The organism is Prauserella endophytica, from assembly GCF_005146945.1.
Classification (GTDB): domain Bacteria; phylum Actinomycetota; class Actinomycetes; order Mycobacteriales; family Pseudonocardiaceae; genus Prauserella_A; species Prauserella_A endophytica.
This window is the reverse complement of record NZ_SWMS01000009.1, coordinates 112,349-168,696: the sequence shown is the minus strand read 5'-3', so window position 1 is coordinate 168,696 and position 56,348 is coordinate 112,349. Positions and strand designations below refer to the sequence as shown.

Annotated in this window: 57 protein-coding genes (2 of these 57 running past the window's edge); 22 read left to right on the top strand and 35 right to left on the bottom strand. The window is 70.8% G+C overall.

All coding sequences use genetic code 11. The features are described from left to right. The 4 genes from FCN18_RS18175 to topA all read right to left on the bottom strand — a co-directional run. Window positions 1-344 carry the 5' portion of a DNA polymerase III subunit delta' gene (locus FCN18_RS18175; protein WP_112264918.1) on the bottom strand. 850 nt of this gene lie to the left of the window's left edge, so only the first 344 of its 1,194 coding nucleotides appear in the window; it begins with the start codon at window positions 342-344; the stop codon falls past the left edge of the window. Continuing rightward, a complete protein-coding gene (locus FCN18_RS18170) occupies window positions 341-2,461 on the bottom strand; it encodes a dTMP kinase (RefSeq protein WP_113641249.1) in 2,121 nt (706 codons plus the stop codon). The genes FCN18_RS18175 and FCN18_RS18170 overlap by 4 nt, the downstream gene beginning before the upstream one ends. 125 nt (window positions 2,462-2,586) lie before the next feature. Beyond that, window positions 2,587-3,147 (bottom strand): hypothetical protein, encoded by a 561-nt coding sequence (locus FCN18_RS18165; protein WP_112264922.1) that lies wholly within the window; start codon window positions 3,145-3,147, stop codon window positions 2,587-2,589. 95 nt (window positions 3,148-3,242) lie between these two features. Next, entirely contained in the window at window positions 3,243-6,023 is a 2,781-nt protein-coding gene (gene topA, locus FCN18_RS18160) for a type I DNA topoisomerase (protein WP_112264924.1), read from the bottom strand. 286 nt (window positions 6,024-6,309) lie between these two features. On the opposite strand from topA, the gene FCN18_RS18155 reads away from it, so the two are divergent. After that, on the top strand, window positions 6,310-7,125 hold the full coding sequence (locus FCN18_RS18155) for a S1 family peptidase (protein WP_137095675.1): 816 nt from the start codon (window positions 6,310-6,312) through the stop codon (window positions 7,123-7,125). Between the two features lie 56 nt (window positions 7,126-7,181). Further along, window positions 7,182-7,934 (top strand): MerR family transcriptional regulator, encoded by a 753-nt coding sequence (locus FCN18_RS18150; RefSeq protein ID WP_112264928.1) that lies wholly within the window; start codon window positions 7,182-7,184, stop codon window positions 7,932-7,934. Window positions 7,935-7,970: 36 nt separating this feature from the next. On the opposite strand, the gene FCN18_RS18145 is transcribed toward FCN18_RS18150, so the two are convergent. Beyond that, window positions 7,971-8,600: a hypothetical protein gene (locus FCN18_RS18145; protein WP_137095674.1), complete on the bottom strand. Its 630-nt coding sequence runs from the start codon at window positions 8,598-8,600 to the stop codon at window positions 7,971-7,973. A 144-nt stretch (window positions 8,601-8,744) separates the two neighbouring features. Then, window positions 8,745-11,027, bottom strand: a complete 2,283-nt coding sequence (locus FCN18_RS18140) for a sodium-translocating pyrophosphatase (RefSeq protein ID WP_112264932.1) — start codon at window positions 11,025-11,027, stop codon at window positions 8,745-8,747. A 227-nt stretch (window positions 11,028-11,254) separates the two neighbouring features. On the opposite strand from FCN18_RS18140, the gene FCN18_RS18135 reads away from it, so the two are divergent. Continuing rightward, window positions 11,255-13,663, top strand: a complete 2,409-nt coding sequence (locus FCN18_RS18135; protein WP_137095673.1) for a DEAD/DEAH box helicase — start codon at window positions 11,255-11,257, stop codon at window positions 13,661-13,663. Here FCN18_RS18135 and FCN18_RS18130 read toward each other — a convergent pair. From FCN18_RS18130 to FCN18_RS18100, 7 genes are all read right to left on the bottom strand, one after another. Further along, window positions 13,627-14,268: a bifunctional DNA primase/polymerase gene (locus FCN18_RS18130; RefSeq protein WP_137095672.1), complete on the bottom strand. Its 642-nt coding sequence runs from the start codon at window positions 14,266-14,268 to the stop codon at window positions 13,627-13,629. The two genes, FCN18_RS18135 and FCN18_RS18130, sit on opposite strands and share 37 nt — an antisense overlap. 333 nt (window positions 14,269-14,601) lie before the next feature. Beyond that, entirely contained in the window at window positions 14,602-14,994 is a 393-nt protein-coding gene (locus FCN18_RS18125) for an Rv3654c family TadE-like protein (RefSeq protein ID WP_228714029.1), read from the bottom strand. Continuing rightward, window positions 14,975-15,355 (bottom strand): TadE family type IV pilus minor pilin, encoded by a 381-nt coding sequence (locus FCN18_RS18120; protein WP_137095671.1) that lies wholly within the window; start codon window positions 15,353-15,355, stop codon window positions 14,975-14,977. Before FCN18_RS18120 ends, FCN18_RS18125 begins: the two co-directional genes overlap by 20 nt. Beyond that, the gene (locus FCN18_RS18115) at window positions 15,355-15,555 is read right to left on the bottom strand and encodes a DUF4244 domain-containing protein (RefSeq protein ID WP_112264940.1); all 201 of its coding nucleotides are present in this window, start codon (window positions 15,553-15,555) and stop codon (window positions 15,355-15,357) included. Before FCN18_RS18115 ends, FCN18_RS18120 begins: the two co-directional genes overlap by 1 nt. Window positions 15,556-15,583: 28 nt before the next feature. Further along, on the bottom strand, window positions 15,584-16,309 hold the full coding sequence (locus FCN18_RS18110) for a type II secretion system F family protein (protein ID WP_228714028.1): 726 nt from the start codon (window positions 16,307-16,309) through the stop codon (window positions 15,584-15,586). 292 nt (window positions 16,310-16,601) lie between these two features. Then, window positions 16,602-17,414: a type II secretion system F family protein gene (locus FCN18_RS18105; RefSeq protein WP_137095670.1), complete on the bottom strand. Its 813-nt coding sequence runs from the start codon at window positions 17,412-17,414 to the stop codon at window positions 16,602-16,604. Then, entirely contained in the window at window positions 17,408-18,616 is a 1,209-nt protein-coding gene (locus tag FCN18_RS18100) for a TadA family conjugal transfer-associated ATPase (protein WP_137095669.1), read from the bottom strand. The genes FCN18_RS18105 and FCN18_RS18100 overlap by 7 nt, the downstream gene beginning before the upstream one ends. Window positions 18,617-18,782: 166 nt before the next feature. Here FCN18_RS18100 and FCN18_RS18095 point away from each other — a divergent pair, with 166 nt between their 5' ends. Continuing rightward, window positions 18,783-19,526, top strand: a complete 744-nt coding sequence (locus FCN18_RS18095; protein ID WP_112264948.1) for a glucose 1-dehydrogenase — start codon at window positions 18,783-18,785, stop codon at window positions 19,524-19,526. Here the strand turns inward: FCN18_RS18095 and ssd are convergent. After that, window positions 19,516-20,583, bottom strand: a complete 1,068-nt coding sequence (gene ssd / locus FCN18_RS18090; protein WP_137095668.1) for a septum site-determining protein Ssd — start codon at window positions 20,581-20,583, stop codon at window positions 19,516-19,518. The two genes, FCN18_RS18095 and ssd, sit on opposite strands and share 11 nt — an antisense overlap. A 394-nt stretch (window positions 20,584-20,977) precedes the next feature. On the opposite strand from ssd, the gene FCN18_RS18085 reads away from it, so the two are divergent. The 6 genes from FCN18_RS18085 to murQ all read left to right on the top strand — a co-directional run bounded on the left by FCN18_RS18085 (window position 20,978) and on the right by murQ (window position 29,319). Continuing rightward, window positions 20,978-21,814, top strand: a complete 837-nt coding sequence (locus FCN18_RS18085) for an HAD-IB family hydrolase (RefSeq protein WP_112264952.1) — start codon at window positions 20,978-20,980, stop codon at window positions 21,812-21,814. Between the two features lie 520 nt (window positions 21,815-22,334). Continuing rightward, the gene (locus FCN18_RS18080) at window positions 22,335-24,152 is read left to right on the top strand and encodes a glycoside hydrolase family 3 protein (RefSeq protein ID WP_137095667.1); all 1,818 of its coding nucleotides are present in this window, start codon (window positions 22,335-22,337) and stop codon (window positions 24,150-24,152) included. Next, window positions 24,149-25,408: an exo-beta-N-acetylmuramidase NamZ family protein gene (locus tag FCN18_RS18075; protein ID WP_113641320.1), complete on the top strand. Its 1,260-nt coding sequence runs from the start codon at window positions 24,149-24,151 to the stop codon at window positions 25,406-25,408. The genes FCN18_RS18080 and FCN18_RS18075 overlap by 4 nt, the downstream gene beginning before the upstream one ends. A 69-nt stretch (window positions 25,409-25,477) precedes the next feature. Continuing rightward, on the top strand, window positions 25,478-27,154 hold the full coding sequence (locus FCN18_RS18070; RefSeq protein ID WP_228714027.1) for a serine hydrolase domain-containing protein: 1,677 nt from the start codon (window positions 25,478-25,480) through the stop codon (window positions 27,152-27,154). A 144-nt stretch (window positions 27,155-27,298) separates the two neighbouring features. Next, a complete protein-coding gene (locus FCN18_RS18065; protein ID WP_407675781.1) occupies window positions 27,299-28,309 on the top strand; it encodes a MurR/RpiR family transcriptional regulator in 1,011 nt (336 codons plus the stop codon). 59 nt (window positions 28,310-28,368) lie between these two features. Beyond that, window positions 28,369-29,319, top strand: a complete 951-nt coding sequence (murQ, locus tag FCN18_RS18060) for an N-acetylmuramic acid 6-phosphate etherase (protein WP_228714025.1) — start codon at window positions 28,369-28,371, stop codon at window positions 29,317-29,319. Between the two features lie 5 nt (window positions 29,320-29,324). Here murQ and FCN18_RS18055 read toward each other — a convergent pair whose 3' ends face one another. Both FCN18_RS18055 and FCN18_RS18050 read right to left on the bottom strand, forming a co-directional pair. Continuing rightward, window positions 29,325-30,059, bottom strand: a complete 735-nt coding sequence (locus tag FCN18_RS18055; protein WP_137095666.1) for a Fic family protein — start codon at window positions 30,057-30,059, stop codon at window positions 29,325-29,327. Continuing rightward, entirely contained in the window at window positions 30,056-30,550 is a 495-nt protein-coding gene (locus tag FCN18_RS18050) for a phosphoribosyltransferase (RefSeq protein WP_113641258.1), read from the bottom strand. Before FCN18_RS18050 ends, FCN18_RS18055 begins: the two co-directional genes overlap by 4 nt. A gap of 180 nt (window positions 30,551-30,730) precedes the next feature. Between FCN18_RS18050 and acs the strand changes: the two genes are divergently transcribed. Further along, window positions 30,731-32,719, top strand: coding sequence for an acetate--CoA ligase (acs, locus tag FCN18_RS18045; RefSeq protein ID WP_112264962.1), 1,989 nt, complete (start codon window positions 30,731-30,733; stop codon window positions 32,717-32,719). An 80-nt stretch (window positions 32,720-32,799) separates the two neighbouring features. Here the strand turns inward: acs and FCN18_RS39120 are convergent, their stop codons facing one another. Further along, the gene (locus FCN18_RS39120) at window positions 32,800-33,570 is read right to left on the bottom strand and encodes a choice-of-anchor P family protein (protein WP_158303137.1); all 771 of its coding nucleotides are present in this window, start codon (window positions 33,568-33,570) and stop codon (window positions 32,800-32,802) included. A gap of 80 nt (window positions 33,571-33,650) precedes the next feature. Then, window positions 33,651-34,460: a L,D-transpeptidase gene (locus FCN18_RS18035; protein ID WP_199542480.1), complete on the bottom strand. Its 810-nt coding sequence runs from the start codon at window positions 34,458-34,460 to the stop codon at window positions 33,651-33,653. A gap of 473 nt (window positions 34,461-34,933) precedes the next feature. On the opposite strand from FCN18_RS18035, the gene FCN18_RS18030 reads away from it, so the two are divergent. Continuing rightward, entirely contained in the window at window positions 34,934-35,419 is a 486-nt protein-coding gene (locus FCN18_RS18030) for a DUF6319 family protein (RefSeq protein ID WP_137095665.1), read from the top strand. 65 nt (window positions 35,420-35,484) lie between these two features. On the opposite strand, the gene FCN18_RS18025 is transcribed toward FCN18_RS18030, so the two are convergent. Further along, window positions 35,485-35,967: an OsmC family protein gene (locus FCN18_RS18025; RefSeq protein WP_137095664.1), complete on the bottom strand. Its 483-nt coding sequence runs from the start codon at window positions 35,965-35,967 to the stop codon at window positions 35,485-35,487. Window positions 35,968-36,050: 83 nt separating this feature from the next. Between FCN18_RS18025 and FCN18_RS18020 the strand changes: the two genes are divergently transcribed. Then, window positions 36,051-36,776, top strand: a complete 726-nt coding sequence (locus FCN18_RS18020) for a VIT1/CCC1 transporter family protein (RefSeq protein WP_113641260.1) — start codon at window positions 36,051-36,053, stop codon at window positions 36,774-36,776. A gap of 24 nt (window positions 36,777-36,800) precedes the next feature. Here the strand turns inward: FCN18_RS18020 and FCN18_RS18015 are convergent, their stop codons facing one another. Next, window positions 36,801-38,261: a peptide MFS transporter gene (locus FCN18_RS18015; protein ID WP_137095716.1), complete on the bottom strand. Its 1,461-nt coding sequence runs from the start codon at window positions 38,259-38,261 to the stop codon at window positions 36,801-36,803. Window positions 38,262-38,442: 181 nt separating this feature from the next. On the opposite strand from FCN18_RS18015, the gene nhaA reads away from it, so the two are divergent. From nhaA to FCN18_RS18000, 3 genes are read left to right on the top strand one after another with little or no spacing between them, the layout of a single operon-like run. After that, window positions 38,443-39,657 (top strand): Na+/H+ antiporter NhaA, encoded by a 1,215-nt coding sequence (gene nhaA / locus FCN18_RS18010; protein ID WP_112264970.1) that lies wholly within the window; start codon window positions 38,443-38,445, stop codon window positions 39,655-39,657. A 12-nt stretch (window positions 39,658-39,669) separates the two neighbouring features. Then, complete coding sequence (locus tag FCN18_RS18005; protein ID WP_199542483.1) at window positions 39,670-40,185, top strand: phage holin family protein; 516 nt, start codon at window positions 39,670-39,672, stop codon at window positions 40,183-40,185. A 20-nt stretch (window positions 40,186-40,205) separates the two neighbouring features. Then, window positions 40,206-41,153: an alpha/beta fold hydrolase gene (locus FCN18_RS18000; RefSeq protein ID WP_137095715.1), complete on the top strand. Its 948-nt coding sequence runs from the start codon at window positions 40,206-40,208 to the stop codon at window positions 41,151-41,153. A 61-nt stretch (window positions 41,154-41,214) separates the two neighbouring features. Here FCN18_RS18000 and FCN18_RS17995 read toward each other — a convergent pair whose 3' ends face one another. From FCN18_RS17995 to nth, 4 genes are read right to left on the bottom strand one after another with little or no spacing between them, the layout of a single operon-like run. Next, a complete protein-coding gene (locus tag FCN18_RS17995; RefSeq protein ID WP_112264973.1) occupies window positions 41,215-42,399 on the bottom strand; it encodes a MarP family serine protease in 1,185 nt (394 codons plus the stop codon). Window positions 42,400-42,408: 9 nt separating this feature from the next. Next, window positions 42,409-43,119, bottom strand: a complete 711-nt coding sequence (locus tag FCN18_RS17990; protein ID WP_112264975.1) for an NUDIX hydrolase — start codon at window positions 43,117-43,119, stop codon at window positions 42,409-42,411. After that, window positions 43,116-43,712 carry a TlpA family protein disulfide reductase gene (locus FCN18_RS17985; protein WP_137095663.1) on the bottom strand — a complete coding sequence of 199 codons (597 nt, stop codon included), beginning with the start codon at window positions 43,710-43,712 and terminating at the stop codon, window positions 43,116-43,118. Before FCN18_RS17985 ends, FCN18_RS17990 begins: the two co-directional genes overlap by 4 nt. After that, window positions 43,709-44,479: an endonuclease III gene (gene nth, locus FCN18_RS17980; RefSeq protein ID WP_206077934.1), complete on the bottom strand. Its 771-nt coding sequence runs from the start codon at window positions 44,477-44,479 to the stop codon at window positions 43,709-43,711. Before nth ends, FCN18_RS17985 begins: the two co-directional genes overlap by 4 nt. Before the next feature lie 92 nt (window positions 44,480-44,571). Between nth and FCN18_RS17975 the strand changes: the two genes are divergently transcribed. The 3 genes from FCN18_RS17975 to FCN18_RS17965 all read left to right on the top strand — a co-directional run bounded on the left by FCN18_RS17975 (window position 44,572) and on the right by FCN18_RS17965 (window position 47,401). Then, window positions 44,572-44,823, top strand: a complete 252-nt coding sequence (locus FCN18_RS17975) for a hypothetical protein (protein WP_110340936.1) — start codon at window positions 44,572-44,574, stop codon at window positions 44,821-44,823. 273 nt (window positions 44,824-45,096) lie between these two features. Continuing rightward, window positions 45,097-45,771: a Crp/Fnr family transcriptional regulator gene (locus tag FCN18_RS17970; RefSeq protein ID WP_005441764.1), complete on the top strand. Its 675-nt coding sequence runs from the start codon at window positions 45,097-45,099 to the stop codon at window positions 45,769-45,771. Between the two features lie 373 nt (window positions 45,772-46,144). Then, window positions 46,145-47,401 carry an MFS transporter gene (locus FCN18_RS17965; protein ID WP_206077933.1) on the top strand — a complete coding sequence of 419 codons (1,257 nt, stop codon included), beginning with the start codon at window positions 46,145-46,147 and terminating at the stop codon, window positions 47,399-47,401. 21 nt (window positions 47,402-47,422) lie between these two features. On the opposite strand, the gene pqqB is transcribed toward FCN18_RS17965, so the two are convergent. The 11 genes from pqqB to FCN18_RS17910 all read right to left on the bottom strand — a co-directional run bounded on the left by pqqB (window position 47,423) and on the right by FCN18_RS17910 (window position 54,598). After that, entirely contained in the window at window positions 47,423-48,304 is an 882-nt protein-coding gene (gene pqqB, locus FCN18_RS17960) for a pyrroloquinoline quinone biosynthesis protein PqqB (RefSeq protein ID WP_137095662.1), read from the bottom strand. Beyond that, window positions 48,301-49,395, bottom strand: coding sequence for a pyrroloquinoline quinone biosynthesis protein PqqE (gene pqqE / locus FCN18_RS17955; RefSeq protein ID WP_137095661.1), 1,095 nt, complete (start codon window positions 49,393-49,395; stop codon window positions 48,301-48,303). The genes pqqB and pqqE overlap by 4 nt, the downstream gene beginning before the upstream one ends. After that, window positions 49,386-49,637 carry a pyrroloquinoline quinone biosynthesis peptide chaperone PqqD gene (gene pqqD / locus FCN18_RS17950; protein WP_137095660.1) on the bottom strand — a complete coding sequence of 84 codons (252 nt, stop codon included), beginning with the start codon at window positions 49,635-49,637 and terminating at the stop codon, window positions 49,386-49,388. Before pqqD ends, pqqE begins: the two co-directional genes overlap by 10 nt. After that, the gene (pqqC, locus tag FCN18_RS17945; protein ID WP_170200566.1) at window positions 49,634-50,314 is read right to left on the bottom strand and encodes a pyrroloquinoline-quinone synthase PqqC; all 681 of its coding nucleotides are present in this window, start codon (window positions 50,312-50,314) and stop codon (window positions 49,634-49,636) included. Before pqqC ends, pqqD begins: the two co-directional genes overlap by 4 nt. Before the next feature lie 106 nt (window positions 50,315-50,420). After that, window positions 50,421-50,519: a pyrroloquinoline quinone precursor peptide PqqA gene (pqqA, locus tag FCN18_RS17940; protein WP_110340926.1), complete on the bottom strand. Its 99-nt coding sequence runs from the start codon at window positions 50,517-50,519 to the stop codon at window positions 50,421-50,423. 68 nt (window positions 50,520-50,587) lie between these two features. Next, entirely contained in the window at window positions 50,588-51,364 is a 777-nt protein-coding gene (locus FCN18_RS17935) for an MBL fold metallo-hydrolase (protein WP_137095659.1), read from the bottom strand. Continuing rightward, the gene (locus FCN18_RS17930) at window positions 51,361-52,173 is read right to left on the bottom strand and encodes an NUDIX hydrolase (protein WP_228714024.1); all 813 of its coding nucleotides are present in this window, start codon (window positions 52,171-52,173) and stop codon (window positions 51,361-51,363) included. The genes FCN18_RS17935 and FCN18_RS17930 overlap by 4 nt, the downstream gene beginning before the upstream one ends. A 4-nt stretch (window positions 52,174-52,177) precedes the next feature. Continuing rightward, window positions 52,178-53,311: a hypothetical protein gene (locus FCN18_RS17925; protein WP_112264991.1), complete on the bottom strand. Its 1,134-nt coding sequence runs from the start codon at window positions 53,309-53,311 to the stop codon at window positions 52,178-52,180. 36 nt (window positions 53,312-53,347) lie between these two features. Continuing rightward, entirely contained in the window at window positions 53,348-53,977 is a 630-nt protein-coding gene (locus FCN18_RS17920; RefSeq protein WP_112264993.1) for a hypothetical protein, read from the bottom strand. Further along, window positions 53,977-54,432 (bottom strand): RidA family protein, encoded by a 456-nt coding sequence (locus tag FCN18_RS17915; RefSeq protein WP_113641267.1) that lies wholly within the window; start codon window positions 54,430-54,432, stop codon window positions 53,977-53,979. The genes FCN18_RS17920 and FCN18_RS17915 overlap by 1 nt, the downstream gene beginning before the upstream one ends. Window positions 54,433-54,436: 4 nt before the next feature. Continuing rightward, window positions 54,437-54,598 (bottom strand): DUF4177 domain-containing protein, encoded by a 162-nt coding sequence (locus tag FCN18_RS17910; RefSeq protein WP_003068074.1) that lies wholly within the window; start codon window positions 54,596-54,598, stop codon window positions 54,437-54,439. A gap of 32 nt (window positions 54,599-54,630) precedes the next feature. Between FCN18_RS17910 and FCN18_RS17905 the strand changes: the two genes are divergently transcribed. The 3 genes in view from FCN18_RS17905 to FCN18_RS17895 are tightly spaced (at most 37 nt apart) and all read left to right on the top strand, a layout consistent with a single transcriptional unit that may run on beyond the window. Next, window positions 54,631-54,879, top strand: coding sequence for a hypothetical protein (locus FCN18_RS17905; protein WP_112264996.1), 249 nt, complete (start codon window positions 54,631-54,633; stop codon window positions 54,877-54,879). A gap of 37 nt (window positions 54,880-54,916) precedes the next feature. Then, entirely contained in the window at window positions 54,917-55,918 is a 1,002-nt protein-coding gene (locus tag FCN18_RS17900) for an ArsA-related P-loop ATPase (RefSeq protein ID WP_112264998.1), read from the top strand. Beyond that, window positions 55,915-56,348, top strand: partial view of an ArsA family ATPase gene (locus tag FCN18_RS17895; RefSeq protein ID WP_137095658.1) — the 5' portion only. 703 nt of this gene lie beyond the right edge of the window; the window shows 434 of its 1,137 coding nt (coding positions 1-434); its start codon is at window positions 55,915-55,917; the stop codon falls past the right edge of the window. The genes FCN18_RS17900 and FCN18_RS17895 overlap by 4 nt, the downstream gene beginning before the upstream one ends.

Below are 56,348 nucleotides of genomic sequence, written 5' to 3'. Positions count from 1 at the left end.
CTGCGCGCGGCGGCCTGCACGAGCGCCCGCATCTCGGCTACCGAGATCGACAGCCCCTCCGGAACGACCAGCCGCACGTCGGCGTGGGTGCCTGCCAGCGCCGTCCGGCAGCCCGTGCAGCCGCCGCAGCCGAGCCCGAGGCTGCACTGCAACGCGGCGGCGAACGTGCGCGCGGCAACGGACCGGCCCGAGCCGGGGGGCCCGGTGAACAGCCACGCGTGCGTCATCGCGCCCGCGTCGGCCGTCTCGCCGGCCACGAGCGCCGCGGCCGAGCTCGCGGCGGCGGAAAGCGTCTCGACAGCCGGTTCCTGACCCACCAGCTGCGACCACACCGGCTGCGTCACGACGTCGCCTTCACGGACGTCGCCTGCACGGCGGCGACCGGCGGCGGCGCCAGGCCGGCGACCCTTCCCACGAGCGTGGTCTGCACGGCGATCCGCACGCGGTCGGCGACCTCGTCCTCGGTGCCGTCGGCCTCGACGACGACGTAGCGCTCGGGGTCCGCGGAGGCCATCTCGGTGAGCAGTTGTTGCACGCGCCAATGGTGCTGTGCCGAGTTCGTCGACTCCGCGTCGGCCCCCGGCTCCGCGTCGAGCAGCACCGTGAGGTCGGGCCGCAGCCGTCCGGTGGCCCAGTCGGCGAGGCCCTCCAGCTCCTTGGCGTCCAACCCCGCGACCGCCGACAGGTGGGCGAGGGGCGAGTCCACGAACCGCTCCATCACCACGACCGCGCCCGCGTTCAAGGCGGGCTGCACGTCGCGTTCCACGATGTCGGCCCGCACCGCCGCCGCGGCGAGCGCCTGTGCCCGCGCGCCGGACAGCGACGCCCCGGAGACGAGCGACGCGAGCCGCGAGTCGTCGAGTGCGGGGTCGGCGGCGAGCACGACCCGGCGCGGCCCCTTGCTCAGCCACTCGGCGAGCCGCGCCGCCTGTGCCGCCGTGTCGGTGGCGGTGGTGCCCTCCAGCGCGATCAGCAGGCCGTTGACGCGCCGCGGCCTGCGCCGGATCACGTTGCGCAGGTCGGCCAGGATCGGCTCGGTACGGCGCGAGTCCATCTGCCGGTAGGCGACTATGCCGACCAGCGCGGCCAGGAGTCCTCCGCCGAGCAGCACGGGCCGCGTGCCGTCGATCGTGAGGACGTTGCCCCACACCGTCACCTTGTGCGGACGAACGAGACCGATCAGCAGCGGCACGAGTGCCGTGGAGCCGAAGATGATGATCTTCATCAACGACTGGTAGATCGCGTTGATCCGGCCCCGGATCGAGTCGTCGACCTGCGAGCCGATGATCGTCACGCCGGTGAGGAACGCCGCACCGGCGCACGCGCCGACCACGGCGACGGCCACCAGCGAGACGGCGAGGTGTGGCGAGAGCGCCACGACGATGAGCGCGAGGCCGGCGAGCACGATCCCGATGCCGAACATCCGGTCGTGCGGGAGGCGCTGCGCGAGCTTGGGCACCCCCGCGAGGCCCACCGCCGCGCCGACGAACACGGCAACGAAGAGCAGACCGAACGCGGAGTCACCGCCGCCGAGGCTCGAGGAGTACGGCTTGGCCGCCCCGATCACGGCACCACCCGCGGCGAACGCGCCCATCATGCCGATCAGCAGCCCGCGCACCAGCGGCGTCGTGCGGATGAACCGGAACGCGTCGCGGATCATCCCCAACAGCCCGCCCGACGACTTGTCCTCGTCGGCCTCGGGCTTGGGTTCGGGCACGGCACCGGACGCGGGCACCGGGTGCACGTTGCGCAGCGAAAGCTCGGGGATCCGCGTGGCGACGATCAGGGCGCTCGCCAGGTAGAGGAAGCTGTTGATGATCACGACGGCGTTGGCGATGCCGAACACACCGAACACGTTCGGCGACAGGTTGAACGTCGTCGGGATACCCGTGAGGATCGAGTAGAGGCCGGCGCCGGTGACCACGGCGAGGCCGTAGGTCATCACCATGCCGAGCTGGTTGGCCGTCTCCACCTGGTCGGGCCTGCGCAGCAGGTTCGGCACCGCCGCGTCCTTCGACGGGATCCACATCATGGCCGCGGAACCCACCAGGAAGTTGGCGACGAACAGCCAGATCGGTGAACCGACGATCGCGATCGAGAGCAGCAGGCCGAAGCGCACCAGGTCGGCGACGATCATCACCTTGCGCCGGTCGAAGCGGTCGGCGAGCAGCCCACCGACCGGCGCGAACAGCAGACCCGGCAGCAGGTTGGTCAGCACGACGCCGGCGAACGCGAAGTTCTGCGCCATGTAGTTGTCGGTGAACTTGGTGACCAGACCGGCCAGGGCGAGCAAGGAGAGCCAGTCGGCGACGCTGCACAGATAGGTGACGCCCCACAGCCTCCGGAAGGGCCGGATAGCGAGGACTCGGCGCACGCGGTGGACCGTGGACGCCTCTCCCCGCACCGACTCCTTCGCGTCGGCGTCTGCTTTCCCCTGTGCTGCCTCGCTGATGTGCCCCACCCCAATAGCCACCGGCACGGTTGTGTGGTCAGGGTAGCCCGCAACACGCACCGTGCGCCGGAGTACCGGGTAAAACACCCGCGGTGATCAATTCAGCACCGAGCGCTGACGAACAGCCCGCTCGATCAGTTGAAAAGCCCGGTAATGCTCTCGACCAGACTCGAGATGAACTGAATCGCGACGATCCCGAACACCGTGAGCAATACGAGAGCGACGGCGAGCCCGGCCGAACCGCTCGACGGCCTGCGAATCAGCTGCCGCTCGGACCACGGCCGGCTCTCCCGTACCCGGTTGCGCTGCCGCCTGCGCAGGATCTCGGGCAGCAGCTGGGTACGCGCGGGCCAGCGTGAGCGATCGGGACCGGAGTACACACCGGGAGGGCCGCCCTCGCCCGACAGCGCGGCGCCAGCAGGAGCGCCCGGCGGCGGGGACTCGCCGCCCTCGACGGTCGCCTCCGTCGCCTCGGCCCCCTCCGGCTTCGGGGTCTCGTCACCCAGCGCCGCGTCGACCATCCCCTTGACCATGTCCGGGTCCGGCTCGACCGGCATGGCGAGCGGCATCGCGGTCGGCTGGTCGCGCTGGGTCGTGGCCGTGAAGTCCGGTTTGCCGCTGGTGACCAGGCCCGACAGCGGGTCGCTGAACGACTGCGGAGGCTCGGGCGCCTGAGTACCGTCCCCGTTGGCCACGCGTCCTCCTAGCCGGGTCTTGTCGTGCTCCTCAAGGGTAGCGACCCGGTCACGGCGCGCATCCGCCAACGGGGCGCACTACCGCTCACCCAGCGTCACGACTTGGACTTCGCCGTGGACGCCTTCTTGCGGGTGGTGCTCTTCTTCTTCGGCGCCGGACCCTTCGCCCGCTTCTCGGCCAGCAGCTCGGCAGCCCTTTCCACGGTCAGGTCCTCAACCGTGTCCGACTTCCGCAGTGACGCGTTGTACTCACCGTCGGTGACATACGGGCCGAAGCGGCCGTCCTTGACCACCATCGGCTTGCCGGAGGCCGGGTCCTCGCCGAGCTCCTTCAGCGGCGGCTTCGCGACCGCCTGGCGTCCCCTGCGCTTCGGCTCGGCATAGATCTTGAGCGCCTCCTCGAGCGTGATGTCGAAGATCTGCTCCTCCGTCGAGAGCGAGCGCGAGTCGGTGCCCTTCTTCAGGTACGGCCCGTAGCGCCCGTTCTGCGCGGTGATCTCGTCGCCGCTCTCCGGGTCCTTGCCGACCACCCTTGGCAGCGACAGCAGCTTCAGCGCGTCGTCGAGGGTCATCTCCTCGATCGTCATCGACTTGAACAGCGACGCCGTGCGCGGCTTCGGCTTCTTGGCCTTGCTGGTCTTCTTGCCGGCAGTGCCTCCCTCGGCCTCTTCGGGCTCCGGCAGGATCTCGGTCACGTACGGCCCGAACCGGCCCTCCTTGGCCACGATCTCGTGGCCGCTGACCGGGTCGGTGCCCAGTACGCGACCCTCCTGCGGCGTCGCGAACAGCCGCTCGGCGATCTCCAGGGTCAGCTCGTCCGGCGGCAGGTCCTCCGGCAGGTTCGCGCGCTGCGACTCGCCGTCGACCTCGCGCTCCAGGTAAGGGCCGTAGCGGCCGACCCGCACCACGACCGCGCGCCCCTCGGTGTCGTCGAAGAGCTTGATCGAGTTGATCTCGCGGGCGTCGATGTCCTCGACGCCGGAGCCGACGAGCTTCTTGAGCCCGCCGAGCCGCCCGATCGAGCCGTCGACGCCCATGTCGCCGCCGAAGTAGAACTTCGACAGCCAGCGCGTGCGCTGCTCATCACCTGACGCGATCCGGTCGAGCTCGTCCTCCATGGCGGCGGTGAAGTCGTAGTCGACCAGCCGCTCGAAGTGCTGCTCGAGCAGGCCGACCACCGAGAACGCGATCCACGAGGGCACCAGTGCGGAGCCCTTCTTCCACACGTAGCCGCGGTCCTGGATGGTCTTGATGATCGAGGCGTACGTCGAGGGCCTGCCGATGCCGAGCTCCTCGAGCTTGCTCACCAGCGCGGGCTCGCTGTAGCGCGCGGGCGGCGACGTCGCGTGCCCGTCCGGCGACAGCTCCGTCGCCGTCAGCTCCTGGCCCTCACGCAGCTGCGGGAGCCTGCTCTGCTTGTCGTCGGCCTCGCCGCCCGTCTCGGTGTCCACCGACTCGACGTAGGCCTTGAGGAAGCCCGCGAAGGTGATGGTGCGGCCGGACGCGGAGAACACACACTCCTCTCCGCTGGTGGCCGTGCCGGTGATGCGCACCGACATCGTGGTGCCCTTGGCGTCGGCCATCTGCGAGGCGATGGTGCGCTGCCAGATCAGCTCGTAGAGCCGGAACTCGTCGGTCTCCAGCTCGCCGGCCACCTGGCCCGGCGTGCGGAAAACCTCGCCCGCGGGGCGGATCGCCTCGTGGGCCTCCTGCGCGTTCTTCACCTTGCGCGTGTACTGCCTGGGGCTCGGCGACACGTACTCGGAGCCGTAGAGGTCGGTCGCCTGGTTGCGGGCCGCGGTCAGCGCCGTCTCCGACAGGGTCGTCGAGTCGGTACGCATGTAGGTGATGTAGCCGTTCTCGTAGAGCCGCTGCGCGATGCGCATCGTGCGCTCGGACGAGAAGCGGAGCTTGCGGCCCGCCTCCTGCTGCAGTGTCGAGGTCATGAACGGCGCGTACGGCCGCCGCGTGTACGGCTTCTCCTCGACGCTGGTGACCGCGAAGTCCCGCTGGTGCAGCGCCTGCGCCAGCCGGCCGGCCTCGGCCTCGTCGAGGATGCGGACGTCGCGCGCGGACGCCTTGAGCTGCCCGTCGGGGCCGAAGTCGCGGCCGGTCGCGAGCCGGGAGCCGGCCACGGCGGTGAGCCGGGCCGGGAAGGTACGCGGGCTGGCCTCCGCACCGGCGTCCATCGTCGCCGAGATGTCCCAGTACGACGCCGACGTGAAGCGCATCCGCTCGCGTTCGCGCTCGACGATCACCCGCGTGGCCACCGACTGGACGCGGCCCGCCGAGAGCCTCGGCATGACCTTCTTCCACAGCACCGGTGAGACCTCGTAGCCGTAGAGCCGGTCGAGGATGCGGCGGGTCTCCTGCGCGTCGACCAGGTCGGGGTCGAGCTCACGGGTGTTCTCGGCCGCTGAGCGGATGGCCTGCTCGGTGACCTCGTGGAACACCATCCTGCGGACCGGGATCTTGGGCTTGAGCGCTTCGAGCAGATGCCACGCGATCGCCTCGCCCTCGCGGTCGGGGTCGGTGGCGAGGTAGAGCTCGTCGACGTCCTTGAGCAGGCTCTTCAGCTCGGTGACCGTGGCCTTCTTGTCCGGTGAGACGACGTAGAGGGGCTCGAAGTCGTTGTCGACGTCCACGCCAAGCCTCGCCCACGGCTGGCCCTTGTACTTGGCAGGCACGTCGGCGGCTCCACGCGGCAGGTCGCGGATGTGCCCACGGGACGACTCGACGACGTAGTCACGGCCGAGGTAGGGGGCGATCTTGCGCGCCTTGGTGGGCGACTCGACGATCACCAGCCGTCGACGGCCGCTGCCGTTGGCCGCGGCACTCTTCTTCGGCCTGCCCTTCGCCCGACCACCGCCCCCCACGGTGGCGCCGCGCGCCGCAGTGCTCTCTGTCGATCCAGCCACGCTGTCCGCTCTCCGCTCGGTAACTCACCTGTTCGACCCGCCAGTGTGCACTCTCACGGGCGACGGCGTCTTCTCAGGTGGCTCAACACGCCGTAAAGCGTGTGTCAAGCGCATCGCCGTGTGCAGCCGTGACGTTTCCCTTCCACACCTAGCACGTGACGTGGACCTCACGTCGCCCAGGCTCCCGGGTAGCCGAACCACTACGCTCCGTCCCACGAGCCCGCCGACCGAAAGGACCTCCTCGATGTTCCGCCGCCCGCTCGGCGTCCTGCTGGCCACGATCTTCACGTTCGCACTGGTCACAGCGCCTCCGGCAAGCGCGGAGACCGTCGACCTGACGGGCACGGTCGCCCTGTCGAACTGCTCGGGCTCGGTCGTGCGGCTCGCCGGCGCCCCGGCCACCGCGCCCGCGCTGGTGCTGTCCAACGGGCACTGCCTGGAGGAAGGCTTCCCGCAGCCGGGCGAGGTAATCGTCGACCGGCCGTCCCAGCGGACGTTCACCCTGCTCGCCGGTGACGGACGCGAGGTGACGACCCTGCGGGCGACGAAGCTGCTGTACGCGACGATGACGGGCACCGACGCGTCGGTGTACCAGCTCGGCACCACCTACGCCGACATCCAGCGCGACCACGGCATCGCCCCGCTCGAGCTCTCCGAGGAGCGACCCGGAGCGGGTACGGGCATCACCGTGGCCTCCGGATACTGGAAGAAGACGTACGCGTGCTCCGTCGACGGGTTCGTCCGCGAGCTGCGCGAGGGCGGCTACACCTGGCGCGACTCGATCCGGTACACGCCCGAGTGCCAGACCATCGGCGGCACGTCGGGCTCCCCGATCATCGACACCGCCAGCCGCCAGGTCGTGGGCGTGAACAACACGGCCAACGAGAACGGCGACCGGTGCACGATGAACAACCCGTGCGAGGTCGGCGCGAACGGACAGGTCACGGTGCGGCACGGCGCCAAGTACGGCCAGCAGACGTACCGCCTCTACGGCTGCCTGACGCCGGCGAGCGAGATCGAACTGGAGCGCCCGGCCTGCACACTGCCCAAGCCGGCCTGATCGGCTCGATTTTCGGACTTGAGGTTGACGCGGCGTCAACCTCTACCGTTGTCCGCATGGCCTACTCGATCGTCCAGGTCGCGCGGATCGCGAAAGTGACCTCGCGCACCCTGCGGCACTACGACGAGATCGGCCTGTTGCCGCCCGCCTACGTCGGCGGCAACGGCTACCGCTACTACGAGGAGGACCAACTGCTGCGCCTGCAGCAGATCCTCGTGCTGCGGGAGCTGGGCCTGGGGCTGGACGCGATCGGGGACATCCTCGATCGGCAGACCGACCGGCTCGCCGCACTCAAGGTGCACCACGAGTGGCTGACGGCGGAACGGGACCGGTTCGACCGGCTCGCCAGGACCGTACGGAGAACGATCGAGAAACTGGAGGGAGGGAACACTGTGAACGCCGATGAGCTGTACACCGGCTTCGAGCGGCACTCCGAGCAGGCACAGCGGCTCGCCGAGGAGGCGGAGGAGCGCTGGCCCGGCTCGCTCGCGTCCCACGAGCGCGTGAAGGGCTGGTCGGACGAGAAGTGGCAGGCGGTCCAGCAGGCGGGAGCCGACGCCTCGGCGCGGCTCGCCGAGCTGATGCGCGAGGGCGTCGCGCCGGACGACCCGCGTGCGATCGAGGCGACCGACGCCCACTACCGGTGGCTGTGCCACTTCTGGACTCCGAACCGGGAGTCCTACACGGGCCTCGGCAGGCTCTACGTCGACGACCCGCGGTTCACCGCGAGCATCGACGAGGTCGCGCCGGGCCTTGCGGCCTACCTGCGCGACACCATGGCGGCCTACGCGCAGGCCCGCCTGAGTTAGCACCGGGCCTGGGGAACCGCGGTCCCCAGGCTCGCGCTACGAGGCCCCCGGGTCGAACCTCGCCGTCTCACGGGAGTCGGTGAGCTCCTTGCACTGCGGCGCCCGCAGGCTCGCCTCCTTCAGCTCCGGCACGGCGTCGAAACCGTCCAGCAGGCTGATCCGGCCGATCTCCTCCAGTGGCGCGCGCACCGAGCCGATCGCCGCCCTGCTGGCCTCCTCGGTGGTGGCCGCGTCGAGCTGCTGCTTCGCTCCCACGGCACGGTCCCGGATGCCCACGTACCTGGAGACGGCCTGCGCCTTGATGCGCTCCCCGTCGGACAACGGGGCCCGGCTGAGCCGGTCAAGCCCTTCGATCGTGCGGTCAAGGCCCCCGATCATCACGCCGAGCAGCTCACTCGACGTCCGCGAGGCCTGCTGCGGCGTGGTCGGGTCGATGCTCGGCATCCGCGAGAACGAGCGCACCAGCTCCGACACCGCGGCGCAGTAGCCGCCCGCCCACGCGGTGGTGGCGTCCTCGCGGCGCACCTCCTCGGCCGTCAGGCCGGGGCCCGAGGACTCGGCCGCCTGCTGGGCGCCGGGCTGCGTTCTCGGCTGACCACACCCTGCGAGTCCCAGGCCCCCAAGGGCCAGCATCACAGCGGCGAGAACGGTCATCCGCGGCCGCACGCCCACACCTCCTGACACACGGTGTCCAATCGAGCACGATCCCGTCCGACGGTACCGGTCGTGTCACAGCCCGCAAGCGACCCCGCCGCGGACACAAGCCGGGCCCGGAGCGACGAGCGCTCCGGGCCCGGACAGCGGGTGGCGCTACGCCTTCGTCGCCTGCTGGGGAGCAGGCGTCTCGGCGATGGCCGTACCGCGGCGCTTCGACACCACGATCGCGGCCACGATGATGGCCACGGACACCAGGGCGATGGCGATGCGGACGCCGATCGAGGCGTCCTCCCCGACGGTGAACTGCACGACCGCGGGCGCGATCAGCAGCGACACCAGGTTCATCACCTTGAGCAGCGGGTTGATCGCCGGGCCAGCCGTGTCCTTGAACGGGTCACCGACGGTGTCACCGATGACCGTCGCGGCATGCGCCTCCGAGTTCTTGCCACCGTGGTGGCCGTCCTCGACCAGCTTCTTCGCGTTGTCCCACGCACCACCGGAGTTGGCGAGGAACACCGCCATCAGCGTGCCGGTGGCGATCGCACCGCCCAGGTAACCGGCCAGCGCCCCGGTGCCGAGACCGAAGCCGACCGCGATGGGCGCGAACACCGCGAGCAGACCCGGCGTGGCCAGCTCCCGCAGCGAGTCGCGCGTGACGATGTCCACGACCTTGCCGTACTCGGGCCGCGTCGTGCCCTCCATGATCCCCGGGATGTCGCGGAACTGGCGCCGCACCTCGTAGACCACGGCGCCCGCAGCCCGCGAGACCGCGTTGACGGCGAGACCGGAGAACAGGAACACGACCGCCGCGCCGACGATCACGCCGACCAGCGTGTTCGGCACGATGATGCTGTCGATGAACGATTCCGGGACGTCCGAGAGACCCGTGCCCACGTCGCGTAGCGCGCCGAGGATGGCCTCGGAGTAGGACCCGAACAACGCGGTCGCGGCGAGCACCGCGGTCGAGATCGCGATGCCCTTCGTGATCGCCTTCGTCGTGTTGCCGACCGCGTCGAGCTCGGTGAGGATCTGGACGCCCTCGCCTTCCTCGAGATCGCCCGACATCTCGGCGATGCCCTGTGCGTTGTCCGACACCGGGCCGAACGTGTCCATCGCGACGATGACGCCGACCGTGGTCAGCAGGCCCGTCCCGGCGAGCGCGACGGCGAACAGCGCCACGGCACCACCGAGCAGGTAGGCCCCGTACACCGCGCCTCCGATGACGAGCGCGGTGAACACCGCCGACTCGAAACCGACCGAGATGCCGGAGAGGATCACCGTGGCGGCACCGGTCTCCGACGTCTTGCCGACGTTCTTGACCGGCCCGTGCTCGGTGCCGGTGTAGTAGCCCGTCAGCCACAGGATCACGCCGGCGAGCGCGATACCGATGATCACGGAGACCGTCGCGATGACGGCCGGGTTGCCCTCGGCGCCGTCGAACGAGCTGGGCAGGAACACGAACGCCGCGATGGCGGAGAGCACCGCGGAGATGACTGCCGAGATGTAGAAGGAGCGGTTGATCGTCGTCAGGCCGCTCTCGCCCGCCCTCGCCCGCGTGATGTAGATGCCGATCACGGCCGTGATCACGCCGATCGCCGGGATGATCAGCGGGAACACCAGGCCGTAGCCCGTCGCCCCGAACGCGGCGCTGCCGAGGATGAGCGCGGCGACCAACGTCACCGCGTACGACTCGAACAGGTCCGCCGCCATGCCGGCGCAGTCACCCACGTTGTCGCCCACGTTGTCGGCGATCGTGGCCGCGTTGCGCGGGTCGTCCTCGGGGATGTTCTGCTCGACCTTGCCGACCAGGTCGGCGCCGACGTCGGCGGCCTTGGTGAAGATGCCGCCACCGACACGCATGAACATCGCGATCAGGGCCGCACCGAAGCCGAAGCCCTCAAGGACCTTCGGGGCCTGACCCGCGTACACGAGCACAACGACGGCAGCGCCGAAGAGGCCGAGTCCCACCGTGATCATGCCGACTACGCCACCGGTGCGGAACGCGATCCGCATCGCCTTCTCCCGGCCACCGGACTCGCGTGCCGCTGCCGCGACGCGGACGTTCGCTCTCGTCGACAACCACATGCCCAGGTAGCCGATCGAGAACGAGAACACCGCACCGACCAAGAAGAACAGCGAACGGCCTATCCGCTCGTTCCAGTCCTCCGCGGGGAGTGCGAACAGCAGGAGGAACACGACCACGCCGAAAACGGCGAGGGTGTTCCGCTGCCGGTTGAGGTAGGCAGCCGCGCCTTCCTGCACCGCCTTGGCGATCTCCTGCATCTTCTGGGTGCCCTGACCGGCGGCCAGGACCTCCTTCAACAGCAGATAGCCAATGACGAGCGCAGCAAGGGCGACCACGGCGACCACGGCCACGATGCCGTAGTCACCTCCGGAGAGCTCGGGTGAACCCTCCGCGAGGAAGTGCCGGGACATTCGTCCTCCTGGAAACGTCGCCTGTTGCCAGCGCCGACGAGCGGGCTGACCACTGTGCCGACGCTGACATGGGATCTACACCACTTCTGGTGTGGTTTGGCGGAGTCTATTGGTAGAGACGGACGACCCGGCAGGGCGTCCCATGTCACATACGCTGCGTATTCGTGTGAAACCGCTCACGGCACCGCCGATCGGCGCGCAGTGGCCGGTGTGCGATGCTCGAACACATGAGCGGTCGAGGCGAGTCGCTGCGGGCGCGACGCCTGCTGAGCCGTGCCACCGCGGGCATTCCCGAACGGCGCAACCCCGTCACTCACGTGGCCGACCTCCCGGCCAGGGAGCCGAGCTTCGCGGACTGGCCGGACTGGGCTCCGGCCGCCGTCGTCGGCGCGATCAGGGCCACCGGCGTCGAGCGGCCGTGGACGCACCAGGCGGAGGCCGCGGAGCTGGCGTGGTCGGGCAGCGACGTCGTGGTCGCCACCGGGACCGCGTCGGGCAAGTCGCTCGTCTACCAGCTGCCCGTGCTCTCGAAGCTGCTCGCCGACCCCAAGGCCACGGCTCTCTACCTGGCGCCGACCAAGGCGCTGGGCGCCGACCAGCTGCGTGCGGTGTCCGCGCTGGGCCTCGACGGCGTGCGGCCCGCGTCCTACGACGGCGACACCCCGCTCAACGAGCGCGACTGGGTGCGCGACCACGCGCGCTGGGTCTTCAGCAACCCCGACATGCTTCACCGCGGGGTGCTGTCGGCGCACGCGCGCTGGGCGAAGTTCTTCCGCAAGCTCACCTATGTCGTCGTCGATGAGTGCCACAGCTACCGGGGCGTGTTCGGCTCGCACGTGGCGCTGCTGCTGCGCAGGCTGCGGCGCGTGGCGAGGCACTACGGCGCGGACCCCGTGTTCGTGCTGGCCTCAGCCACCACCGCGGAGCCTGCCGGTTTCGCGTCGCGGCTCACCGGGCGCGAGTGCACGCCCGTCGTGGAGGACGCCTCGCCGAGGGGAGCGCGCACGGTCGCGCTGTGGGAACCGCCGCTGCTGGAGGAGCTGGCCGGGGAGAACGGCGCCCCCGTACGGCGTTCCGCGGGCGCCGAGGCCGCGCGGATCCTGGCGGAGCTGGTGATCGAGGGCGCCCGCAGCCTCGCGTTCGTGCGTTCGCGGCGTGGAGCGGAGCTGACCGCGCTCGGTGCGAAGCGGATCCTGTCCGAGGTGGATCCCGAGCTGGGCGAGGCCGTGGCGGCGTATCGCGCGGGCTTCCTGCCCGAGGAGCGGCGCGCGCTGGAGAAGGCCCTGCTGTCGGGGACCCTGCTGGGGGTCGCCACCACGAACGCGCTGGAGCTGGGCGTCGACATCGCGGGCCTGGACGCCGTGGTGCTCGCGGGTTATCCGGGCACCCTCGCGTCGTTCTGGCAGCAGTCCGGCCGCGCGGGCCGGGCCGGTGACGACGCGCTCGTCGTGTTCGTCGCGAGGGACGACCCGCTCGACACCTATCTGGTGCACCACCCGGGGGCGCTGCTGGACCGTCCCGTGGAGATGGCGGTGCTGGACCCCGCCAACCCGTACGTGCTGGCGCCGCAGCTGGCGTGCGCGGCGGCGGAGCTGCCGCTGACCGCGGAGGAACTGGACGCGTTCGGCGGCGCGGCGGCCCGCGAGGTGCTCGACGAGCTGGTGGCCGACAAGGTGCTGCGGCGACGGCCGAGCGGCTGGTACTGGACGACTAGGGACCGCCCGCAGCATCAGGTGGACATCCGCGGCTCGGGCGGCGACCAGATCGCCGTGGTCGAGGCGGACACGTCGCGGCTGCTGGGCACCGTGGACCCCGGCTCGGCGTGCAGCACGGTGCATCAGGGAGCGGTGTACCTGCACCAGGGTTCGTCGTACGTCGTGGACGATCTCGATCTGGAACAGGGCCTCGCACTCGTGCACGCCGAGGACCCGGAGTGGAACACCTCGGCGAGGGAGATCGTCGACATCGCGGTGCTCGACACGGTGCGCGAGGAGCGGTACGGCGGCGTCACCGTGTGTCTCGGCGAGGTGGCGGTGACCTCGCAGGTGGTGGGCTACCTGCGCCGTCTGCCGTCGGGCGAGGTGCTCGACCACGTCGCGCTGGACCTGCCGGAGCAGGTGCTGCGCACCCGCGCCGTCTGGTACACGATCAGCGACGAGTTGCTTGAGAAGGCCAACGATGGCGACAGGGCGCCGGGGGGCGCCGGTCTCGAACCGGCGCGCATCCCCGGCGCCCTGCATGCCGCCGAGCACGCGGCGATCGGCCTGCTACCGCTGTTCGCTACGTGCGACCGCTGGGACATCGGCGGAGTTTCGACCGCGATGCACTCGGACACCGGGGAGGCGACGGTGTTCGTGCACGATGGTCATCCCGGGGGTGCCGGATTCGCCGACCGCGGCTTCGCCGCGCTCGTCCCTTGGCTGGCCGCTACGCGGGAGGCGATCGTCTCCTGCGAGTGCCCGGCTGGGTGCCCGTCCTGCGTCCAGTCGCCGAAATGCGGGAACGGCAACGATCCGCTGGACAAGGCGGGGGCGGTGACCGTGCTGGACATCGTGCTCGGGGCGGTGAACCACGATGGTCGGCACGGTCACGGGGTGGATCACGCCGCGGAGGATCCCGCGACGAAGACAGGCTGAGCGGTCACGTGGTCGGCGGCCTCGCCGAGCAGCGCACGCACCAGGACCTCGTGCACCGCGCGGGCGGCGGGAAGCCGCCAGCCCCAGATCTCCGGCTTGACCCGCCAGTGCACGACACCGTGCTCGAACGGCGTCGGCGGAAGCGGGACATAGCTGCCCTCGCCGTGCCACCGCACGTTCTCGTTCGTGGCGAGCACCGACGGCACGTGGTCCGTCGACGTGGTGAGGAAGAGCCACCTGCCGTTCGGCATCGCGACGATCGGCGCCGGGTGCCCGGTCGCCCGCAACAGTGTGGCGGCGCGACGGCCGAGTTGGTCGTCCACCTCGATGGCATCGATCATCGTCCCGGTGGCGACGAGCAGGCTGTAGGGCCTGCCGGTCCACCACGCGGCGACCTGCTGCGGGTGGGCACCGATCCGCTGGCGCCAGTCCTCGTGCGCCGGCACCGGCCGCGTCCACGCGGAGCCGGACTCCGTGTCGTCACCGGCGCCGGGGTACGTACCCGGCAGCACCGGCCAGCCTCGCCAGGCCAGGCCGATGGCTTCGGCGCGCAACTCGATGCGGAACGCGCCGCGCCAGCTGTCCGACCACTCCGTGTCCAACATTTCTTTCTCGAGCCTCCTCAGAAACTTCCACCGCCTCGTACGCGGTGTCGCATATCAATAAACGGCAAGTTGCACTTGGCCGGAAGGCCCCCGTCGGCAACCGGTGCTTGACAGACGATGAGTGAGCATTGACACAACGGCTCGGCTGAACCCCGCGTGTCAATCGTCGGCGTCAGGAGCCCTTGAGCTGGCCGTTCGTCGCAGCCGCCGCACCTCACCCACCCGGCAGTGATCAGCTTCGTCCTGCGGTCGTTCGGTCAGTTCGTCCCGGGCGAAGACCGCTCGTCGCACGCCGATGACCGCTGCTCGCCGGTGACCGCTTCGCGCGGCAGGTCAGTCCGGCTCCATTCGCCCGTTCACCGCGGGCGAATCGACCGGCCCGGCCCGAGCGCGAGCGGTGGCCGGCCCGAACCCGGTGAGCGGCCCCGCACCCGGTGCCTCGACGACCACCAGCGCGTCCCAGCCGTCGAAGCGGCAGTCCCGGATGCGGGCACGCATGCGCTCGGCGATCCGGCGAGCGTGCGCACACGCCTCGGCACTGCCCCGGTCGGCGTGACCGGCGGCGGCGAGTGCGGCCAGGTCCGCCGCGTTCGCGGCCCGGTGCCGTGTCACCACGGCACCGCCCAGCAGCCACAGCAGACCGGCCACCACGAGCAGGCCCGCGATCGCACCAGCCGCCCACACGGTCGCCGATCCGCCGTCGGGCTCATCCGCTGGCCGCGGCACCGGCGCCCGCCTCCCGTTCACCTGGCTCCAGTTCGGCGAAGGCCTCCGCCCGCACCGCGACGCCCGGCAACGCGCTCATCGCTGGAGCCTCGACCGTCACCTCGACGGTTCCGTCGCGCGTTCGCACGTCGAGCGTGGCACCGCCGGGAGCGAGCCTCCGGACGGCCTCCTCGGCGAGCGCGGGCTGTCCGCGCGCGAGGTGCCTCGCCGCTTCCATCGCCGCGTCGGTGCACCGCACCTGCTTAGAGATCGCCATGATCCCCATGAGCACGAGACCGAAGACCGTCAGGAGCGAGCACAGCGCGATGGCGCCCTCCACAGTGGCGGTGCCGCGGTCGCCCGCCCTTCGGAACCGGCGCATCAGAAGCTCACCGAGATCGCTCGCTCGATGAGCGAGGTGAGCGCGCTGACCACCGAGTCGCCGGTGATCACCGTGTAGAGGAGCGCGGCGAAGGCCGCGGCGGCCAGCGTGCCGATGGCGTACTCGGCGGTGCTCATTCCGTCGTCGGAGCCGAAGAGGTCGCGGGGCTGCGGACCGCGTCGGCGGAGCAGGGTGTTCATGGTGGTGGTTCCTTTCTGTTGAGCGGGGTCAGAAAACGGTCAGCCGTTCGGCGAGGCCGAGGACGACGGGGACGACTCCGAGACAGAGGAAGGCGGGCAGGAAGCACAGGCCGAGCGGCCCGGTGATCAGGACGCCAGCACGCTGCGCGCGGGCCTCGGCCTCGTCGCCGACGGCGGAGCGCGCTCGTTCGGCCATTCCCGATGCCACCTCGGCGAGTGCGCTGCCAGAGCGGGCGGTGCGGCACGCCGCACGGGCCAGCTCCGCGGTCGAGGGGCAACGGCGCGACGGTTCCCACGCTTCGGCTGGTTGGGCGCCGAGAGCGAGGAGGTCGGCGGTCGCCCGCAGCGCCGCCGCCTCCTCCGGCGGCGCCGTTCCCGCGACCGCCCGGACGGCCGTCGGCACCGGTAGCCCGGCGGTGAGGCAGGCGGCGAGCAGGTCGCCGGTCGCGGCGAGTCGCAGCGGATCCGCCGAGGGGGCGCGGTCACGGGAGAGCAGCTTCCGAACGGCGAACCCGGCGAGCGCACCGGCCGGCAGCGCCAGTGCCCAGCTCCCGCCCGCGGCCACCAACACCGCCACGGCGACGGCCACACAGCTGGCGCGCCCTGTCGGAGAGCGCGTCGTCCGTACCGGCGCGGGCGTGGCCCGTCGGGGAGCCGGGCGAGGTAGTACCGCACGCAGGCGGTTGGCCCGGGGCGGTGGGGCTACCAGCGCCGCGGTGCCCAGCAGCGCCGCGATGAGGCTCGGCGTGGTCACCGCGACCACCCCCGCAGCCCGGATCGCCACAGGGCAGCCGTGCTCCCTGGCCGCTCAGGTTCGGGCGACGCCGGGACGGGACGCACTATCCCGCGAGATCGGCTCACCGCCTCCGAGAGGAGCAGCGGCAACACCACCATGAGGGTCGACCACCCCCGGAACCTGGATCGCCACAAAACAGCCCTGATCACCAACCGCCCGCGTCCGGGCGACACCGGGACGAAACGCAGTACCTCGCGAGATCGGCGCGGTGTCCCCCGCGGTGGCAGCGTGCTGACCGCGCTCGGCCGAGTCATCGCGGCAACACCCGGTTCGTGAGGGCAGCGCTCCAGCACACCCCGGCAAGCACCAGTGCGGAACCGAGAACGAGCAGGAGCTGCCCCGCCGAGGTTGTACCGAGCACGTGAAGCGGCCGCGCGCCCATGGCCTCGCCGAGCAGGATTCCCGCCGCCGGCAGCATGGCCAGGATCCCCGCGCTGGCGCGTGGGCCCGCCATGCGGGCGTCGACCTGGTTGGCCAAGCGGACCTTGGCATCCACATCGCGTTGGACGGCGTCGAGCACGGTCGCGAGCGGCAGGCCGTGCTCGCGGGCGAGGGACCAGGTGCGGGCGAGCTGGGCGAGTACGTCACCGCCGGGGCTCGAGGCCGACCGGGCCAGTAGCGCACCGTCCAGATCTCCGCCGAGCCGGGCCGAGGCCGCGACCGCGCGCAGTGCTTTCGCCGTAACGGGATCGGCATCCGCCGCAGCGGCTTCCGCAGCGGTCGCGGGATGCGCCCCCGCGCGCAGGTCGCCGACCATCGTGCGTACGGCCTCGGCAAGCGCGGCCGCTGCCTCGACCCGCGCCCTCGCTCGGCGGCGGGCGCGCCGTTGCAGGAAGACGGCACACACCAGTAACAGCAGGGCGACCGCGACAGCCGGGCCGAACAGCACGATGGCCAGAACCGAACCGACGGTCGGCAAGGCGACGGCCCACCGCTTCGGGTCGAACCGATGCCGCGGGACCGGGCACCCCGGCGCACGGAAACGGGCGAGCCTGCGGGACCCCGTCGGCGGCGGCCAGCTCAGCAGAGCGAGCGCGGCACTGACCGCGGAGCAGGTCAGCACGGCACCTCCGCTCCCTTCGCGACGAGCAGATCGGCCACCAGCTGCTTGCGCGCGGTCCAACCGGAGGGCCGCCACGCTGGCGCGACCCGCACGGTGTCGCCGTCACGCTGCACGATCCCGATCTCGGCGAGCACGCGACGACCGTCCGGCAGGCGGCGCATGTGGAGCACGAGCTGCACGGCCGCGGCGAGCTGACTGTGGAGCGCGGAACGGGAAAGCCCGCCGAGAGCGGCAAGCGCCTCCAGCCTGGCAGGCACCTCGCTCGGCGAGTTGGCATGGAGAGTGCCCGCGCCACCGTCGTGTCCGGTGTTCATCGCGGTCAGCAGCTCGCAGACCTCTCTCCCCCGAACCTCCCCCACCACGAGACGGTCGGGGCGCATGCGCAGTGCCTCGCGCACGAGTTCGCGCAGCGTCACCTCGCCAGCGCCCTCGACGTTCGGCGGACGGGCGACGAGCCGGACGAACTGCGGATGCGAGGGCTGCAGCTCACCGGCGTCCTCGACGCAGACGATGCGCTCCGCAGGCGACACCTCGCCGAGCAGCGCCGCGAGCAGCGTGCTCTTGCCCGATCCGGTGGCCCCGCTGACGAGGAAGGCCAGCCGCGCGGAGACGGTCGCGCGCAGCAACGCGAGCCCGTTGTCGTCGACGGTGCCGAGCCTGCGGAGCGCGCGCAGGTCGTGCACCGCGGGGCGGAGTACCCGCAGGGACAGGCAGGTCCCCTCTGCCGCGATCGGCGGCAGCACAGCATGCAGCCGCACCCGGCCGTGCGGACCCGTGCCGGGCAGCCAGCCGTCGACGAACGGCTGCGCGTCGTCGAGCCTGCGGCCCGCGGCGAGCGCGAGACGCTGGGCGAGCCGCCGGACGGCCTCCTCGTCGGTGAAGCGCACCTCGGTCCGGCGCAGGCCCTGCGTGCCGTCGACCCACACCTCGTCGGGGGCCGTGACGAGCACGTCGGAAACTCCGGGATCGGTCAACAGCGGTTCGAGTGGCCCTGCGCCGACGAACTCGTGCCGGAGCAGGCGGAGCGCGTCGAGGATGTCCAGATGTCCCGCCACGCCGCCGGTTTCGGCGCGCACGGCATCGGCGACGGCGCGCGGATCGGTGCCGGAGCCCGCACCGGCGAGCCGTTTGCGAACGCGCTCGACCAGCGCGGTGTCGGCCGTCGCGCTCGACTGTCGTGAGTGGACTTTGGTCGCATCCATCGGGACCCCCTCGGATCGGCTGTACTTCCACGATCGAGGGTGCCGCGAGGCACCACAAGACACATTTCACAAGGCTGTGGATAACCGGTCCGATGTGGATAACCGCGGTGAACGACGTGTCCGATTCCCGCCGGACCACAGCGCGGGAAAGAGCGAAGCTGTAGCCATGGAGCGAAGAATCGACCACAAGGTCGCGCTGGTGACGGGCGGCAGCCGGGGAATCGGTGCGGCGATCGCGAGCCGCCTCGCCGAGGACGGCGCCGACGTGGCACTGACCTACCAGCAAGACGAGGACCGGGCACACGCGGTGGCCGACCGGATCAAGGCGGCGGGGCGGCGGGCGCTCATCCTCCGCACGGACAGTGCCGACGAGGCAGCCGTGGCGGCGGCCGTCGACTCGGCCGTCACCGAGTTCGGCAGGCTGGACGTCCTCGTCAACAACGTCGGCAGATTTCCCGTGGCACCGCTGGAAGAACTCGACATCGCGGAGTTCGACCGGACCATCGCCGTCAATGTGCGCGCCCCGTTCGCCGCGGCAAAGGCCGCGGTGCGGCACCTGACCGACGGCGGACGGATCATCAACATCGGCAGCAACGTGGCCGAACGTGCGGTGTTCCCCGGGATGTCGCTGTACTCGCTCAGCAAAACGGCCCTCATCGGGCTGACGAAGGGACTCGGCAGGGAACTGGGGCCGCGCGGCATCACCGTGAACCTGGTCCACCCGGGGCCGACCGATACCGACGCCAACCCCGCCGACGGGCCGAACGCGGACACGATCCGCGGCTTCACCTCGCTCGGCCGTTACGCCCGACCCGACGAGATCGCCGCCGCGGTGGCCTTCCTCGCCGGGGACGGCGGCGCGTACGTCACCGGCACGGTGCTCAATGTGGACGGTGGCTTCAGCAGCTAGCGAGTGTCTCCAGCACCGCACGGGCCGCGGTGCCGAGCGCACCGCCCGGTCGTGGGTTGAACACACCGCGTTCGACGGCGCGCGCGAGCCTGCGCTCGGTACGGATCCGGCCGAGCAGGGGCACGCCCACGGCGTCAGCGACGTCGTGGGCGGTCAGCCCGTCGGGCGCGGGGCCGCGCGCGAGCACGCGCACCTCGCCGGTCAGCTCACCGAGCCGGGCGAGTACCCGGGTCGCCGCGACGCACGCCCGTACCTCGGCCGGCACCACCAGCGCCACCAGGTCGGCGCGCCGGAGCGCCTCCTCCGAGGCGGACTCGGCCTGCCGGGGCACGTCGCAGACCACCACCCGGCCCGCTCGCCTGCCCGCTTCGACGACGGCCGCGACCGCGTCAGCCGTCGGACCGGGCCCCTCGCGGTCGCACGACAGCACGGAAAGCCTTCCCTCGCCGTGCTTCCTGGCCGGAAGGGCGGCTTCCAGCGCCGACATCGACACCCGCCCCGACCGCACACGCAACTGCGGCCAGCGCACGCCCTCCGCGCGCTCGGACCCGAGCAGCAGATCGACGCCCCCGCCGAGCGGATCACAGTCGACGAGTAGCGCGGAACCACCGGTCCTCGCAACGCGAAGCCCCACGCTCGCGGCAAGCACCGACGCGCCCGCCCCGCCGCATCCACCGACGACGGCCAGCACCTGGCCCTTCCCCTGGCTCGGTCCCTCAGCGACGTCCGCGAACGCGGCGACCAGCGTGTCCTCGTCTTCCGGGAGGGCGACGACCTTCTCGACGCCGAGCACGAACGCTCGCTGCCAGGACGCCGGGCCGGGAGCGCCCTTGCAGACGAGCAGCACCCGTTCGCGACGCGGCAACGCTTGGCCGGGGTCGTCCACGAGAACGGAGTCGTCGATCAGCACGAGCGGGGCGTCCGCCCACGACTCCCGCGCCGCGTCGAGATCGCTCACCCACTCGCTCTCGCACTCCACCGCTGCCGCGATCCGCTGGATCTCGTCGGCAACGGCGTCGTCGCGCGCCACGACGAGCGGACGGTCGGCCTGCTGCACTTGCTACCCCCAAAACCCGGTTCCCGATCGCGTCCCACGGTCACGCGGCGCGCGGGGGCACGGCAAGCCCGAGTTCGCGAACCTGTGGACAACCGCCCCGCTGTGGACAACTCCGTGGATAAAGGGGCGGCCCCCGCCAGGGGGGAGGAGCGGGGACCGCCTGGGGTTCAGTCCCGGGGGGTCGGACTGAACCGGGGTCCGGCTGAACCGGACTCTTCAACTCTAACGCCGGCAACGCCGGTCTCGTGCCGCCGAGTACCGCAATTCGGTAACGGCGCGGAGGCTCCATTCCGTTGTCGCGGCGTGGCGGGAATCCCCTGCCTGACACCCATCGTCGCCGATCGCTCACTCGCCGGGTAACGGTGGCCGGACACCAGATCACTATGGTGGAACCGTGGCCGAACCCAGCAGCTCACCGCGGAGCACGTCAGGAGCACCTGCCTCGGTGGCGGCGTTCTTCGACCTCGACAAGACCATCATCGCCTCGTCCAGCGCGCTCGCGTTCAGCAAACCCTTTCTCCGCCAGGGTTTGATCAACCGGCGCGCGGCGCTCAAGAGCGCCTACGCACAGCTGATCTTCTCGCTGTCCGGAGCCGACGCCGACCGTACCGAGCGCCTGCGGGCGGCGATCTCGGCACAGTGCGCAGGCTGGGATGTGGCCCAGGTGCGGGCAGTCGTCAACGAGACGTTGCACGACGTCGTCGCTCCGCTCGTGTACGCGGAGGCCGCGGAGCTCATCGCCGAGCACAAGGCGCGCGGCGAGGACGTGATCGTGCTGTCCGCGATGGGCGAGGAAGTGGTGGCGCCGATCGCCGAGATGCTCGGCGCCACCAGGAGCATGGGCACCCGGATGGAGATCGTCGACGGCCGCTACTCGGGTGAGCTGGAGTTCTACTGTTACGGCGAGCAGAAGGCCGTGGCGGCGAAACGCTTCGCCGCCGAGTACGGCTACGACCTCACCGCGTGCCACGCCTACACCGACTCGAGCACTGACGTGCCCCTGCTGGAGGTGGTCGGGCACCCGCACGCCGTCAACCCCGACCGGGCGTTGCGCAAGCTGGCCGTCGAGCGCGACTGGCCCGTGCACTCGTTCACCAACCCGGTCTCGTTGCGCGCCCGTATCCCGGCGCCGTCGCCTGCCGTGATGGCGGTGGGGCTCGGAGTGGGCGCGGTGGCCGCGGGGGCGACGCTCTACGGATTGTCGCGGCGTCGCCGTAAGGACGCCCCGTAGACCACCCGCCCGGCGGCTTGTCCGGCTTGGTGTGTCACGGAAACAGACCTGCTCACACACGTGAAAGTCACTGGATCGCGGGTCTGTACCGGTGCACTTCACAGCACCCTTGAAGTGACGGCCATCACTCGGTAGAAAGGAGGTGCGGACATCGAGTCGGCCAGGGATCCGGCGAAGATAAGCCCGATCCACCCCGATCGATCTCCGTGCGCGGACTCCGGGCACCCACGCTGGGCACGCCGCGGGAGGCTTGTCGCCGAGGGACTGCGTACCGGGACGCCGGACGCCGAGACCCCATTGAGTGCGACACAAGTTGCAGCTTGGTCACCCGAGCAGTCCGCGCGAGCAGGCGGCGCCCGTTGACGCTCAGCGTCACGGGCGCCGCCAGCGTATGCGGCCGGTTTTCCGTCGGTAGTGCCGCCTTTCGGTCGTTGACCGGCTCCCGTTTCGTTAGTAGCTTTCCGGCGTCGGCGAGTTCTCGTGGAAATCCCACGAACGCACACGCCTTGGGAGGCTTTCCGTGACCATCCCCCGCGCCCGGCACAGGACGACGTATGCCAGGAAATGCGCCACCGCCTCGATCGCCGGACTGCTCGCGGTGACCGCGAGTGCCGTGCCCGCCGCGGCGGAGGACCCGCGGCCGGACAGCTGGGCCGAGGAGACGCTGAGCAGGCTGACCCTCGAACAGAAGGTGGGCCAGCTCTTCGTCGCCGACGTGTTCGGCAAGCGCGCGGACGAGGCCCACCCTTCGAACCAGGAGAAGTACGGCGTCGACACCCCCGCCGAGGTCGTGCGCCGCTACCAGGTCGGCGGCGTCATCTACTTCAACAACGCGGGGACCGACAACGTCGACGGCCCCACGCAGGTCGCGCGCCTCTCCAACGGACTGCAGCGCGCCGCGGTCTCGGCGGAGCCGCATGTGCCGCTGGTGCTGTCGATCGACCAGGAGGGCGGGCGCGTCACCCGCATCGGCGACCCGGCCACCGAGTACCCGAGCGCGATGGCGCTCGGCGCGGGCCGCGACGCCGACGGCGCCCGCACCGCCGCCGCGATCAACGGCGCCGAGCTGCGCGCGATGGGCATCGCGCAGGACTTCGCGCCGGACGCCGACGTGAACTCCAACCCGCTCAACCCCGTGATCGGCTCGCGGTCCTTCTCGGCCGATCCCACGCTGGCGAGCGAGCTGGTGGCCGCGCAGGTGGAGGGCTACCAGAACTCGGGCAGCCCCACTGAAACCGTGTCCGGTGCGGCGAAGCACTTCCCCGGCCACGGCGACGCCGCCACCGACAGCCACACCGGCCTGCCCACGATCGAGCGCACGGAACAGGAGTGGCGCGAGATTGACCTGCCGCCGTTCCGGGCCGCGATCGACGCGGGCGTCGACTCGATCATGACGGCGCACATCGCGGTGCCGAGTCTCGACCCGTCGGGCGATCCGGCGACGCTGTCGAAGCCGATCATCGGCGGCCTGCTGCGCGAGGAACTCGGCTACGACGGTGTCGTGGTGACCGACTCGCTGCAGATGCAGGGGGTGCGCGAGCTGTACTCCGACGCCGAGATCCCGGTACGCGCGCTGGAAGCCGGGGTCGACCAGATGCTGATGCCGCCGGACCTGGGCGTCGCGATGGAGGGCGTGCTGGACGCGGTGCGCGGCGGCAGGCTCACCGAGGAGCGGATCGACCAGAGCGTGCTGCGGATCCTGGAGCTCAAGGCCAAGCGCGGGATCGTGGAGAAGCCGTTCGTGAACGAGCGGGCGGTGGAGCGCACGGTGGGCAACCCCGAGCACCTCGCGCGGATCCAGGAGGTCACCGACCGGACGACGACCGTACTCCGCAACGACGCCGGCGTGCTTCCGATCGCCGAGGCGGGCAAGGTGCTCGTGACTGGCTGGAACCGGCCCGACTACCCCGGCTATCCGGCCGAGCCGGTCGACGCTCTCGCCGACGCGATGGGCCCGTTCGCGACGCCCCTGCCCACCGGCACCAACCCCGACGCGGCGGCCATCGACCGTGCCACGGCCGCTGCTACCAGCGCAAACGTCGTGATCGTGTTGACGAACAACTTGCGCGGCAGCGAAGGCCAGCAGGCGCTCGTCGAAGAACTCATGGCCACCGGCAAGCCCGTCGTGGCAGTGTCGGTTCAGGAACCGTACGACCCCGGGTACGCGGATGTGCCGGCGTGGGTCGCCACTTACGACTGGCGGAGCGTGACCATGTCCTCCCTCGCGAAGGTGCTCTTCGGCGAACTGTCGCCGCAGGGCAGGCTTCCGGTGACGATCCCGGCCGGGGACGACCCCGGCACGGTGCTCTACCCATTCGGCCACGGACTGACGTGGTGATGGTCAACAGGCGGCTCTTCCTCGCCGCGAGCGCGCTGGCGACCCCGATGCTCACCACGGGATCGCAGCTCGCCACGGCCGCGCCGATCCCGCAGGCTGGCAGGGTCACGCCCGGCGCCGACGTGCTCGCCGCGGAGGGCTGGCAGCGCCTCGCCGGGCGAAAGGTGGGCGTGCTGTCCAACCCCACCGGTGTGCTCGCCAGCCGCGACCACATCGTCGACTCGCTGGTCGCTGCCGGGATCCGGCCGGTCGCCGCGTTCGGTCCCGAGCACGGGTTCCGGGGCAGCGCGCAGGCGGGCGGTTCCGAGGGCGACTACGCCGACCCGCGCACGGGCGTTCCCGTCTACGACGCGTACGGGGCCACGGCCGACTCGCTCGCCGCGATGATCACCAAGGCGGGTGTGGACACGGTGGTGTTCGACATCGCCGACATCGGCGCCCGCTTCTACACCTACATCTGGTCGATGTACACGGCGATGGCCGCCGCCGCGCGCACGGGCGCCGCGTTCGTGGTGCTGGACCGGCCGAACCCGGTGGGCGGCAAGGCCAGGGGGCCGATGCTGGACCCCGCGTTCAGCTCCGGCGTGGGGCTCAAGCCGATCGTGCAGCAGCACGGCATGACCGTGGGGGAGCTGGCCCGCCTCTTCGACGCCGAGTTCCTGCCTGACGACGGCGGCAGCCTGGAGTCACTGGAGATCGTGGAGACCCAGGGCTGGCGGCGTTCCCAGCTCTTCGCCGAGACCGGCCTCGTGTGGACGCCGCCGAGCCCGAACGTGCCGACCGAGCAGACCGCGCTCGTCTACCCGGGCACGTGCCTGTTCGAGGGCACGGTTTTCTCCGAGGGGCGCGGCACCACGCGACCGTTCGAGATCGTGGGCGCACCCGGTGTGGACTGGCGGTGGCGTGAGGCGCTGACGGAGGAACACCTGGCCGGGGCGAGCTTCCGGGAGACCTACTTCGTGCCGACGTTCGGCAAGTTCTCCGGCGAGACGTGCGGCGGGGTGCAGCTCAGCGTCACCGAACCGCACGCCTTCGACCCCGTCCGCACTGCCGTCGCGATGCTCGTGACGGCCAAGCGGGTGCATCCGCGGCTGTTCGGCTGGCGGCCGGACAACTTCATCGACAAGCTCGCCGGCTCGGCGCGACTGCGCACGATGGTCGACGCGGGCGCGGGCACCGACGAGATCGTCGGGGCATGGCAGGGGGAGCTCGCCGAGTTCGAGCGCAGACGGCAGGAGTACTTGATCTACCGATAGGTGGGGACGATCGTGCGGGGGAGAATTGCGGCGCTGGCCGCGGTCATGGTGCTCACGGGAGCGACAGCGATGGCTTCTGCCCTTCCTGAGGACGGCGGGCGGTTCGACCGCCCGAGGGAGGGCTTCGCCCCCGCGTCGACCGTGCTGATGGAGGCCCTGCCGGAGCAGGCGGGGCTGGACCCCGAGCCGATCAGGGCCGCCGAACGGCAGCTCACCGGCTGGACCCGGGCCGACGCCGCCGACGGGCATCCGCTGTTCTCCGGGGCCGTGGGCTTGCTCGTACACAACGGCCTGATCGTCGACACCCACGCCACGGGCGGCGCCGTGCGCTACGCCGACGGCAGCGGGCGGGAGCTGCCGAGGTCGGAGCAGGTGCCGATGCGCGTCGACACGATCTTCGACATGGCGTCGGTGACGAAACTGTTCACGTCCATCGCGGTGATGCAGCTCGTGGAACGCGACCGCGTGGACCTCGACGCGCCCGTCGCCCGCTACCTGCCCGAGTTCGGCGTCAACGGCAAACGGTCGATCACCGTCGAGCAGCTGCTCACCCACACCTCGGGGCTCGAACCGTTCCTGCTGCTGTGGCGCGACTGGCCGGACAAGGCGTCGCGCATCAAGGCCGTCATGAACGTCGCGCCGCAGAACGAACCCGGCAGCACCTACACCTACTCCGACCTCAACCTGATCACGCTGGGCGTGCTGGTCGAGCGGCTCACCGGGTCCACGTTGGACAGGGTGGTGGCCGAACGGATCGCCCGGCCGCTCGGCATGACCGACACCGGCTTCAACCCGCCCGCGTCGAAACGCGACCGCATCGCCGCCACCGAGTACCAGACGGAGCCGAGGCGGGGCATGATCCGCGGCGAGGTGCACGACGAGAACGCGTGGGCGCTCGGCGGCGTCGCCGGGCATGCCGGGGTGTTCTCCACGGCGACGGACATGGCCGTGCTCGGCCAGGCATTGCTGAACGGCGGAACGTACGCGGGCGAGCGGATCCTCAGCGAGGCGAGCGTGCGCGCCATGTTCACCAACTACAACGTCGACTTCCCCGGTGACGACCACGGGCTCGGCTTCGAGCTGAACCAGCTGTGGTACATGGGCGGGCTCACGTCCAAGGTCACCGCCGGGCACACCGGATACGCCGGAACGTCGTTCGTCGTCGACCCGAAGTCCCGCTCGATCGCGATCCTGCTGACCAACCGCGTGCATCCCAGTCGCGAGTGGGGCTCGATCAACGTGGCCCGGCAGGCGTGGGCGACCGCGCTCTCCCGTGCGATGGCGGTGCTGCCGGCCGAGGGGCGCACGTTCTGGTTCAGCGGACTCGGCGACGACAGCACCGCAACGCTGACGACACGGCCCATTACGACGGGTGGCCGTTACACGTCGGTGCGGTTCTCGGCCTTCGTCGACTGTGAGCAGACGGACCCGCTCGTGCTCGAGGCGAGCACCGACGGCACGACGTGGAAACCGGTCACGGTCACCGCGACGGGTCCCGGCGCACCGCGGGAGGCCGTCCCTTTTCTGGCCGGAACCGATCACCGCGCGTGGTGGTCCGTGCGCGCGGAGCTTCCGCGCGCTGAAAATCTCACTCTTCGTTGGCGATTCACAACAGATGGGAACTACACGGCCCGCGGTGTGGCCATCGACGCCATCGAGGTGGCCGACGCAGAAGGCACTCTGCTGGACGGGGAGCGGAGCCCCGACGCGTTCGACGCCGTGGGCTTCTCGTTGCACAGCCGGTAATTAGTTGCGAAGTCGTTAGCCTGGGGAGGTTAACGACCACGACCCGGTTGGCGACTTTCTCAGCAACTACGAAGCAGCAGCACGGGACGTGGGAACACTCTCAGGTTGCGATCATTCCGAAAGGTGTGGGTAACCTTGTCGCAGATGCCTACGGTTAGTAAGTTTCCCACGATGAGTGTCCACCCTGACGACCAGGACGTTCCGGAGCCGTCTCCCGACGGTCCCGAGGCAGCCGTCGGCCAGGGTCTCGACGCGGACGCCAGCCCGCTCGTGCGCATCCGCTCGCTACTCCCGGGCCTGGCGCGGGCCGAGCAGCGCGTGGCGAAGGTCGTGCTCGACGACCCTTCGGCCGTCGCCCGGCGCAGCATCACCGAGGTCGCACTCGCCGCGAACACCAGCGAGACCACCGTCACCCGGTTCTGCAAGGCCATCGGGGTCGGCGGTTACCCGCAGCTGCGCATCGCGCTCGCCGCGGACACCGCCCGGTCGGCCGCACGCTCCACGCGCAACCTCGGCGGCGACATCACCAGGGAGGACGACCTGGCCTCCGTGGTCAGCAAGGTGAGCTTCGCCGACGCGCGCGCCGTCGAGGAGACGGCGGAGCAGCTTGACGTCGCCGAGCTGGAGCGCGTGATCGACCTCCTCGCCGCGGCGGGCAGGGTCGACGTCTACGGCGTCGGCGCGAGCGCGTTCGTCGCCGCGGACCTTCAGCAGAAGCTGCACCGCATCGGGCGCATCAGCTTCGCCTGGTCGGACACGCACATCATGCTGACCTCCGCCGCCGTGCTTAAGGCCGGTGACGTGGCCGTGGGCATGTCCCACACCGGCGCCACCACCGACACCGTCGAGGCGCTGCGCGTGGCGAGGGAGCACGGCGCGACCACGGTGGCGGTGACGAACTTCCCGCGCTCGCCGATCACGGAGGTCGCCGACCACGTGCTCACCACGGCGGCCCGCGAGACCACGTTCCGTTCCGGTGCGACGGCCAGCCGGATCGCCCAGCTGACGGTGATCGACTGCCTGTTCATCGGGGTCGCGCAGCGGCACATGGACGACGCCGTCAGCGCGCTCGACGCCACCCGCGACGCGGTGGGCACCCACCGGCTCGGGGTCAGACCCGACGGCAGGAGGCGGCCGAGGGACACCGGCAAATGAGCGACGCGGTGGATACGGCTGCGCGTTCCGACAGCAGAACTGCGAAGACGGTGAGGCCAATGACAACCAGCCGCAGGATGGTCGGTGCGGTACCACCCCAGGTGGTGCACGTCGACTCGCCCACCGAGCAACGCAACCCCCGCACCACGGACATCGACCAGATGTCCACCGCGGGCATTCTCACGGCGATCAACGCCGAGGACAGCCGTGTCCCCCGCGCCGTGCACGCGGTGCTGCCGCAGCTCGCGACGGCCGTCGACTACGCCACGGAGGCGCTCCGTGGCGGGCACCGCGTCCACTACGTGGGCGCGGGCACATCCGGCAGGCTCGCCGTACTGGACGCCGCGGAGCTGGTGCCCACGTTCAACGTGCCGCCCGACTGGTTCGTGGCACACCACGCGGGCGGGGAGCGCGCGCTGCGCCACGCCGTCGAGAACGCGGAGGACGACGAGAGCGCGGGCGCCGCGGAGCTGAGCTCCACGGTGGCGGCGGGCGACTTCGTGCTCGGGCTGACCGCGTCCGGCCGCACGCCCTACGTGCTGGGCGCGGTGCAGGCCGCCAAGCGGCGCGGCGCACGGACCGGGCTCGTGTCCGGCAACCCGGGTGCGCCGAAGCCGCCGGGTGTCGACGTGCTGATCGCCGTGGACACCGGACCCGAGACCATCGCGGGCTCCACCCGCATGAAGGCGGGCACCGCGCAGAAGATCGTCCTCACCGCCTTCTCCACGGCGACGATGGTCAAGCTCGGCCGGACCTACTCGAACCTGATGGTCAGCATGCGTGCGACGAACGCGAAGCTGCGGGGTCGCACGCTGCGCATCCTGCAAGAGGCCACCGGGCTCAGCGCGCAGGACTGCGACGAGGCACTGACCAAGGCGGACGGCGATCTGAAGGTCGCACTCGTCCACCTGCTGTCCGGAGTGGACGTCGCCGCGGCGGGCAAGGCGCTGGCCGCGACCGACGGGCACGTCCGCAAGGCACTGGAGTCCGTGCGGGCGCGGGCCTCTTAACCGGCTCAGGAGGCGGCGGCATCGGCGATGCTCGTCGCCTCCCGCGCTCCCGCCTCGAACGCCTCGCACGAGAACAACAGCCACTGCCGCACGCCCTCGGGCTCGCCGCTCGCGAACCCCCCGGCGGCCTCGTGATAGCGGCCGGTGCGCCGGAAGTAGGCCACCTCGGGCACGGTCAGCGCCTTCGGGTCGAGACCGGTCGCGATCATGGTCAGCCTGGCAGCGGCACGCGCGACCACGCCGTCGGCCGAGCCGAACGGCCGCAGCGTCAGCAGTTCGCCGTGCACCACGGCGGTCAGCACCGGCCCCGGCACGGCCGTCGCGCCCGTGACGAGCTGGGCGAGCAGCTCCAGCCGCGCGCCGACCCCCGCGCCGGTGCGGGGCCTGCCGAGCGCGTCGGCGTCGGCGGTGAGGTCGGCGGCCGCGAGCACGTGCATCCTCGCCAGCGCCTGCAGCGGCGCCCGCCGCCACGTCGGCAGCAGCGACTCCGCGGCCTCGGCCACGCGCAGGGCGCCCGCCAGCACCGGGTCGGTCACGGCACCCTCGTCGGGCAGGTCCGGGTCGGCGCCCTCGGTGCCTGCCGACGCTCGGGCCGCACGCACCGATGCCTCCGCCGCGGTGGCCGATCCGCCGCGCAGGTTCGCGCGGTGCCGGTGCACCGCGAAAATGGCGTCCTGCGCGGTCTTGGCGGCAGTGGCGACGCCGTCGAGCTCCAACAGAGGCGCGAGCGGGTCCGTCATGCGTCGAGCACCTGGCCCTTCTTCTCGACCACCGGCGGCAGCGTCGACCACGGGAAGTTGATCCACCTGTCGGTGCGCCGCCACACGTACTCGCACGCGACCGCCGACGTCGGCTTCTCGTAGACGACGGCGCAGCGCACCTCGGCCACCTGGTCGGCGCAGAAGTCGCGAACCAGCTTGAGCGTGGCGCCGGTGTCGGCGACGTCGTCGGCCACGAGCACGGTGGCACCGGCAAGGTCGACAGCGTTGGGCACCGGCGGCAGCATCACCGGGAGGTCGAGCCGCTGGTCGACGCCCGTGTAGAACTCGACGTTCATGACGTGCAGGTTCTTCACGTCCAGCGCGTACCCGAGCGCGCCCGCGACGAACAGGCCGCCGCGCGCGATCGACAGGATGAGATCGGGCCGGAACCCGCTGTCGGCCACCTGCGTCGCCAGCTCACGGCTGGCCGTGCCGAACAGTTCCCACGTGAGCTCCTCGCGCTCAGCCATCCGCGCCGTCCCTTTCGCCTACTACCGGGTACGACGAGCATAGGCAGCGCCCGTCAACCGCTTGTCAGCCGCTCGTCGCCCGCTCCTTGTCGCACCGGCAACCTGGCTGCAACCTTCTACATGCCGTACTAACGTCACTACGGACGCCGCCACGATTCGCGTATCAGGAGGCCAAGCACCATGACAGAGCAGTCGCCGGCACTCGACAACCTGTTGACCGAGAGCCGGACCTTCCCTCCGAGTGAGGAGTTCGCCGCGAACGCCAACGCGACCTCCGAGTGGTATGCGAAGGCCGACCAGGACCGCGACGCCTTCTGGGCCGAGCAGGCCGAACGACTGCACTGGGACACGAAGTGGACCCAGGTCGTCGACTGGTCAGACGCTCCCTTCGCGAAGTGGTTCGTCGGCGGCAGGCTGAACGTGGCGTACAACTGCGTCGACCGGCACGTCGAAGCCGGGCACGGCGACCAGGTCGCCATCCACTGGGTCGGCGAGCCGGGCGACACGCGTGACATCACCTACGCCGAGCTGAAGCGCGAGGTATCCAAGGCCGCGAACGCCCTGCTCTCGCTGGGCGTCTCCGCCAACGACCGCGTCGCCATCCAGCTGCAGATGATCCCCGAGGCGATCGTCGCCATGCTCGCGTGCGCCCGGATCGGCGCGCTGCACAGCGTGGTGTTCGGCGGCTTCTCGCCGAGCGCGCTGCGCCAGCGGGTCGACGACGCGCAGGCCAAGGTCGTGATCACCTCCGACGGGCAGTACCGCCGGGGCAAGGCCGCGCCGATGAAGGCCAACGTCGACGAGGCGCTCGCGGGCGCCGAGAGCGTCGAGAAGGTCGTGGTGGTGCGCCGCACCGGCGACGACCTGGACGGCGAGGTGCCGTGGACCGATGGCCGCGACCTCTGGTGGCACGAGCTGGTCGACGGGCAGCCCGACGAGCACACGCCGGAGGCGTTCGACTCCGAGCACCCGCTCTACATCCTCTACACCTCGGGCACCACGGGGAAGCCGAAGGGCATCCTGCACACCTCGGGCGGCTACCTGACGCAGGCCGCCTACACGCACCACGCGGTGTTCGACCACAAGCCCGGCGAGGACGTCTACTGGTGCACCGCCGACATCGGCTGGGTCACCGGGCACTCCTACATCGTGTACGGGCCGCTCGCCAACCGTGTGACGCAAGTGGTCTACGAGGGCACGCCCAACACCCCGCACGAGGGCAGGCACTGGGAGATCGTCCAGAAGTACAAGGTCTCGATCTACTACACCGCGCCGACGCTCATCCGCACGTTCATGAAGTGGGGCGCCGACATCCCCGCGAAGTACGACCTGTCGTCGCTGCGTGTACTAGGTTCCGTGGGCGAGCCGATCAACCCCGAGGCGTGGATGTGGTACCGGGAGAACGTCGGCGCCAACCGCTGCCCTGTCGTCGACACGTGGTGGCAGACCGAGACCGGGGCGATCATGATCTCCCCGCTGCCCGGCGTCACCCACGCCAAGCCGGGCTCCGCACAGCGGCCGCTGCCCGGCATCTCCGCGAAGGTCGTGGACGACAAGGGCGAGGAGGTCGGCAAGGGCGGCGGTGGTTACCTCGTGCTCGACAAGCCGTGGCCGTCGATGCTGCGGGGCATCTGGGGCGACGACGAGCGCTACCGCGACACCTATTGGTCCCGGTTCGCCGACCAGGGCTACTACTTCGCCGGTGACGGCGCGAAGTACGACAACGACGGCGACGTGTGGCTGCTTGGCCGCGTCGACGACGTGATGAACGTCTCCGGGCACCGGATCTCCACCACCGAGGTGGAGTCGGCTCTCGTTTCGCACCCGACGGTCGCCGAGGCGGCCGTGGTCGGCGCGACCGACCCGACGACGGGGCAGGGCATCGTCGCGTTCGTGATCCTGCGCGGCGGCGTGGAGGATCAGGCGGGCGGCGAGGAGGCCATCCAGGCCCTGCGCAACCACGTCGCGAAGGAAATCGGGCCGATCGCCAAGCCGAGGCAGATCATGATCGTGCCGGAGCTGCCGAAGACGCGCTCGGGCAAGATCATGCGCCGGCTGCTGCGCGACGTCGCCGAGAACCGGGAGGTCGGCGACGTGACGACGCTGGCGGACAGCTCGGTCATGGACCTCATCTCCAGCGGTCTCAAGTCCGGCAAGGGCGACGAGTAACTCGACAGCGCAAGCGAAAGCGGCCTCCACCCGGCGTGGGTGGAGGCCGCTTCTCGTTGTGCGCTCAGCCGATCAGCCGATCAGCCGGTCACGTCCAGGTGGCCCTTCACCGGGGTCGGCACCGGGGCCATGCCGTCCTTGTCGGCCTGCGAGCCGGAGCCGCCGTTCGAGTCGTCGCCGTTGTCGCCACCGTTGTCGCCGTCGTCGTCACCGGGCGTCGTCGGCGGGGTGGAAGGCTTTCCGCCGTCGTCGTCAGCCTTCGTGCAGGTCGCCGACGCGAGGTCGAGGCTCTGCAGCTTGTTGACCTTGATCGAGATGGCAGTGACGGTGGTCGAGCCGTCGTCGTTGGTGACCTGCTTGTTGAGGGTGACCGAGGCCAGGCCCGGCACCTCGATGGCGGTGTTCGGGGGAGCGGCCACGTCCAGGGCGATCCCGGCGACCGACGCGCCGGCGACCGACGAGGACGCCACGCCGTCCTCGCAGTTGGCCTCGATGGCCTCGGCGGCGACGAGCGGCTGCGAGAGGCCGAGGCCGAGGTCGGGCAGCGCGTTGAGGCTCACGCGCAGGTCGGCGATGCTCGACTTGGCGTAGCCGTCACCGGCACGCGCGTTGAGCACGCCCAGGCTCAGCAGGTTCTGCGGCACGTCGAGCCTGACGACCGACTCCTCCGTGGCGCCGTTCGTGTCGTCCACGTACGGCGTCGGGGCGATCTTGAGCAGACCGTTGGCGGAGATCGCGAAGGCCGAGTTCTCGCCACCGGTGGCCGAAGCGGTGGGGGCGAGCAGGACACCAGCGGTCAGCACGGCCGAAAGGGCGCCGACACCGGTCACGGCCAGTCTTCTCTTGGACAATGAACTACCCTTCAAAGAAATTGCGTACAATTACCGCGGAAAGCGGTTCTTCGTGCGAAAGAAAGCTTCCGAAAAAGGCGTCAGACGATGTTGACGACCGTGCCGAGCGGAAGCTTGACGAGTTCGTCGAGGGCCTCTTGCGTCACCCTGATGCACCCGTCGCTGTTCGCCTGGCCGACGAAGCTGTCGTCCGGCCAGGTGTGAATGCCGACGGTGCCGGGGCCACCGCCGAACGTCTCGTGCGAATCCGAGTGAAAGCTCAACGGAAGCACGATGGGGCTGTAGTCGTTCACCGTCTCCTCGATGGAGGCGATGATGTACGCACGCCCCTCCGGCGTCGGGTGCTCGTCCTTACCGATGCCGATGGTCCATTTCCCGAGTGACTTGCCGTCCTCGGTGATCTCGAGCTCGAACGCCTCGCGGTTCACGTTGACCACGAAGTTGTTGCGCGCCGACTCCACATCGGAGTCTCCGGCGTGGATCCAGCCGCTCGCCCCGTTTGGCCGCGTCGGCAGCAGAACCTGCGCCCACTCGCCCTGCGTGGCGATCACGGGAACCCAGGTCGGGGAACCCATCTGGCGGGTCGGCAGCTTCGCGAACGGCTCCCCGTTCACGGCCTTGTAGACGACGAGGTCCTTCTTCGGGTGCAGCACCTGCCCGGTGGGGGCGGCGCCGGGGTCGAGGGGTGCATCCGCGAGGTCGCCGTATGTCGTGGCGTCGGGCAGGCGAGTCAGGTCTTCCTGGCTCACCGCCGATGGCTGGACCGTGTTCTGCTCCTCTCCGCCGCCACACGCGGAGACGAGGAACGCCAGCAGTGCCGCGCTTGCGACCGCCAGCAGTCGTGCCGACCTTTTCCTCCCGAGGGCACGGGAGGTGCCAGATCTATCCATCGATCACTTGTCCTGAAGCAGTAGGTACACGGGTACACACACGCGGAACCCCAACGACAGCGCCAGAAATCGCGCTGACTACCGCATGCGTACGAGACGACTCGCATTGTTATCCCGTGAAGAACGGCGGATCAAACTCGTTGGTTTTCCACCACAACCCCGGCAGCAGCGCAAACGGCGCGTTTACGCAGGCCAGCCACTCGCCAGTGGATCACCCGATAGTGTTAACCCTCGTCAGGCGACACAACGCGATCTTGAGGATCGTCGTCACCCGCTGCGGCGCAATGTCACCGGTCCGGGCTCCTTCTCCCGTGGAATTCCTACCCGGAAAGTGCGAGCAGCGCCACATTGGCCGGCCTCGATCGAAACGGAACAATCGCGGCCACCCCAGCCCTGGCAGTCTTGATCTCGAACGTGTGTTCTATACTTTCGGCCGTCGTAGCCGCACGCCACCGACAGGGAGACCACCCCGCATGAGCTTGGACACATCCATCACGCCGGACGAGCAGGTGAACTCCGCCGACGCGGCACCCGCGCAGGCTGCGCAGGATCCAGAGGCGGCGCAGCACGCCGAGTCCTCGGCGTCCTCGGAGTCCCCTGAGCCCACGGCGAACGCGGAGACGCCGGCTCCCGCCGAGGAGAGCAAGCCGAAGCGGGGCCGCCCGAAGGGCTCGAGCAGCGCGCGCAAGACCCGCACCGTCGAGCTGACGCTCACGGTCACAGGCACCGCCGACGGCGAGTGGCAGGCGGAGCTCAAGCACGGCAGCAAGTGGGTCGCGCGCGGCCTCGACATCCCGGCGTCCGCGGTGTCGCGGGCGGCAAGGGAACTCCACGAGGAGCTGTCGGCCCCCATCGACGAGGTGATCAACGCGGCGAGGGAACAGCAGGCCGCCAAGGTCGCAGAGCTCGAGGCCCAGCTGGAGCAGGCCAAGCAGGCGCTCGCCGAGCTGGAGAACTGAGACCTTCCTCCTGACGGCCCTGGTCCCTGAGCACTCCGGGGCCGGGGCCGTCCTCTTTCATGGATTCAGGCTGCGGTGTCGCAGAGGATCGTCGGCTCGTGCTTCACGGGGAAGTTCACCGAGCGTGCGATGAAGCACTTCTCGTGCGCTGGGCCGTGCAGTTCGGCGGCCTTCTCCACCATGGCGGCTTCGGCGACCGTCACCGTCGGCCGCAGCACCACCTCGGTGAACTGCCCGGCGCCGTCGGCCTGCTGGGCCATCGTCCCCGACGCGGCGTCGACGTAGTCGGTCACCACGACCCCCGCCTGCGCGCACAGGGCGAGGTACCACAGCAGGTGACACTCGGAGAGCGCAGCGACCAGCAAATCCTCGGGATTCCACTGGGCGGGGTCGCCCCGGAACGCCGGGTCGGCGGAGCCGGTCAGCACCGGTTTGCCCTCCGCACTGATCTCGTGCTCGCGGCTGTAGGAGCGGTAGCCGGACGTGCCGGTGCCCTGGTTTCCCGTCCACCGCACGGTGAGTGCGTAGGAATGCTCGCGTTGTCCCATAGGCCCGGTATACCGCAGTGGAAGCGCTCGGCCGTACGGGTTTTCGCACTTGCGGCTCGCCCCACAACGCGTTGAATGTCGCCGTGAGCAACCAATCGGAAACCGAGCCGCACTCCGGCGAGCACCACCACGAGGACTTCAGCGGCAAGCTCAACCGGCTGCGGGCCGGCGTGCTCGGCGCGAACGACGGCATCGTCTCGGTCGCGGGCATCGTCGTCGGCGTCGCGGGCGCCACCGCCGACCGCACCGCGATCATGATCGCCGGCATCGCGGGACTCGTGTCCGGTGCGCTGTCGATGGCGGGCGGCGAGTACGCCTCCGTGAGCACCCAGCGCGACACCGAGCGCGCGATGCTGCGGCTGGAGAAGTACGAGCTGCGCACCATGCCCGAGGCCGAGGAGCGGGAGCTCGCGGAGATCTACGAGGAGAAGGGGCTCTCCCCCGAGCTCGCGGCCAGGGTGGCGAGGGAACTGTCCGAGAAGGACGCGCTGCAGGCGCATGCCGAGGCGGAGCTGCACATCGACCCCGACCACCTCACCAGCCCGTGGCAGGCGGCGTTCGCGTCGATGGCGGCCTTCACGATCGGGGCGTTGCTGCCGCTGCTGGCGATCGCGCTGCCACCCGTGTCGCTGCGGGTGTGGGCGTGCATGGGCGGCGTCGTCGCCGGCCTCGCGCTCACCGGATGGGCGAGCGCGAAGCTCGGCAACGCCCGCAAGTTCAGGGCAGTCGCCCGCAACATCGGCGTCGGCGTGCTGACGATGCTGGTGACGTACCTGGTGGGCCTGCTGTTCGGCGTGACGACGGGTTAGCCGGGTCAGCGTTGGCCGAACGCCTCAGCGCACGCCCCGCATCAGCCTGCGGATGTACGGCGAAAGCAGGGCGATCAGCACACCGATCACCACGGCCACCGCGCCGACGATGCCGAAGTACGACCCCTCGGAGTCGGGGCTGTAGTACTCCGCAAGCGAGCCCGACAGTGCCGTGCCGAGCGACACGGACAGGAAGTTGAGCGCCACCATCTGCGTGCGGAACGCCTTCGGCGCGAGCTTCGTCGACAGCGAGAGCCCCACTGGCGACAGCAGCAGCTCGGCCAGCGTGAAGACGAGCAGGATGCCGACGAGCGCGAGCACCGGGCTCGTGTTGCCGGTACCGCCCGCCATCGGCAGGAACAGCAGGAACGCGACGCCCATGAGCGCGGTGCCGAGCGCGAACTTGATCGGCGTGGACGGTTGCCGCTCGCCGAGCTTGGTCCACATCGTCGCGAACACCGGCGCCAGCACGATGATGAACACCGGGATCACCGAGTTCACCCACGACACGGGCATCTCCCAGCCGAAGAGGTTCCGGTCGAGCCGCTCGTCGGAGTACACGGTGACGACCGTGAACTGCTGCTGGTACAGCGCGAAGAACGCCGCGCTGGCGATGTACATCGGGATGAACGACAGCACCCGGCTGCGCTCGACGGCCGTGATCTTGCGGCTGGTGAGGATGACGGCGAAGTAGGCGACCGAGGCGACACCGACGACCCAGACGGTGACGTCGGAGAGGTTCGCCGCGGTGATGACGCCGCCGAACACGAGCACCGCGATCACGACGGCCAGTGCCAGCAGGCCGACACCCACGAGCGGCAGCCGCGAGGGCGGCAGCGGGTTGGGCACCTCGCGGGCCTTCTCACCGAGGTTCTTCCTGCCCAGCGTGTACTGGATGAGCCCGAGGGCCATGCCGATCGCGGCGAGCCCGAAGCCGAGGTGGAAGCCGACCTCCTTCTGCGCGAGGCCGGTGAGGATCTGGCCGACGAACGCGCCCAGGTTGATCCCCATGTAGAAGAGCGTGAAGCCGGCGTCGCGGCGCTGGTCCTGCTCGCTGTAGAGGGTTCCGACCACGGCGGTGGCGTTGCCCTTGAGCCCGCCGCTGCCGAGCGCGACGCACGCGAGGCCGACGCCGATCCCGGCGTAGCCGGGGAGCACCGCGAGGCTGACGTGCCCGATCATGATCAGGATCGCGCTGTAGAAGAGGGTCCGGTCGGGCCCGAGCAGCCGGTCGGCCACCCACGCGCCCGCGATCGTCGAGAGGTAGACGAGCCCGCCGTAGCCGCCGACGATGCTGAGCGCCGTCGCCTTCGACATCGCGAGGCCGCCGTCGGCCACCGCGTAGTAGAGGTACAGCGGGAGGATGCCGAGCATCCCGTAGTAGGAGAACCGCTCCCACATCTCGACGCCGAAGAGGTTCGCGAGCCCTCGTGGGTGCCCGAAGAACCTGGTGTCCCTGTTGGCCTCGGTGGAGGCCGTTTCCACGGAGTTCACGTGCGTCCGCCCTTGTCCTGCCGGATATGGAAAACCACCAACACGATAGGTTACTGCTGAGTAAATTCCGGACCGACGGGGGTCAGGCCACGCCGGGCGACCAGTTAGGGTGGTAGGCAGGTGTGCCGGGAAGTCTGGTCGGCGGTCTCATCGCCGATCCCTGGAGCCGCCCGTGAACACTTCTCGCCGCCCTGCGCAGGCCGTATCCGAGTTCGCCCGTTTCCTGCGGGTCGAGACGACCGGCGGCATGCTACTGCTCGCCGCCACGGCCATCGCGCTGCTCTGGGCGAACTCGCCGCTCGACGACGTCTACCGGACCGTCCGCGACTTCCGCATCGGACCCGAGTCGCTGCACCTGAACCTCTCCATCGGGGACTGGGCGAAGGACGGCCTGCTGGCGGTGTTCTTCTTCGTCGCCGGGCTGGAGCTCAAACGAGAACTCGTGGTCGGCGAGTTGTCCAACCTCAAGTCCGCGGCTCTGCCGATCATCGCCGCGGCGGGCGGCATGATCGCGCCCGCGCTGATCGCCGTCGGCATCGCGTGGGGCGAGCCGGGCATCGAGCAGGCGTGGGCGATCCCGGTGGCGACCGACATCGCGTTCGCACTCGGGGTGCTCGCGCTGACCGGCTCGAACCTGCCCACGGCCGCCCGCGTCTTCCTGCTCTCGCTCGCCGTGGTCGACGACCTCGGCGCGATCATCGTGATCGCCGCGCTCTTCACCGAGAGCTTCAGCCTCGTCGCCGCGGCGATCGCCGTCTCGGGGCTGGCCTGCTACGCCTACCTGCAGCACCGCCGCGTCCGGGCGTGGTGGATCTACGTGCCGCTGGCCCTCGTCGTCTGGGCCTCGGTGCACGCGGCCGGCGTCCACGCGACGATCGCGGGTGTCGCGCTCGGACTGCTCACGCGGGTGCGGGCCGACCGGGGCGAGCACGAGGCTCCCGCCCTGCGGCTCGAACACCGGCTGCAGCCGTGGTCGGCCGGCTTCGCCGTGCCGATGTTCGCGCTGTTCGCCGCGGGCATCGCGGTCAGCGCCGACGCGCTGAGCGCGGTGTTCACGAGCCCCATCCCGCTCGCGGTGATGGCGGGCCTGCTCGGCGGCAAGCTCGTCGGCATCCTCGGTTTCTCCGCACTGGCCGTCCGGCTCGGCATCGCGCGGCTGCCCGGCTCGCTGACCTGGCTCGATATCGGGGCACTCTCGATGCTCGGCGCGGTCGGCTTCACCGTGAGCCTGCTGATCGCGGAGCTCTCCCTGGAGGGCGAGGCGGCCGAGCTGGCCAAGGCGGCCGTGCTCATCGCGTCGGCCGTCGCGTCCCTCACCGCCGCCCTGCTGCTCATCAGGCGGAGCAAGGTGCACGCGAGTGGCGCGCCCACCGAGCCCTCGGATTGATCACATGGCACGATGAGGCCCGTGAGCAGCCCCAAACACGAACCGGTCGGCGGCGATCGTGTGGGCTCAGTGCCCTACATCCCGCTGTCCGAAGAGAACGAATCCGCGGCCGACGGCCAGTCGATCGGTGCGCTCGTCAAGGACGCGACGGCGCACCTCTCGACCCTGTTCAGGGCCGAGGTCGAGCTGGTCAAGGCGGAGACCGTCGGGGAGGCCAAGAAGGCGGCCAAGGGCAGCGTCTTCTTCGTGATCGCCGGCGTCGTCGCGCTGTACAGCTCGTTCTTCTTCTTTTTCTTCCTCGGCGAGCTGCTGTCGGAGTGGCTGCAGCGCTGGGCGGCGTTCGGCATCGTGTTCCTGCTGATGCTGGTCACCGCCGCGCTGTTCGGCCTGCTCGGCTACCGCAAGTGGAAGAAGGTCAGGGCGCCGCAACGCTCGATCGACAGCCTGAAGGAGACGGCCGCAGCGCTGAAGCCCCGGCGCGAGCCCGAGCCCGCCGCGGCGGAGCCGGGCCTGCCGGCGCAGCGCTGACGGCGGTGCCGCAGGTCGCCGTGCCCGCGCCCGACCCGTCGACCGTCCGGCTGGTGGGTCCCTGGACCCACCGCGACGTCTCCGCGAACGGGATCCGCCTGCACGTCGCCGAGGCCGGATCCGGTGAGCTGGTGCTGCTGCTGCACGGGTTCGCGGAGTTCTGGTGGACGTGGCACCACCAGCTGCGTTCGCTCTCCGAGGCCGGGTTCCGCGTGGTGGCGGCCGACCTGCGGGGCTACGGCGACTCGGACAAGCCACCGCGGGGCTACGACGCCTGGACGCTCGCCGGCGACGTCGCGGGCCTGGTCCGCGCGCTGGGCGAGCGGCGTGCGCACCTCGTCGGCCACGCCTGGGGCGGCCTGCTCGCCTGGACCGCCGCGACCCTGCATCCCCGCGTCGTCAGCTCGGTGAGCGTGCTCGGCGGGGCGCACCCGCTCGCGCTGCGCTCCGCGTTCGGGCGCTCCGCCCTGCGCAGGCGGCGCAGCCAGGCCCGCGCGATGTCCCACCTGCTGCGGTTCCAGATGCCGATGCGGCCGGAACGCTGGCTCGTGAAGGACGACGCCGCCGCCGTCGAACGGCTGCTCCACGACTGGTCCGGCGAGACGTGGCGGCGCGGGCCCGGCTTCGCCGAGACCGCGAGGGCGTTCCGCAACGCGATGCTCGTTCCCGGCGTCGCGCACAGCGCGCTCGAGTACTACCGGTGGGCCTTCCGCGCGCAGTTCCGCGGCGAGGGCAGGCGGTTCGCCGAGGCCGTCGACGCACGGCTGCGGATGCCGGTGCTGCAGCTGCACGGCGCCGCCGACCCCGTCGTGCTCCCCGGCACCGCGCATGACTCCGCGCCGTGGCTCGGCCCCCGCTCGCGCTTCGAGACGATGCCGCGCGTGGGGCACTACCCGCAACTGGAGGAGCCGGAGAACACGGCGAAGGCGCTCGTGAGCTTCCTGCGCGGGAGCGGGCAACCGCAGTGAAGGCCACCCTCACTGCGTTGAACGCAGTGAGGGTGGCCTTCACTGCAGGGCGAGGATCCGGTCAGGACGTGCAGGGGCCGGTGCTGACCTGGGCGCCCAGCCCCGGAGCCGCCTCCACCTCGGCACGCACCTCGTCGGCGGTGAGCACGAACCCGGTCTCGGGGTCCTCCACCGACGCGCCGAAGACCACGCCGATCACGTCGCCGTCGGGATCCACCATCGGCCCGCCGGAGTTCCCGCTACGGACCTGACCGCGCACCGTGAAGACGTCACGCTCCACGGTGTTGGCGTCGTAGATGTCGGGGCCGCGCAGGTTGATGCGCTGGCGCACGCGCAGGGCGGACGCGGTGTAGGGGCCGTCGAGCGGGTAGCCCAGCGCGATCGCGTCGTCGCCCTCCTGCGCAGGCTGCGGGTCGAGCGCCAGCGGCGCGGCGGTGAGCCCGGGCACAGCGAGGATCGCGAGGTCGGTCTCCGGGTCGTAGTACACGACCCTGGCGTCGAGGCGTCCGGCGTCGGTCTCGACCGCCACCTCCTCGGTGCCGGCCACCACGTGCGCGTTGGTCATCACCCGCTCCGGCGAGACCACGAAGCCGCTGCCCTCCAGTGAACGCGAGCACGACGGCGCGATGCCGCGGATCTTCAGCACGCTCGGCCGCAGGTCCTGCACGACGGCGCTGTTCTGCAACGCCGCGTCGGGCGGGCCGGTCTCACGCACCGGCGCCTTCTGGAACGGATCCACAATGGACGGGAAGCCGGAGGCGTCGAGGAGCTGGCGCAGCTCACCGGGCAGCCCCTGCGCGGCGTCGGGCATCATCGAGTTGACTCCGCCGAGCACAACCGAGTTGTTGATCGCCCTGGCCAGCCCCGGCAACGCGGCGACGCTGGTGAGCGGCAACGCGATGAGCCACGCCACCACGAACACGACGACGCCCTGGACGACCGCGCCGAGCGAACTGTCCACGCCGGACAGCTTCGGCGAGCGGATCCTGCTCTTGAGCTTGTTGCCGAGCCACACGCCGAGCGTCTCGCCCAGCGCGACGAGAAAGACCACGGTGCCCACCGCGAACGCGACGCGCGCGGCGGGATGGTCGAAGAAGTCGACGACCATCGGCGCCAGCTGGATCCCGACCACCGCGCCCGCGATCACCCCGAGGAAGGCGGGCAGCGCGATCACGACCCCCTGGCGAGCGCCGGAGACCGCCGCCAGCAATGCCAGCAGAATCACCAGCACGTCGACCCAGTTCAACGTCTCTCCCTACTCGCGCGAGCCGGCCTCCGCGCGCCTGACGCGGGCCTCGTGTCGCGCCAACGCTACGTCAAGGTCTCGTACGTCCGTGTGGTCCCACTCCCGCTCCCAGCCGCCGAGGGTGAGCAGCACGGAGAGCAGGCCCGCGGTGAAGCCCCACACGAACATCTCGCCGACCTCGAAGGCCGGGCCCTTCCAGTCGGCACCGGACCTGCGTACCAGAAAGCGGTTGGCGGGGTCGGTGAGCTCCGCCACCGGCACCCGCGCGACGGCGGCCGTCTCGGCCGGGTCGACGGCGTGCACCGGGCACGGCTCGCGCCAGTGGGCGAGCACGGGCGTGACGGCGAAACCGGACACGGGGACGTACAGCTCCGGCAGTACGGCGAGCGGGCGCACGCCCGACGGGACGACCCCGGTCTCCTCCTCGGCCTCGCGCAGGGCCGTGCCGACCGGCCCGTCGTCTCCGTCCTCGGCGCCTCCGCCGGGGAACGCCACTTGGCCCGCGTGCGAGCCGAGCGTGTCGGCCCTGCGCAGCAGCAGCACGTCGGGGCCCCGTTCGCCCCCGTCGCCGAAGAGGATCAGCACGGCCGCGGACCTCGTCCTGGTGCCGGACGGCGCGGCGAAGCGCGTGAACGTCTTCGCGTCCAGCTCGCCGCTGACCTCGACGAGGCCGCGCAGCCACTCCGGGACGTCGCCAGGGTCGACGAGCGGACCGGTCACCTGGCCGCCTCCACGGTCTCGCGGATCTGCGCCACGGAGGTGAACAGGCGCGGATCGTCGACGAAGCGGACCTGCCCGTCCTCGGTGACCAGGTACGACGCGGGCAGCGCCCTCGGCACCCTCAGCGCCTCCCGCACCGGCCCGGTCGGGCCTTCGCCGTCGTGCACGGACGGCAGGTGCACGCCGAGCTCGGCCAGCAGTTCCAGGCCGTCCTTCGCGTCGCTCTGCACCTGCACGGCGAGCACGCGCGCGGCGCCCGGCTCCGCGGCGTAGGACTGGAGCAGCGGCAACTCCTCGCGGCACGGCTGGCACCAGGTGGCCCACACGTTCACCAGCGTCGTCTCGCCGGCCAGCGCACTGCCGAGGTCGACCTGCGAGCCGTCGCCGAGGCACGAGGCCTCCACGCCGGCGAGCCGCTGGACGGTGCCGCTGCCCTTCGGGCACGGCTCCAGCGCGGCGGCCGAGCGGGCGGGTCCGAGGTCCTCACCCGCCCGCGGCGGCGCCGGCTCGTCACCGATGTTCGGCAGCACGGCCACCAGCACGGCGAGGGCGAGCACGCCCACGGCCAGCGCCCATTTGGTCGCAGTGGTCAAGACTTCGTCACCAGTGAAAGCAGATGGTCGCGCTCGGGACCCTTCACGAGCTTCGCCGCGACGTCGAACTCGGTCGGACCCGCTCCGTAGGAAGGGCAGTCGTTCGCGAGCGGGCAGGCGCCGCAGGCGGGCTTGCGAGCGTGGCACACCCGCCTGCCGTGGAAGATCACGCGGTGGGAGAGCATCGTCCACTCCTTGCGCGGGATCAGCTCGCCGATCTCGTGCTCGACGCGGACGGGATCCTCGTCGCCGGTCCAGCCCCAGCGGCGCACGAGCCTGCCGAAGTGGGTGTCCACAGTGATCCCGGGAACGCCGAACGCCTCGCCCAGCACGACGTTCGCGGTCTTGCGCCCGACGCCGGGCAGCTTCACGAGCTGGTCGAGCTTGCCAGGCACGTCACCGCCGTGCCGCTCGACGAGCGCGGCGCCGAGCCCCAGCAACGACGTCGCCTTGTTGCGGTAGAACCCGGTCGGCCGGATCAGCTCCTCCAGCTCCGTGCGGTCGGCTCCCGCGTAGTCGGCGGCGGTGCGGTAGCGGGCGAACAGCGCGGGCGTGGTCAGGTTGACGCGCTGGTCGGTGCACTGTGCGGAAAGGATCACCGCGACGAGAAGTTCCAGCGGCGTCGTGAAATCCAGCTCGCAGTGGGCGTTTGGATATGCCTCGTCGAGGCAACGTTTCATACGCCGGGCGCGTCTTACCAACGACAATCGGCTCTCTTCAGCGAACGAGCGCCGCTTCCGGGGGGCGCGACCGACGGCTGACGACACACCGCTAGCCTACGTGCGCCGTCCGAGCAGACGGATACGTGCTTGGCTAAGGTCGGCCCCGTGGCCAGCCACGAGCGAGGATGAGGAGACTCATGACCGTATGGTTCGTCATCGCGGTGCCCCTCGTGGTCATGCTGTTCGCGCTCGGCATGGAGCGCGTCGAGAACAGGCTCCGGCACGTGTCCGTCCGCGGTGAGGACGTCGAGGAGTTCCTCGAGCAGGCCCAGCCCGACGAGGTCAGGGCCTTGTACGGGCACGGAATCGGCCGTGCGCTCGAGCTTTTCCGGCTGCGCAGGCTCGGCGGGAAGACCGCCAAACTGAAGCCGCGCCGCGTCCGCGGTTGACAGTGAGCCGGTCCCGCGCGTTCTCCCACCACCGCCCAAGCGGAGACGCCGCGCGTCACGGTTACACTGGCCGATCGGACGAGATCGATTCCACACCGCTCTGACAGGCGGTATTGGCGCGAATGCGCTGAGGTATCACCCGCGCAGGGCGGGTTCACCTCGGCACGGCGAGCCGGGAGGCGATCTCGGGAGCACGCCCTACACTGCACGTAGTGATCGGCGACACGCTCCTTGAGTTCGAGGATCGCGGTCGCTTCTCAAAGGAGGCACGAGGTGGACGAGACCCTGGCCCGCGCGGGCATTTTTCAGGGTGTGGAACCGGCAGCAGCCGAGGCGCTTGCGCAGACCTTGGAGACTGTGGAGTTTCCCCGCGGCCACGTGATCTTCAACGAGGGCGAGCCGGGCGACAAGCTGTACATCATCAAGTCGGGCAAGGTGAAGATCGGGCGCAAGTCCGCGGACGGCCGCGAGAACCTGTTCCAGATCATGGGCCCTTCCGACATGTTCGGTGAGCTGTCGATCTTCGACCCCGGCCCCCGCACCTCGACCGCGACGACCGTGACCGAGGTCAGCGCCGTGACGATGGACCGGCCTGCCCTGCGGCAGTGGATTTCGACGCGTCCGGAGATCGCCGAGCAGTTACTGCGCGTGGTCGCGCGCAGGCTGCGCCGCACGAACAACATGGTCGCGGAACTGATCTTCACCGACGTTCCCGGCCGCGTCGCCAGGGCGCTGTTGCAGCTCGCACAGCGCTTCGGCAGCCAGGAGGCCGGCCTGCTGCGGGTCACTCACGACCTGACGCAGGAGGAGATCGCCCAGTACGTCGGCGCGTCGCGCGAGACCGTCAACAAGGCGCTCGCCGACTTCGCGCACCGTGGCTGGCTGCGACTCGAAGGCAAGAGCGTGCTGATCCTCGACCCCGAGCGGCTCGCCCGCCGGGCTCGCTGAGCACGCAGCTCCAGACATAACAAGGGGCCGGGCGCCACCCCCGACGTGGCGCACCGGCCCCTTGCTGTGCGCGGACCATCCCCCGACAGTCCGCGCTCCCCGCCCTCCGGTTGTAGGCCCCGACCCGATTCCCGGAGGGAGACTGCGGCGCTATTCGTAACTTCCACGATCCACGACCCCTACCCACCAACTCAAGGCCGTTCACTCTCAAGGACGCCCAATGTGATGGTTTGATGCCCGGAATCCGCACTCTGTTACCCAACTGAGACAGAAGTACCCATCCGGGACGGATCTCACACCTCTTCGAGTCGGCGTGTCGCTTTTCCGGTATACAAGTGGTACTCGCGTACCACTGCGAGGCATACTGGTACGCGTGTCCCAGTCCGAGTCCCACGGCCGCACGACGCTGGCCGACTACCGCATCGCGCTGAGCACGCCGGGCGCCCGCAGGCCCATGGTGGCCTCCCTGTTCGCACGGCTGCCCATCGCCATGATCGGTATCTCCGCGCTGCTGTTCGTGCAGCGGGAGACCGGGTCCTTCGCCGCGGCGGGGCTCGTGTCGGCCGGGGCGCTCGTCGGCGTCTCGGCGGGCTCGGTGGTCCAGGGCCGGATCATCGACCGGTTCGGCCCCACGCGGCCGTTGCTACTGGTGGCGGCGCTGTTCTCGGTCGCGATGACCATTCTCGTGCTCGCGATCGAGGCGCATGCCCCCACGCCGTTGCTGGTGACGCTCGCCGTTGGCATCGGCGTGACCGAGCCGATGACCGGCTCGGCGTCACGGGCGCTGTGGGCGCGGCTCGTGCCCGAGGGTCCCACGCGGGACGCGGCGTTCTCCTACGAGGCCATCAGCATGGAGACGTTCTTCATTCTCGGCCCCGGCCTGGCCGGACTGCTGATCGCCGCGCCATGGCCTGGCACCGGCATGGTGCTGGGCGCCGCGTGCATGGTCACCGGTGCGGTGCTGTTCGCGCTGAGCCCGGCGGTCCGGGCGTGGGGGCCCGCCGAGGAGCGCACCGGGGGGCGGCTGCTCGGCGCGCTCGCGAGCCCCGGCATGCGCACACTCGCGCTCGCGGCGCTGGGCTTCGGCATGGTGATCGGGTTCGTCGAGGTCGCGGTGCCCGCGGCGGCCGAGGAGGCGGGCCACCTCGCGCTCGGCGGGCTGCTGCTCTCGGCGTGGTCGGTGAGCTCGGTCGGTTTCGGCGTCGCCTACAGCCTGCGCCCGTGGCCCCGGCCGATGCGGCTCCGCCTGCCCGTGCTGCTCGCCCTGTTCGGCGCGCTGGTGGCGCTGCTCGCGCTGCCGACGACGCTGTGGGCACTGGCGATCGCGATGCTCGGCGCCGGTGCCCTCATCACGCCGCAGTCGACGGCGCACTCGACGGCGATCGAGATCGTCGCGCCGAAGGGCACCGCGGCCGAGGCGTTCGGCTGGGTGCTCACGGCGGTGACGCTGGGTCTCGCCTTCGGCCAGTCCGTGAGCGGCTACCTGGTGGAGCACAGCGGCCCGCCCGCCGCGTTCCTGGCCGCGGCGGCGTGTGCGCTGGCCCTGGCGGCCGTGGTCTGGCTCCTCCGCCACACCATCCGCCCACCGCGGCCCGTCAAACCCAAGCCCACCGCACCCGCACTCACCTGACCCCGCCTGCCCCCAAGGCCGTTAGAGGAGCAGTTCCGTGGCGTCCGGCGGGAGTTCGGCACCTGCTTCGAGAAGGGCGGCGTGCTCTGGCGACGCCGGGTTCAGCACCGGGTTCGTGTTGTTGACATGCGTGTACAGCCAGCGAGTGCCCCGCGAACGCCGGATGCGCGCGAGGCTGCCGTGCTCGCCCGCCATCGGCAGGTGACCCATCGCGAGCTGGGCGCCGGAGCCGACGCCCCCGGCCGTCGCGCCCGCCATCTCGTCCGGCGCGAAGAAGGAGCCGTCCAGCAGCACGCAGCTCGCCCCCGCGCAGAATTCGTCGAACCCGGCGGGCCACTGCGCGACGCACGGCGCGTACACGAGCGAGCCGCCGGTCGCCGGGTCCTCGATCCGGTACGCCACGACCCACGGACCGTCGAGGGTCGAGTCCCCGGCGTACTTCGGGCGCTTGCCGCTCACCGGGAACACGGTGACCACCAGGCCGTCGAGCTCGAACCTCTCCCTCAACCGTGGCCACTCCCAGCCGTGGTAGCGCCCCGCGATCTCCCGCGCCGGCACGGTCGCCGCCACCGCGCCGGGAGCCCACACGCGCAGGCCTGCGGCCTCCTTGAGCTGGAACAGTCCCAGCGTGTGGTCGAGCTCGCCGTCGGTGAGCAACACACCCCGCAGCGGCGTCTCCCTCGGGCCCGGCCCCGGCGCGAGGGCCGCGCAGGACGTCAGCTGTGTGCGAACGTCCGGCGAAGCGTTGAGCAGGTACCAGGCCCGGCCGTCGGCGCTCACCGCGAGGCAGTCCTGCGTCCGCGCGGGAGCACTCCCGTCGCGTACGGCCTCGCAGTTCGCGCACGCGCAGTTCCACTGAGGCACCCCGCCGCCCGCGGCCGTGCCGAGCAGAATCACCTTCACCGCACACCCCGCATCACGAACTCGCCGGAGCCGTGCGGCGGCTCCAGCAGCACGTCCACCAATCCCCGGTCGGGCGAGCGACGGCACACCGGGTCGGTCGCGGCGGCGTCGCCGGTGAGCTGGAACGCCTGGCAGCGGCAACCGCCGAAGTCGACGGTCCGCCGCTCGCAAGTCCGGCACGGCTCGCGCATCCAGTCCTCGCCACGGTAGGCGTTGAACGACTCCGAGTCGTACCAGATCTCCGCCAGCGGCCGCTCTCGCACGTTCTCCAGCGGCAACGTCGTGATCGCCGTGGCCGCGGGGCAGGGCAGCACGGTGCCGTCCGGAGCCACGGTCAGCTGCTGGGCGCCCCAGCCGGACATACACGGCTTGGGGTACTGCTCGTAGTAGTCGGAGAGCACGTAGACGACCTGCATCGAGCCCTTGAGCCGCTCGATCGCCGCCCGCACCACCGGCTCCGCCGCCGCGAGCTGCTCGCGGGTCGGCAGGAGCGCGTCGCGGTTGCGCAGCGCCCAGCCGTAGAACTGCGTGTTGGCCAGCTCCAGCCGGTCGGCGCCCATCCGCTCGGCGAGCGCGATCATGCCTTCCAGCTGGTCGTGGTTGGCCCGGTGCAGCACGACGTTGACGCTCAGCGGCAGCTCGAACCTCTTCACCAGCGCCGCGGCGGTGAGCTTGTGGTCGTGGGCCTTCGCGCCCGCGAGCAGGTTCGCCCGCGCGGCGTCGGCACCCTGCACGGACAGCTGGACGTGTGCGAGTCCCCGGTCCACGAGGTCGGCAAGGCGCGCCTCGGTGAGCCCGAGCCCGCTGGTCACGAGGCTGACGTAGCAGCCGAGACCGGAAGCGCGGGTGACCAGCTCCGGCAGGTCCGGCCTGGCCAGCGGCTCACCGCCGGAGAGGTGCACCTGCAGGACGCCGAGGTCGCGGGCCTGGTCGAGCACCGAGCACCACTCCTCGGTGCCCAGTTCCCGCTCGCGCGTGACCAGTTCGACGGGGTTCGAGCAGTACGGACAGTGCAGCGGGCAGCGGTGGGTCAGCTCGGCGAGCATGCCCAGCGGCGGCCGCACCCCCTGCACCTCCTCCGTCACGCCCATTCGACCACCTGCCGGTCGACGAGCCTGGCGAGCACGTCGCCGACGTCGCCTTCGCGCACACCCGCGTAGCGCTCGCCGAGCGCTGCGGCGATGTCGGGCACCGTCCGCTCGCCGTCGCACAGCTCGAGCACGGCGGCCGCGGTCGCGTTGGGCACCAGCACGCCCTCGGGGAACAGCAGCACGTGGGTCTGCCTGGTGCGGTCGTAGGTCAGCCGCACGCCGCAGCGCAGCCGGGGCGTCACTGCTTCGCCGCCGCGTGCTCGATGGCGGTGAGCATCGACCACAGCACGTCGCACTTGAACGACAGTGCCGCCACGGCCGCCTCCTGCTGCTCGCGGGTGACACAGTGGGCCACGACGATCGCGAGCGTCTCCTCGCCCTCGCCGCTCACGGCGTCGATCCGGTTCGTGAAGTAGGCCAGGTCCTCGCTGCGGATCCACTCGTAACGCGCCAGCATGTCGCCGACCCGGCGGCGCATGAGGTGCCCGGAGAACATCTCCGTGAGCCCGGAGGCGACCGCCTCGGCCCACGGCCTGGTGCGCGCGAAGTTCACGTACGCGTCGACGGCGAACCGCACGCCCGGCGCGACGTGGCGCTCGTCCAGCACCTCCTCACGGTCGAGGCCGACCGCCGAGCACAGGCGCAGCCAGCGCTCGGCTCCGCCCTCGCCCTCGGCCCGGCCGTCGTGGTAGACGATGCGGTCGAGCCACTGCCTGCGCACCTCCGGCAGCGGGCAGTTGCTGATGATCGCCGCGTCCTTCTGCGGCAGCATGCGCTGGTAGTACCAGCGATTGGCGGCCCAGACCCGCAGCTCGTGCTCGGTCAGCTCACCGGCGTGCATCCGGTGGTGGAACGGATGGGTGCCCCAGTAGCGGTGCGAGAGTCCCTTGAGCGCGGCGACGAAGGCCTGCTCGGTCATCGGTGGCTTCGGCTCGATCGGCCGCACTGCCGTCCTCCCGGGTCGGTGGGGCGTGGCCGACGGAACGGCTGTAAGCGCTTTCCCATCGGCCACGCCGAAACACTCGTCACTCCATACGGCCGAAGTACGCCGTGACCTCCATCGGCGTCTCGTACTCCTCGAAGTCCGGGGTGGTCCAGACCTCCAGCTCGCCCGACTCGACCATGGTGCGCCTCCCTCCATTGGGATGTCGATGAAAACGCCACCACGGTAACGGGATTCGCGCTGAAAGCGCTATCCCTCGGACCGCAGATACTCCAACTGAGCCACCACGCTGGACTCGGCCGGACCCCACAGCGAGGGGTCGACGTCGGCGTAGACGATCTCGACGACCTGCCGCGGCGTCGCCTCGGGGCCGAGCTGCCGCAGCGCGGTTCGCACCTGGTCGAGCCGCTGTTCCCGGTGTGCGGAGTACTCGCGCGCGGTGGCCGTGAGGTCGGCCAGCTCCGGCCCGTGACCGGGCAGCCCGAGTGCCCCCTCCGGCAACGCGCAGAGCAGTTTCAGCGAGCGCAGGTAGTGTCCGAGATCGGTCAGCACAGTGGTGCCCCGGCCGAGCACGGTGTCGCCCGTGAGCACGTGGGTGCGCCCTGCCGCGTCGAACCGCAGGCTCACCGAGTCGTCGGTGTGGCCGGGGGTGTGCAGCACGGCGATCTCCAGCCCGGCGGCGGTCACGACGTCGTCGTCCGCGATCGGCTCCGCGCCGAGGCACAGGTCGGCCTGGAACGCGCGCACCGGCGCGCCGACGCGCTCGGCGAGCCACGGCGCGCCCTCGGAGTGGTCGGGGTGGTGGTGGGTGAGCAGAATCAGCTCGACGGGCTCGACGGCGGCGACCCGCTCCAGGTGCTCGACGTCCTCGTAACCGGGGTCCACCACCACGCACGAGCGGGAGCCGGGCGCCCGCAGCACCCACGTGTTGGTGCCCTCGAGCGTCATCATCGAGGGGTTGTTCTCCAGCAGCACCGAGGCGGCGGGCGAGACCTCGCGCAGCTTCCCGTACGCGGGATGGGTCATGGCAACTCCACCCTCACCGCGTCACCGTCGGGCACGAGCCGAGGCGTGATCTTGCGCACCGACCGCTCCTGCGCCAGCGCCTCGGCGACCGACGCGCACGAGATGAGCTCGTCGAGCAGGAACCACGTGGGGGGCATGAGCGTGCTCCGGCCCGCCTTGGCGTCGGCGATGGCGTCGGCGGGCCTGCTCCAGCCGGACGACTCGGCCTCGGTGGTCCTGCCGTCGGCGTGCTGGCCCTCTGGCAGTGCGGCGAGGAAGAACCGCGCGTCGTAGCGGCGCGGCTCCTGCTCTGGGGTCACCCAGTTCGCCCACGGCCGCAGCAGGTCCGCGCGCAGGGTCAGACCCTCGCCTGCGAGGAAGCCGGCGAGCGAGAGCTCCCGCGAGACGAGCTGTTCACGGGCGGCCGCGTATTGCGAGGTGTCGGTGACCGTGCTCGACTCGGAGCCCGCCAGCAGCACGCCCGACTCCTCGAACGTCTCGCGGACGGCCGCGCACACCAGCGCCCTCGCCACCGACTCGGAGCAGCCGAACCACTCCGCCCACCGCGCGGGCGGCGGACCTGCCCAGCTCACCGACGCGTCGGCGTCGCGCTGGTCGACACCCCCGCCTGGGAAGACGGTCATCCCGCCCGCGAAGGCCATCGCCGTGACACGGCGCTGGAGGAAGACCTCGACGCCGTCACCCGCGTCGCGAAGGAGCAAAACCGTCGCCGCGTCCTTGGCGGCGGCGGGCCGCTCCGGCGGCTCGGCCGGCAACGACAGCACAGACTGCTTCGGCACGTGGAAGTTCGCTGGCACGCCCCGAAACATACCTTCAGCCGCCGGAGAAGCCGTCCGCCCAGCGGTGCTCGCTGCCGTTCGTCCTGCTCTTGGCGCTCTTCGCGGCCTCAGCGCGCTCGCGTTCGGCCAGCTCGGCGTGCAGCTCACGCAGCAGCTGGCGGTCGCGGTCGGACAGCTGCGGGTCGTCGAGGTCGAGTTCGGGCAGCTCGACGATCTCGTCGGAACGCAGGTTGACGGCGGCGATCGCGCGCCCCTTCTCGGGGTCCTCGGCGATAGCGGCGCGCAGCTGCGCGACCTCCTCCTTGGTCATCTCGGTGGTCGCCGCGGCGCGGTTCTCCCGCTCCGCCGGGGTGGGCTCCGGCTCCTTCTCGGGAGCCTCGCCGGTGTCCTTCTCCTCGGTGGAGACCTTTACGGCAGGCTCCTCGAAGTCGGGAGCCGCATGGGACGGCTCACGCGGCGTCGGCGCCTCGGCGACCGTGTGGGCGCCCCCGACCGGACGCGGCCCGCGTGCGCTCCACGAGGCCGAGCCGCCTGCCGACTGGCCCGTGGCCAGCCACACCGGCGTCGCCGCGGCCAGCGCCGCCTCGTGGTACTCGGTGCGCTCGGCTCCGGGTCCGGTGACCTCGACGACCGAGCGGATGCCGCCCTTGCGCAGCGCGTCGTCGACGCGGAACGCGACGGCGGGCGGGTGTGCCTCGGGGCCGATCTCGACGAGCACCACGCGCTGCGGCAGCGGGCCCGGCACGCTGCCCGCGGGCGTGTTGCGCCACACGGCGTGCACGGAGCGCAGATCCGGCAGCACCTGCAGGGTGCGGTCGAGCGCCTCGGAGATGCCGCGCTCGGGCTCGTTCTCGCGGCTGAACCGGTGGGCGTAGCCGGGAATGGCGTCGCCGACGGTGAGCTGATCGGCCAGCGTCGCGTCCGACCTGCTCATCTCCAGCACGAGCGCCAGCTCACGCTGCTCGGCAGGCCGGACCATGATCCGGCCGGAGATCAGCGCGCCGACGGCGAGTTCGGCCGCGTCGTCCAGGTGCGAACGAGCGACGAGCTCACGTGCCTCCGACAGCGCGCTGTCGTCCAGTCGGCCCGCCAGCGCCAGCAGGACGTTGTGCAGTCGCAGCGGGACCGCGAAGCCGTCCTTCGGCAGGCCATCGTGGACATCCACCATCGCCGATCTCCCTCCAGCCCGCTGGCCGAGCGAGCGTTACGCGGGTACGAGTTTGTGGTGACCGGCGTCCACGGAGCCCACGCACACGAACCGTGAGTTCTCGAGCGCCGCCCGGTGGTAGGCGGGCACGTCGAACTGCACCGGCAAGACCTCCACGCTCGGCGCCTCGTCACCGAGCACCCGGAGGACTCGTTGTAGCTCCCCAGTAAGTCGTGGGAGGCCGGAAACCGCGGTGACCAGCAGGATCCGCTTCGCCTCGTCTTCGGACCCACGGTCGTGCCGCCAGCTCTCCCGAACCTCTCCCACATCCGGGCGACCACGCAACGTTGCGTGAACCACCACGGACACCGAATCGACGGTGTTCACCCAATCGGGTGCACCCGTCGTGAATGTGTACCGGTTCTCGGCGGAGGCGTCTACCCCAAGCGTCGAACTCACCTGGTGCCAATCGGCACCGTGGGGGATCAGACCGGCGACCAACAGGCGGTACTCCGCCTGGTCGAGATCGATCCTGTGCTTAAGCAAAGACTTCGGGAGGGTGCGGGAGAGCGTACCCATCGCGCCCTCACCCAGCCAGTCCCGGAACCGCCACAGCATCTGGTCGGGCATGCGCCCGGCCAGCCGCAGCAGCAGCTCGTGGCACGCGTACTCGATGTCGGGGTCCATCAGGAAACCTCCACGGTCAGCTCGACTTCGACTGGGGCTCCGAGCGGCAGTTCCGCGACGCCCACGGCGGACCGGGCATGCCTGCCCTCGTCGCCGAAAACCTCTCCGAGCAGCTCGGACGCACCGTTGATCACGGCGGGCTGACCGGTGAATCCCTCGCTGGAGGCCACGAAACCGGTCACCTTGACCACCCGGACCACCGAGTCGATGCCCACCAGATCGTGCACGGCCGCGAGCGCGTTGAGCACGGCAGTGCGTGCGTGCTGCTTGGCTTCCTCGGGGCTCACCTCGCCGCCGACCTTGCCGGTCGCGGCGAGCGAGCCCTCGACGAACGGCAGCTGGCCCGACGTGAACACGAGCGAGCCGCTGCGGATGGCGGGAATGTAGGCGGCGACCGGTGCGGCGACGCCGGGCAGCTCGATGCCGAGGTCGGCGAGCCTCGCGCTCCAGCTCACGGGCTCAGCCCTTCGGTCGCTTCAGGTAGGCGACGTGCTGCTCGCCGCTGGGGTTGGGCAGCACGGTCACCAACTCCCAGCCGTCCTCACCCCACTGGTCGAGGATCTGCTTGGTCGCGTGGATCAGCAGTGGAACCGTGGCGTACTCCCACTTCGTGGCACTCATGCGGCACACCCTAGCCAGTACCGTCTGAGCGCGTGGAGACATGGCGCATCCTCGCGACGATCCTGCTGGCCGTGGCCGGCGTGGCAGGCGTGCTGATCATCATGGCCAAGGCGCGCGACAGCACCGACAGCTCGCCGACCGTCGCCGTCGCCGGCCTCGTGTCCTTCACCACGGTGGCCGTGCTGTGCGTGCTCACACTCACGGTGCTGCCCGGTGCCGTGGCCTGGGGTGTCGCCGGGCTCGTCACGCTGGTCGTCACCGTCCTCACACTCGCCTCCTGAGCCGCGATGATCGGGATTTCTGGCTTACCCTGCCTAGGTGACCACACCGGCTGGCTGGACCGACGAGCTCACACGGACCCGGCTCCACTTCGTCACAGGCAAGGGCGGGACCGGCAAGACCACCCTCGCCGCCTCCCTCGGACTCGCGCTGGCCAGCCACGGCAGACGCGTGCTGCTCATCGAGGTGGAGGGCAGACAGGGCTTCGCCCAGGTCTTCGACACCGAGCCCCTGCCCTACGCCGAGCAGCGCATCGCCGCCGCGCCCGGCGGCGGTGAGGTGCGGGCTCTGCACATCGACGTCGAGGCCGCGCTGCTCGAGTACTTCGAGATGTTCTACAACCTCGGCTTCGCTGGCCGGACCCTGCGCCGCATGGGCGCCATCGAGTTCGCGACCACCCTCGCGCCGGGTCTTCGTGACGTGCTGCTGACCGGCAAGATCAAGGAGTGCGTCGGGCGGACCGAGTCCGACGGCAGGCACACCTACGACGCCGTCGTGGTCGACGCGCCGCCGACCGGCCGCGTGGTGAAGTTCCTCGACGTCACCAAGGCCCTCACCGACCTGGCCAAGACCGGTCCGATCCGCGCGCAGGCCGAAGGGGTGGTGCGGCTGCTGCACTCCGGCGAGACGGCCGTGCATCTCGTGACGTTGCTGGAGGAGATGCCGGTACGGGAGACCCTCGACGCGGTCGCGGAACTCGACGGCGCCGATCTGCGGCCGGGAGCGGTGCTGATCAACCGGGTCCGCCCGCCGAGGCTGCCCGCGCGATCGGTGCCCGCCGCCGCGGACGGCAGGGTCGACGCCTCCCGCGTCCGCGGCGGGCTCGCGTCAGCGGGGCTGGAGCTGCCCGAGGCGACCCTGGACGGGCTCGTCGAGGAGACCGTGGAGCACGCGATCCGGCTGGCCGCCGAGCAACGCGCGCGCGAGCAGCTCTCCGAGAGCGACCTGCCTACGCTCGAGCTGGCCGACCTCAACGGTGGCGTCGACGTCGCCGCTCTTTACGAACTCGCCGAGGCACTGGTCGAACAGGGGGTTCGATGACCTTCCCGACCTCGAGCCTGGACGTGGACACACTGATCGACGACCCCGAGACGCGCGTGATCGTGTGCTGCGGCTCCGGTGGGGTCGGCAAGACCACGACGGCGGCGGCGCTCGCCCTGCGCGCGGCGGAACGCGGCAGGCAGACCGTGGTGCTGACGATCGACCCGGCCCGCAGGCTCGCACAGGCGCTGGGCCTGCGGGAACTGGGCAACCACCCGCGCAAGGTCTCGGTCGCCGGCTTCGAGCCGAAGGGTGAGCTGTGGGCGATGATGCTCGACATGCGCCGCACCTTCGACGACATGGTGCGCCGCCACGCCGGGCCGGAACGCTCCGAGCAGCTGCTGGCCAACCGCTTCTACCAGACGATCTCCACGTCGTTCTCCGGCACGCAGGAGTACATGGCGATGGAGAAGCTCGGCCAGCTCGCGGC

What these genes read in the sequence shown, in the direction of transcription:
- FCN18_RS18155 (WP_137095675.1), top strand. Translation starts at nt 6,310, where the DNA reads ATGTTCCGCCGCCCGCTCGGCGTCCTGCTGGCCACGATCTTCACGTTC.
- FCN18_RS18150 (WP_112264928.1), top strand. Translation starts at nt 7,182, where the DNA reads ATGGCCTACTCGATCGTCCAGGTCGCGCGGATCGCGAAAGTGACCTCG.
- FCN18_RS18140 (WP_112264932.1), bottom strand. Translation starts at nt 11,027, where the DNA reads ATGTCCCGGCACTTCCTCGCGGAGGGTTCACCCGAGCTCTCCGGAGGT.
- FCN18_RS18135 (WP_137095673.1), top strand. Translation starts at nt 11,255, where the DNA reads ATGAGCGGTCGAGGCGAGTCGCTGCGGGCGCGACGCCTGCTGAGCCGT.
- FCN18_RS18130 (WP_137095672.1), bottom strand. Translation starts at nt 14,268, where the DNA reads ATGTTGGACACGGAGTGGTCGGACAGCTGGCGCGGCGCGTTCCGCATC.
- FCN18_RS18120 (WP_137095671.1), bottom strand. Translation starts at nt 15,355, where the DNA reads ATGCGCCGGTTCCGAAGGGCGGGCGACCGCGGCACCGCCACTGTGGAG.
- FCN18_RS18115 (WP_112264940.1), bottom strand. Translation starts at nt 15,555, where the DNA reads ATGAACACCCTGCTCCGCCGACGCGGTCCGCAGCCCCGCGACCTCTTC.
- FCN18_RS18100 (WP_137095669.1), bottom strand. Translation starts at nt 18,616, where the DNA reads ATGGATGCGACCAAAGTCCACTCACGACAGTCGAGCGCGACGGCCGAC.
- FCN18_RS18095 (WP_112264948.1), top strand. Translation starts at nt 18,783, where the DNA reads ATGGAGCGAAGAATCGACCACAAGGTCGCGCTGGTGACGGGCGGCAGC.
- FCN18_RS18070 (WP_228714027.1), top strand. Translation starts at nt 25,478, where the DNA reads ATGGCTTCTGCCCTTCCTGAGGACGGCGGGCGGTTCGACCGCCCGAGG.
- FCN18_RS18065 (WP_407675781.1), top strand. Translation starts at nt 27,299, where the DNA reads ATGCCTACGGTTAGTAAGTTTCCCACGATGAGTGTCCACCCTGACGAC.
- murQ (WP_228714025.1), top strand. Translation starts at nt 28,369, where the DNA reads ATGACAACCAGCCGCAGGATGGTCGGTGCGGTACCACCCCAGGTGGTG.
- FCN18_RS18055 (WP_137095666.1), bottom strand. Translation starts at nt 30,059, where the DNA reads ATGACGGACCCGCTCGCGCCTCTGTTGGAGCTCGACGGCGTCGCCACT.
- FCN18_RS18050 (WP_113641258.1), bottom strand. Translation starts at nt 30,550, where the DNA reads ATGGCTGAGCGCGAGGAGCTCACGTGGGAACTGTTCGGCACGGCCAGC.
- acs (WP_112264962.1), top strand. Translation starts at nt 30,731, where the DNA reads ATGACAGAGCAGTCGCCGGCACTCGACAACCTGTTGACCGAGAGCCGG.
- FCN18_RS18035 (WP_199542480.1), bottom strand. Translation starts at nt 34,460, where the DNA reads ATGGATAGATCTGGCACCTCCCGTGCCCTCGGGAGGAAAAGGTCGGCA.
- FCN18_RS18030 (WP_137095665.1), top strand. Translation starts at nt 34,934, where the DNA reads ATGAGCTTGGACACATCCATCACGCCGGACGAGCAGGTGAACTCCGCC.
- FCN18_RS18025 (WP_137095664.1), bottom strand. Translation starts at nt 35,967, where the DNA reads ATGGGACAACGCGAGCATTCCTACGCACTCACCGTGCGGTGGACGGGA.
- FCN18_RS18005 (WP_199542483.1), top strand. Translation starts at nt 39,670, where the DNA reads ATGAGGCCCGTGAGCAGCCCCAAACACGAACCGGTCGGCGGCGATCGT.
- FCN18_RS17975 (WP_110340936.1), top strand. Translation starts at nt 44,572, where the DNA reads ATGACCGTATGGTTCGTCATCGCGGTGCCCCTCGTGGTCATGCTGTTC.
- pqqE (WP_137095661.1), bottom strand. Translation starts at nt 49,395, where the DNA reads ATGGGCGTGACGGAGGAGGTGCAGGGGGTGCGGCCGCCGCTGGGCATG.
- pqqC (WP_170200566.1), bottom strand. Translation starts at nt 50,314, where the DNA reads ATGACCGAGCAGGCCTTCGTCGCCGCGCTCAAGGGACTCTCGCACCGC.
- pqqA (WP_110340926.1), bottom strand. Translation starts at nt 50,519, where the DNA reads ATGGTCGAGTCGGGCGAGCTGGAGGTCTGGACCACCCCGGACTTCGAG.
- FCN18_RS17935 (WP_137095659.1), bottom strand. Translation starts at nt 51,364, where the DNA reads ATGACCCATCCCGCGTACGGGAAGCTGCGCGAGGTCTCGCCCGCCGCC.
- FCN18_RS17930 (WP_228714024.1), bottom strand. Translation starts at nt 52,173, where the DNA reads ATGTTTCGGGGCGTGCCAGCGAACTTCCACGTGCCGAAGCAGTCTGTG.
- FCN18_RS17925 (WP_112264991.1), bottom strand. Translation starts at nt 53,311, where the DNA reads ATGGTGGATGTCCACGATGGCCTGCCGAAGGACGGCTTCGCGGTCCCG.
- FCN18_RS17920 (WP_112264993.1), bottom strand. Translation starts at nt 53,977, where the DNA reads ATGGACCCCGACATCGAGTACGCGTGCCACGAGCTGCTGCTGCGGCTG.
- FCN18_RS17910 (WP_003068074.1), bottom strand. Translation starts at nt 54,598, where the DNA reads ATGAGTGCCACGAAGTGGGAGTACGCCACGGTTCCACTGCTGATCCAC.